The organism is Klebsiella ornithinolytica NBRC 105727 = ATCC 31898 (assembly GCF_001598295.1).
GTDB classification, from domain to species: domain Bacteria; phylum Pseudomonadota; class Gammaproteobacteria; order Enterobacterales; family Enterobacteriaceae; genus Klebsiella; species Klebsiella ornithinolytica.
This window is the reverse complement of sequence record NZ_BCYR01000008.1, coordinates 115344-173014: the sequence shown is the minus strand read 5'-3', so window position 1 is coordinate 173014 and position 57671 is coordinate 115344. Positions and strand designations below refer to the sequence as shown.

47 protein-coding genes, 1 tRNA gene, 1 other RNA gene and 1 pseudogene (2 of these 50 cut by a window edge) are annotated in these 57671 nt (G+C 56.2%); 24 read left to right on the top strand and 26 right to left on the bottom strand.

From position 1 onward, the window contains the following. The 15 genes and pseudogenes from ROR01S_RS16805 to ROR01S_RS16735 form a co-directional block, all read right to left on the bottom strand. Positions 1 to 503, bottom strand: partial view of a cellulose biosynthesis protein BcsC gene (locus ROR01S_RS16805; protein WP_015585552.1) — the beginning only. Its footprint begins 3550 nt before the window's first position; the window shows 503 of its 4053 coding nt (coding positions 1–503); it begins with the start codon at positions 501 to 503; its stop codon lies off the left edge, out of view. Further along, positions 500 to 2983 carry a cellulose biosynthesis cyclic di-GMP-binding regulatory protein BcsB gene (bcsB, locus tag ROR01S_RS16800; RefSeq protein ID WP_015585551.1) on the bottom strand — a complete coding sequence of 828 codons (2484 nt, stop codon included), beginning with the start codon at positions 2981 to 2983 and terminating at the stop codon, positions 500 to 502. Before bcsB ends, ROR01S_RS16805 begins: the two co-directional genes overlap by 4 nt. Next, on the bottom strand, positions 2980 to 5091 hold the full coding sequence (gene bcsA / locus ROR01S_RS16795) for a UDP-forming cellulose synthase catalytic subunit (RefSeq protein WP_004868748.1): 2112 nt from the start codon (positions 5089 to 5091) through the stop codon (positions 2980 to 2982). The genes bcsB and bcsA overlap by 4 nt, the downstream gene beginning before the upstream one ends. A gap of 19 nt (positions 5092 to 5110) precedes the next feature. Then, positions 5111 to 5903 (bottom strand): annotated as a pseudogene (locus ROR01S_RS16790) (cellulose synthase operon protein YhjQ/BcsQ). Between the two features lies 1 nt (position 5904). After that, a complete protein-coding gene (bcsO, locus tag ROR01S_RS26365; RefSeq protein WP_073972312.1) occupies positions 5905 to 6573 on the bottom strand; it encodes a cellulose biosynthesis protein BcsO in 669 nt (222 codons plus the stop codon). Positions 6574 to 7069: 496 nt separating this feature from the next. After that, positions 7070 to 8083, bottom strand: coding sequence for a dipeptide ABC transporter ATP-binding subunit DppF (gene dppF, locus ROR01S_RS16780; RefSeq protein WP_004868756.1), 1014 nt, complete (start codon positions 8081 to 8083; stop codon positions 7070 to 7072). Continuing rightward, a complete protein-coding gene (dppD, locus tag ROR01S_RS16775; protein ID WP_015585548.1) occupies positions 8080 to 9063 on the bottom strand; it encodes a dipeptide ABC transporter ATP-binding protein in 984 nt (327 codons plus the stop codon). Before dppD ends, dppF begins: the two co-directional genes overlap by 4 nt. A 10-nt stretch (positions 9064 to 9073) precedes the next feature. Beyond that, on the bottom strand, positions 9074 to 9976 hold the full coding sequence (gene dppC / locus ROR01S_RS16770; RefSeq protein WP_015585547.1) for a dipeptide ABC transporter permease DppC: 903 nt from the start codon (positions 9974 to 9976) through the stop codon (positions 9074 to 9076). A gap of 9 nt (positions 9977 to 9985) precedes the next feature. Beyond that, a complete protein-coding gene (gene dppB / locus ROR01S_RS16765) occupies positions 9986 to 11005 on the bottom strand; it encodes a dipeptide ABC transporter permease DppB (RefSeq protein ID WP_004868763.1) in 1020 nt (339 codons plus the stop codon). A gap of 106 nt (positions 11006 to 11111) precedes the next feature. Beyond that, entirely contained in the window at positions 11112 to 12719 is a 1608-nt protein-coding gene (gene dppA, locus ROR01S_RS16760) for a dipeptide ABC transporter periplasmic-binding protein DppA (protein WP_004868766.1), read from the bottom strand. Positions 12720 to 13557: 838 nt separating this feature from the next. Then, positions 13558 to 13689, bottom strand: a non-coding RNA gene (locus ROR01S_RS16755) — RtT sRNA. 33 nt (positions 13690 to 13722) lie between these two features. Further along, positions 13723 to 13799, bottom strand: a tRNA-Pro gene (locus ROR01S_RS16750). A 90-nt stretch (positions 13800 to 13889) separates the two neighbouring features. Then, positions 13890 to 15581 (bottom strand): kdo(2)-lipid A phosphoethanolamine 7''-transferase, encoded by a 1692-nt coding sequence (gene eptB, locus ROR01S_RS16745; protein ID WP_004868768.1) that lies wholly within the window; start codon positions 15579 to 15581, stop codon positions 13890 to 13892. 363 nt (positions 15582 to 15944) lie between these two features. Next, complete coding sequence (locus ROR01S_RS16740; RefSeq protein WP_015585546.1) at positions 15945 to 17147, bottom strand: L-lactate MFS transporter; 1203 nt, start codon at positions 17145 to 17147, stop codon at positions 15945 to 15947. Positions 17148 to 17386: 239 nt separating this feature from the next. After that, entirely contained in the window at positions 17387 to 17995 is a 609-nt protein-coding gene (locus tag ROR01S_RS16735) for an autotransporter outer membrane beta-barrel domain-containing protein (RefSeq protein WP_162268841.1), read from the bottom strand. Between the two features lie 264 nt (positions 17996 to 18259). On the opposite strand from ROR01S_RS16735, the gene tag reads away from it, so the two are divergent. Together tag and ROR01S_RS16725 are read left to right on the top strand one after the other, a co-directional pair. Beyond that, positions 18260 to 18841 (top strand): DNA-3-methyladenine glycosylase I, encoded by a 582-nt coding sequence (gene tag, locus ROR01S_RS16730; RefSeq protein ID WP_004868774.1) that lies wholly within the window; start codon positions 18260 to 18262, stop codon positions 18839 to 18841. After that, positions 18819 to 19259, top strand: coding sequence for an N-acetyltransferase (locus ROR01S_RS16725; RefSeq protein WP_004868776.1), 441 nt, complete (start codon positions 18819 to 18821; stop codon positions 19257 to 19259). Before tag ends, ROR01S_RS16725 begins: the two co-directional genes overlap by 23 nt. On the opposite strand, the gene ROR01S_RS16720 is transcribed toward ROR01S_RS16725, so the two are convergent. Then, the gene (locus tag ROR01S_RS16720; RefSeq protein WP_064356590.1) at positions 19228 to 21558 is read right to left on the bottom strand and encodes a molybdopterin guanine dinucleotide-containing S/N-oxide reductase; all 2331 of its coding nucleotides are present in this window, start codon (positions 21556 to 21558) and stop codon (positions 19228 to 19230) included. The two genes, ROR01S_RS16725 and ROR01S_RS16720, sit on opposite strands and share 32 nt — an antisense overlap. A 167-nt stretch (positions 21559 to 21725) precedes the next feature. Here ROR01S_RS16720 and ROR01S_RS16715 point away from each other — a divergent pair, with 167 nt between their 5' ends. From ROR01S_RS16715 to ghrB, 6 genes are all read left to right on the top strand, one after another. Next, positions 21726 to 22388, top strand: coding sequence for an OmpA family lipoprotein (locus tag ROR01S_RS16715; protein ID WP_004868780.1), 663 nt, complete (start codon positions 21726 to 21728; stop codon positions 22386 to 22388). Positions 22389 to 22511: 123 nt separating this feature from the next. Next, complete coding sequence (locus ROR01S_RS16710) at positions 22512 to 23528, top strand: LacI family DNA-binding transcriptional regulator (protein ID WP_004868782.1); 1017 nt, start codon at positions 22512 to 22514, stop codon at positions 23526 to 23528. 110 nt (positions 23529 to 23638) lie between these two features. Then, positions 23639 to 24388: a sugar phosphate isomerase/epimerase family protein gene (locus ROR01S_RS16705; RefSeq protein ID WP_004868783.1), complete on the top strand. Its 750-nt coding sequence runs from the start codon at positions 23639 to 23641 to the stop codon at positions 24386 to 24388. A gap of 3 nt (positions 24389 to 24391) precedes the next feature. Beyond that, on the top strand, positions 24392 to 25330 hold the full coding sequence (locus ROR01S_RS16700; protein WP_004868786.1) for a sugar kinase: 939 nt from the start codon (positions 24392 to 24394) through the stop codon (positions 25328 to 25330). 84 nt (positions 25331 to 25414) lie between these two features. After that, entirely contained in the window at positions 25415 to 26695 is a 1281-nt protein-coding gene (locus ROR01S_RS16695) for an MFS transporter (protein ID WP_004868788.1), read from the top strand. 24 nt (positions 26696 to 26719) lie between these two features. Continuing rightward, complete coding sequence (gene ghrB, locus ROR01S_RS16690) at positions 26720 to 27691, top strand: glyoxylate/hydroxypyruvate reductase GhrB (RefSeq protein ID WP_004868790.1); 972 nt, start codon at positions 26720 to 26722, stop codon at positions 27689 to 27691. 57 nt (positions 27692 to 27748) lie between these two features. On the opposite strand, the gene ROR01S_RS16685 is transcribed toward ghrB, so the two are convergent. Beyond that, positions 27749 to 28459, bottom strand: coding sequence for a DUF3053 domain-containing protein (locus tag ROR01S_RS16685; protein WP_004868792.1), 711 nt, complete (start codon positions 28457 to 28459; stop codon positions 27749 to 27751). Positions 28460 to 28899: 440 nt separating this feature from the next. On the opposite strand from ROR01S_RS16685, the gene ROR01S_RS16680 reads away from it, so the two are divergent. The 3 genes from ROR01S_RS16680 (at position 28900) to cspE (ending at position 31265) form a co-directional block, all read left to right on the top strand. Further along, on the top strand, positions 28900 to 30258 hold the full coding sequence (locus ROR01S_RS16680) for an MFS transporter (RefSeq protein WP_004868795.1): 1359 nt from the start codon (positions 28900 to 28902) through the stop codon (positions 30256 to 30258). Positions 30259 to 30500: 242 nt separating this feature from the next. Beyond that, a complete protein-coding gene (locus tag ROR01S_RS16675; RefSeq protein ID WP_004868797.1) occupies positions 30501 to 30791 on the top strand; it encodes an HTH-type transcriptional regulator in 291 nt (96 codons plus the stop codon). Between the two features lie 261 nt (positions 30792 to 31052). After that, positions 31053 to 31265: a transcription antiterminator/RNA stability regulator CspE gene (gene cspE / locus ROR01S_RS16670; protein ID WP_004868803.1), complete on the top strand. Its 213-nt coding sequence runs from the start codon at positions 31053 to 31055 to the stop codon at positions 31263 to 31265. 101 nt (positions 31266 to 31366) lie between these two features. Here cspE and ROR01S_RS16665 read toward each other — a convergent pair whose 3' ends face one another. After that, positions 31367 to 32986: an ABC-F family ATP-binding cassette domain-containing protein gene (locus ROR01S_RS16665; RefSeq protein WP_064356587.1), complete on the bottom strand. Its 1620-nt coding sequence runs from the start codon at positions 32984 to 32986 to the stop codon at positions 31367 to 31369. Between the two features lie 378 nt (positions 32987 to 33364). Here ROR01S_RS16665 and ROR01S_RS16660 point away from each other — a divergent pair, with 378 nt between their 5' ends. Both ROR01S_RS16660 and ROR01S_RS16655 read left to right on the top strand, forming a co-directional pair. Beyond that, entirely contained in the window at positions 33365 to 33574 is a 210-nt protein-coding gene (locus ROR01S_RS16660) for a YdgH/BhsA/McbA-like domain containing protein (RefSeq protein WP_004868808.1), read from the top strand. Positions 33575 to 33649: 75 nt separating this feature from the next. After that, complete coding sequence (locus ROR01S_RS16655; protein WP_004868809.1) at positions 33650 to 33838, top strand: hypothetical protein; 189 nt, start codon at positions 33650 to 33652, stop codon at positions 33836 to 33838. A 98-nt stretch (positions 33839 to 33936) separates the two neighbouring features. Here ROR01S_RS16655 and glyS read toward each other — a convergent pair whose 3' ends face one another. From glyS to ROR01S_RS16640, 3 genes are all read right to left on the bottom strand, one after another. Next, complete coding sequence (gene glyS / locus ROR01S_RS16650; RefSeq protein ID WP_064359699.1) at positions 33937 to 36006, bottom strand: glycine--tRNA ligase subunit beta; 2070 nt, start codon at positions 36004 to 36006, stop codon at positions 33937 to 33939. A 9-nt stretch (positions 36007 to 36015) separates the two neighbouring features. Continuing rightward, positions 36016 to 36927 (bottom strand): glycine--tRNA ligase subunit alpha, encoded by a 912-nt coding sequence (gene glyQ, locus ROR01S_RS16645; protein WP_004126458.1) that lies wholly within the window; start codon positions 36925 to 36927, stop codon positions 36016 to 36018. 137 nt (positions 36928 to 37064) lie between these two features. After that, positions 37065 to 37364: a YsaB family lipoprotein gene (locus ROR01S_RS16640; protein WP_004868812.1), complete on the bottom strand. Its 300-nt coding sequence runs from the start codon at positions 37362 to 37364 to the stop codon at positions 37065 to 37067. A 185-nt stretch (positions 37365 to 37549) separates the two neighbouring features. Between ROR01S_RS16640 and ROR01S_RS16635 the strand changes: the two genes are divergently transcribed. Beyond that, positions 37550 to 38545 carry an acyltransferase gene (locus ROR01S_RS16635; protein WP_064359698.1) on the top strand — a complete coding sequence of 332 codons (996 nt, stop codon included), beginning with the start codon at positions 37550 to 37552 and terminating at the stop codon, positions 38543 to 38545. Between the two features lie 41 nt (positions 38546 to 38586). On the opposite strand, the gene xylB is transcribed toward ROR01S_RS16635, so the two are convergent. Both xylB and xylA read right to left on the bottom strand, forming a co-directional pair. Beyond that, positions 38587 to 40041, bottom strand: coding sequence for a xylulokinase (xylB, locus tag ROR01S_RS16630; RefSeq protein WP_064359697.1), 1455 nt, complete (start codon positions 40039 to 40041; stop codon positions 38587 to 38589). An 87-nt stretch (positions 40042 to 40128) separates the two neighbouring features. Continuing rightward, positions 40129 to 41451, bottom strand: a complete 1323-nt coding sequence (gene xylA / locus ROR01S_RS16625; RefSeq protein ID WP_004868817.1) for a xylose isomerase — start codon at positions 41449 to 41451, stop codon at positions 40129 to 40131. A gap of 375 nt (positions 41452 to 41826) precedes the next feature. On the opposite strand from xylA, the gene xylF reads away from it, so the two are divergent. From xylF to xylR, 4 genes are all read left to right on the top strand, one after another. After that, complete coding sequence (gene xylF, locus ROR01S_RS16620) at positions 41827 to 42819, top strand: D-xylose ABC transporter substrate-binding protein (protein WP_004868818.1); 993 nt, start codon at positions 41827 to 41829, stop codon at positions 42817 to 42819. A 64-nt stretch (positions 42820 to 42883) separates the two neighbouring features. Further along, complete coding sequence (locus ROR01S_RS16615; protein ID WP_004868819.1) at positions 42884 to 44425, top strand: xylose ABC transporter ATP-binding protein; 1542 nt, start codon at positions 42884 to 42886, stop codon at positions 44423 to 44425. Then, positions 44403 to 45584, top strand: coding sequence for a xylose ABC transporter permease XylH (gene xylH, locus ROR01S_RS16610; protein ID WP_004868822.1), 1182 nt, complete (start codon positions 44403 to 44405; stop codon positions 45582 to 45584). Before ROR01S_RS16615 ends, xylH begins: the two co-directional genes overlap by 23 nt. 125 nt (positions 45585 to 45709) lie before the next feature. Then, positions 45710 to 46888 carry a D-xylose utilization transcriptional activator XylR gene (xylR, locus tag ROR01S_RS16605; RefSeq protein ID WP_004868824.1) on the top strand — a complete coding sequence of 393 codons (1179 nt, stop codon included), beginning with the start codon at positions 45710 to 45712 and terminating at the stop codon, positions 46886 to 46888. A 53-nt stretch (positions 46889 to 46941) separates the two neighbouring features. On the opposite strand, the gene ROR01S_RS16600 is transcribed toward xylR, so the two are convergent. Further along, the gene (locus ROR01S_RS16600) at positions 46942 to 47760 is read right to left on the bottom strand and encodes a protein bax (RefSeq protein ID WP_071824661.1); all 819 of its coding nucleotides are present in this window, start codon (positions 47758 to 47760) and stop codon (positions 46942 to 46944) included. A gap of 315 nt (positions 47761 to 48075) precedes the next feature. Between ROR01S_RS16600 and ROR01S_RS16595 the strand changes: the two genes are divergently transcribed. Together ROR01S_RS16595 and avtA are read left to right on the top strand one after the other, a co-directional pair. Further along, positions 48076 to 50109, top strand: a complete 2034-nt coding sequence (locus ROR01S_RS16595; RefSeq protein WP_004868828.1) for an alpha-amylase — start codon at positions 48076 to 48078, stop codon at positions 50107 to 50109. A 174-nt stretch (positions 50110 to 50283) separates the two neighbouring features. Next, positions 50284 to 51543 (top strand): valine--pyruvate transaminase, encoded by a 1260-nt coding sequence (gene avtA / locus ROR01S_RS16590; RefSeq protein WP_004868832.1) that lies wholly within the window; start codon positions 50284 to 50286, stop codon positions 51541 to 51543. 82 nt (positions 51544 to 51625) lie between these two features. On the opposite strand, the gene ROR01S_RS16585 is transcribed toward avtA, so the two are convergent. After that, on the bottom strand, positions 51626 to 52114 hold the full coding sequence (locus tag ROR01S_RS16585) for a 4Fe-4S binding protein (RefSeq protein WP_004868835.1): 489 nt from the start codon (positions 52112 to 52114) through the stop codon (positions 51626 to 51628). Positions 52115 to 52232: 118 nt separating this feature from the next. Beyond that, positions 52233 to 53051, bottom strand: coding sequence for an IclR family transcriptional regulator YiaJ (gene yiaJ, locus ROR01S_RS16580; protein ID WP_004868836.1), 819 nt, complete (start codon positions 53049 to 53051; stop codon positions 52233 to 52235). A gap of 223 nt (positions 53052 to 53274) precedes the next feature. Here yiaJ and ROR01S_RS16575 point away from each other — a divergent pair, with 223 nt between their 5' ends. The 4 genes from ROR01S_RS16575 to ROR01S_RS16560 form a co-directional block, all read left to right on the top strand. Next, the gene (locus tag ROR01S_RS16575; protein ID WP_064359696.1) at positions 53275 to 54795 is read left to right on the top strand and encodes a sugar ABC transporter ATP-binding protein; all 1521 of its coding nucleotides are present in this window, start codon (positions 53275 to 53277) and stop codon (positions 54793 to 54795) included. 13 nt (positions 54796 to 54808) lie between these two features. Continuing rightward, complete coding sequence (locus ROR01S_RS16570) at positions 54809 to 55879, top strand: ABC transporter permease (RefSeq protein WP_044023579.1); 1071 nt, start codon at positions 54809 to 54811, stop codon at positions 55877 to 55879. Positions 55880 to 55942: 63 nt separating this feature from the next. Then, complete coding sequence (locus ROR01S_RS16565) at positions 55943 to 57010, top strand: ABC transporter substrate-binding protein (RefSeq protein WP_048756834.1); 1068 nt, start codon at positions 55943 to 55945, stop codon at positions 57008 to 57010. Between the two features lies 1 nt (position 57011). Next, a protein-coding gene (locus ROR01S_RS16560; protein ID WP_004868844.1) for an SMP-30/gluconolactonase/LRE family protein crosses the window boundary here: on the top strand, positions 57012 to 57671 show its 5' portion. It continues 204 nt past the right edge of the window; the window shows 660 of its 864 coding nt (coding positions 1–660); the start codon lies at positions 57012 to 57014; its stop codon lies beyond the right edge, outside the window.

Below are 57671 nucleotides of genomic sequence, written 5' to 3'. Positions count from 1 at the left end.
ATGGTCATGTAGTACTCACCGGCCAGCCCCGGTGGCGGGGTGTTGCCGTTGAACATGCTGCGCCAGGTCGTCAGCGCAGCCGGAATATTGCCGCTGCGCGCCTGCTGTCTGGCCAGACTCAGCTGCCCCTGCGGCACCTGCGCCATTTTTTTGGCATTATCCAGCTCCTGCAGGTTTGGGCTCTCTGGCGACACTTTCGCCAACCGCGCCCGCCACTGGGCCGCCGCCTGAAGGTCGCCGCCCTGCTGTGCCCACAGCGCCATCAGATACATGGCCTGCGTGTTATTGGCATCAACCAACAGAACTTTCTGCAGCGATTCCATCGCCAGCTCATCGTGCGATTTTTCGTGCCAGTAGTTCGCCTGGGCAAACAGCGCCTGCAATGCGGCATCATTCCCCGCAGCCATGGCATCACCGAGGGTGCCGAGGGTCAACGCGCCGGACAGGCAAAACGTGGATAATCTGCGGGTCGCCCTGCTGTTCATTTTAATGGCTCGTTTCATTGGCTATCCCCCGAACTCAGACGCTTGCGTGCATGGCGTTTAAACATGGCGGTAAGCGCCAGGCCGATGATCGTTGTCGCAAGCAGTCCCAGCAGCGCAAGCAGACCGGAGTGCTGGTTGGCATACCAAACGGCCATCATGTACCACGGCATCTGCCCGCTCGGGAATGGCGTGCTCACCTGGAAGCTGCGAACCCCATTATCGCTGGTGATAACCGCCGTATCGCCGCGGATACCGGCGTTGATTCGCGGTGAATCAAGGTCGCTTTTCAGCTTCGTCAGCTGATCATCGTTGCTGGCCATCGCCACCACCACCGTGCGCTGTGGATTCCACGGTGAACGGTAGCTGATAAAGCCGCGCCAGGCGCTGCTGGAAGAGAGATAGCGATCGGCATCCAGGCTGGCGGATGTCCAGTCGCCGGCCAGCCACCGCTGTACTTTTGAACTCAGTCCCGACTCGCGTACGCCCAGCTGATTATCCGCCTGATAATAAGGAGAATCTTCTAACAAGCGCTGGTTAAACGTTTTCTGATCGAGGGCGCTGACCGCCAGCACATCGCGATTGTGCAGGTACTGAAGGCCGGCGCCACCGCTGGGGATGCCTAAAACAACGCGGTTGTTCGCCAGCGCCGTGCCGGTGGCATTACCCGATCGGGCGGCGAGGTTTAACAGCGTAGCGACCTGCGTTTCCGACGGTTTTTCCGCCAGCAGCAGCGTGGTTTGTGAATAGTCCGCCAGCCGCGAGAACGGGAACGAAGCGCCGACGAAATAGGAGAGATTCGGCAGCAGCGAGAAGTGTCGCGTATTGCTCAAATCAATCCACGAATCATCGGTAATCCGGCTCTTGATATTGTTATTAAGCACCACCGAACAGGGGGCGTTTTGTTTCGGCACCACGTTGAAATAGAGCGACAGCTGGTTATCCCCGTAAATCAGATACGGCGCCAGCGGAATGGTAAACCGCTCCTGACGCACGTCGCCGCCCAGATGACGCCATAATTTCTCCAGCGGCCCCTGCTTGTTCAGCGGCAGGTTGTGCAGGAAAGTGTTATTGAGCGTTACGCTTAATAACGACTGCTCCTCATTAATCCAGTTTTCCGACGGGAAACGGTAGCCAATCTGCAAGGGAATGGTTTCCCCGTCCCACAGATAGAGGTCCGGCGCCGCGCGGAAAGCCACGCGCAGCGGTTCATGCCAGACGCCGTTTACGGTCATACTCTGATCTTTACGCAGCAGCTCGCTGATTTTTACCGGCCGATCGGTTGGGATCCAGCGCGGGGCATCATACGGCTTGCCGATCGGGATCGCCTGCGGATCCACGCTCAGGCTCGCGGTCTGCGCGGCAATATTACCGCGGGTCAGCCGCCAGGCTGCCGCACGCAGCGCCGCATCATTCTGCCCGACGATCAGCAGCAGTTTGTAGGTGGGGTTACCCGGGTTATCGACAATCTGCAGCAGCGGTTTATCGGTTTGCGGCAGCGTCAGCCCGCCGACCTGGTCACCCGGATGGCCGATAATAATACCGTGACGCTCCGGTAAACGGTCGCGCAGCGCGCTAAAAGCAATTCCGCGATAATCCGCCTGAATACCCAGCCACGACGAGAGCAGCGCTGCGGCGCTGAAGATATCCGCTCCCGATTTCTCCGGGTAGGCCACCGCGATGTCCGCCGGGGTCATCTGCATGCTGTCGAAGAATGGACGCGGGAAGTGACTCAAATCGTTGCTGAGATTCAGCGGCTGGCTTTCCCAGTTAAAACGCGAAGCCGGTAAAATCGTGACGCCCGACGTATCATGCATGTTGAGCTGGCACTGCATGTTGTCGCCATCATTCACCTTAAAGCTCAGGTTGTTGCTGGAGACCATTAGCGCCGCCGGAATATCCAGCTGATAGTGAGAAACGTCCGCCCCGTCGGTGCCCAGCGGCACCGTGCCTAAAGGCTGGCCGTTGAGCATCAATTGCAGCGTCGCGTTGCGGGTGGCCATATCCGGCGAGACCTGAACATCCAGCATCAGCTCGGCATGGGTCACCACCTGGTCTGAAGGCAGCGTAAACCCCGCGCCGCCCTGCTGTTGGCCGCCGCTGAGGATAATGCCATCCGGCATCCCCATTTGAGTCAGATTAAGACTGCCCCCGACCACCGGCGTTAACGGCGCCACATCCGGCATTGCCGTATGAGTCGGCGGTGGCATGACGGGGAGCGAGGCGGCCGGATCCGCCGCCGCGGGTTCTGCTGTCGTGGGTGTCGATGCGGTCGACGACTCGGACGCGACAGCGGGTTCTGAGTTCACCGGAACCTCCGCTGCGGCCGACGACTCCGCTGCGGCGGTCGACGCCGACTCATCGGCGGGAAGGCCGCCCGTGGTCGCGCCCGGTAACGGGAAATTCAGCGGCGCAGAACGATCGGCCGGCGCCTCTTCACCGTGCAGCGCCGGTATGGAAAACATGCCGGCCAGCAGCGCAAGCGTGGTTAATCGCTTCATAATTGGCCATCCTCCTGCGCGGTACTGGCGACAGGTTTCTGCTGGCGACGGCCGCGTCGTGTTTTCCAGCTCAGCCAGAACAGTTCAAACACGCAGCGTAAGATGGTGAAAAATGACCGGAACGGGTTGTCCTGCGGACGCGGCGGGTTAATCCATGCATCGGCGCGCGCCAGCACCACTCGCACCAGTTCACGGCGCAGCGAGAGGGGAATATTTTCATCAAACTTGAGACGAATAAAGTTTTCATCCGCGGTCACCTGTTCGGCGGGAATACAAATCGCACCAGATTGCAGGATCAGCTCAATCTCTTCGATATCATCCTGCAGATGGCGATCGTCCGGGACCGCGATGCGGCATCCGCCCATCGACAGGTCTGCGGTGTGGCTACGCGACACGATGCCGCTGGCGTAGTGAATCAACACCGGAATATTGACGTCGATACGGATCGTTTTCCGCACCTGGCGGGTTTCCCGCGCGACGGCAATCGCCGCCAGCAGGAAGATCAGGCTGTACAGTCCCCAGCCAACGTTCAGCGCGATAACGTTAGGATCCGAGCCGAAATAGTCATGGCCAATGGCCCTGACAATACCGACAATCACGCCAACCGCGAGCAAACACGCCACCACCAGATGCGGCCTGACGACGGTAAAGTCGAAGTAGCCCACATCCAGCAGCCCCCCTTTGTCGGTCACGTTGAATTTACCGCGTTTGGGGAAAATCATCGTCACCAGCGTCGGCAGCACCAGATGGAATGCCAGCACGATGTCATAGATTTCCCCCCAGAAGCTGTAGCGATAGCGGCCGTTCATCCGCGAGCCGACATAAATCGCAAGGAACAGATGCGGGAGCGCATACGAGACAATCAGGCTCGCTGAGGAGTAGATAATATTCAGGTTAAACAACAGATAAGCTAACGGTGCGGTGACAAACACGACCCGTGGCAGGGCGAACTGATAGTAGAGCATGGCGCTGAGGTAACACAGGCGCTGCTGGAAGGTCAGCCCGCGGCCCAGGAGCGGGTTATCGAGGCGGAAGATTTGCGTCATCCCACGCGCCCAGCGGGTCCGCTGAATGACGTGCACGACTAAACGTTCGGTGGCTAAACCCGCTGCCAGCGGAATATCGAGAAACGACGATTTCCAGCCCAGGCGCTGAAATTTAAGCGCGGTGTGCGCATCTTCGGTCACGGTTTCCACCGCAAAACCCCCGATATCATCCAGCGCTTTACGGCGAATCACGGCGCAGGAGCCGCAGAAGAAGGTCGCATTCCAGTTATCGTTGCCCTGCTGAATCGGGCCATAGAACAGCATCCCTTCATTGGGGATGTTGCGGCCGACGGAGAGGTTGCGTTCAAACGGGTCCGGCGAATAGAAATAGTGCGGGGTCTGCACCAGCGCCAGCATCGGGTCTTTGAGGAAGCCGCCAACCGTCGCCTGCAGGAACACGCGGGTCGCCACGTGGTCACAGTCGAAGACGCAAATCAGCTCTCCCTGAGTCAGGGTCATCGCGTGGTTCAGGTTACCCGCTTTGGCGTGTTTATTATCATTACGGGTGATATAGCCGACGCCGACATCGGCGGCGAACACCGCAAATTCGCTACGTTTCCCGTCGTCCAGCAGATAGATTTTCATTTTATCCGCCGGGTAATCGATACACTGCGCAGCCAACACGGTATCGCGCACGACTTCCAGCGGTTCGTTATAGCTGGGAATATAAATATCGACCGTCGGCCACGTGCTCATATCATCGGGCAGCGGGACGATTTCTCGCTTCAGCGGCCAGACCGTTTGCAGGTAGTTCAGCAGCAGCATTACCCAGATATAGACTTCCGCCAGAAACAGCCCCATCCCCAGCACCGTCTCAATGGTGGAGTTAAAATGCAGGGTCTGCGTCAGGCGAAAATACATATAGCGGGTAGACATCAGCAGCGAAGTCACGACCATAATGACCGAAATACTGCGCTTTTTGCTAAATCCCATTAAGAACAGAATACCGATACTTAACAGACCAAAAAGATACTGCTTTTGGCTGTCCATCGGCGTAATAATGACCAGAACGGCAATCGGCGACAGCACCAGTGCCAGCAACCAGAAAAGAGACTTTTTCATTCAGCAGCCCTGCAATAAGTTAAAGCCCTGACATACGAGGCTGGCTGTGCACCGTGCCGTCGCCAATTTTAATACCCAACAGCGCAGAGATTTTTTTTGCCATAATTTCAATATCAAAGGCGGCTGCAGAGGAAGAGCTAAAGTCGAGAATCGACTTCTGGGAAGCATTCGCTTCAACGACGCTCTCATCACGATGGATAATACCCAACAGACGATCGCCCAGTTTATCCTCCATCAGAGCGGTGACGTCACGGCTGACCTGACGGCGGTTATCACTCTGATTCAGCACGAAAAAGTGCCCAAGTTTGTGGTTTAGCTTACCGCCGGTTAAACGCTGCTTTTCGACGTGCGACAGGGTCGACATCGAGGCGGTGTCCGCCAGCAGCGGCACCAGGTGCAGATCGGCCAGCGGCGTTAAGGCCGTCAGCGCCGGTGAAGGGCCGGGTGGCAGGTCGGCGATGATAATTAATCCGGGATAATTCAATAATGCCGCCAGCCCGCGGGTGAGGAAATGGGCGTCCGTGGCAAGGTGTTCATCAAAAGCCTGATGCTGCGCCTCGCTGACGTCGCCATACGGCAGGACAAAAATATTGCTGCCCGCGCTCAGTACGCACTGGCTCCAGTCATGAAGCTCCAGCGCTTTCGCAACATAGCCGCGCTCATCGCTAAGAGGGACGCCAAAATGCAGACGCAGCGCATTTTGCACGTCAAAATCGATCGCCAGGACTTTGCTGCCTGCGCGAGCTAATGAATAGGCCAGATTTGCCGCGAGGGTCGTTTTTCCTACGCCGCCTTTGGGAGAACACACGCAGATCAACGGCATGTCGCAATCCTTTCTAAAAGTGATTTCAGCGGCTGATCTTTATTTTTCGCCACCGGTTCAACGGCTTTTGCCGCAAATAAATGAGCATAGCCTTCCGCCGCCTGTGCAGACGGCACGACCGGGCGAACCGCTACCGGTGGTGCAGGCGCAACGGCTGGTGCGGGCGCAACGGCTGGAGCAGGCGCAACGGCTGGAGCAGGCGCAACGGCTGGAGCAGGCGCAACGGCTGGAGCGGGCGCAACGGCTGGTGCAGGCGCAGCGGCTGGAGCGGGAGCAGGCGTATGGGGTACGGCCATTGCCGGCACAGATTCTGCTGCCCACGTATGTTCTGCAACCGAAAGGGGGTCATGTGGCGCTGAAACGGAGACAGGGGGTGGCATGACCGGAGCCGGGGCTGCAGGTGACGTTGGTTGCGGCGTGTGCGCGGATTCTGCCTCGACCCAATGAAACATATCCGTCGGCACCGGCTGCGGTATCGGTAACGATACCGATCCTCCCATGGCCAGCGAGGATTCTTTTTCTTCCCCAGGAGAGAGCTGATTGAGAATAACCCAATCTCCCTGTTCTCTGGCGGCTGCGTGTGATGAAAGGTCCTTGAAATCCAGACTTTGCGTACGAGTCTTTTCCTTGAAGCGCTGCAAATCATCATAATGGTTCATGGATAACCTCATGATTCTAATAAATAATATTTTAGCTGTTTTTATTTTGATACTACGCCTTTAGAGCATAGTTTATTTTATTGTTTTTCATCAACTTAAGTTGGTCAGAATGACCAACAATACAATGACGTTGTAGAGGAGTATCGTTCAAGGTGGCGTAAATCACTGATAATTTTGCGGTTACCCTATCATTTCTTATAAGAAATGATAGCTCCATTTTTTAGGAGGTCCTGTGATCCCACCAAACCTGAGCTCAGCGCCCCCTTAAAATAACCAGGTTTTTCTCTAATTGATCTTTAGATAATGCGCAGAACAAAATAACTATGATGCGTGATGGAATATATTTTAGACTTTTTATATCGTTGTATAAATAGGTCAAATTAATTATTTAAGTCGAAAAACAGCAGTCAGGTACTTTCTCAAGCCTGACTCTTCTCCGGGCATAATAAGCGGCTGCTGCCGAAAGTTTTGACGCCTTCGACAGCAGCAGGGAACATCAGGCGAGCTGTTTTTGCTGATTTTCATCCTGGTCAACGGCAAAACAGGCGACCAGCTGACCCCGGTAATCTTTCAACTGCGGCTGTAGCTGGGTACACGGGCCGAAACGACGGCGGCAGCGGGCGTTAAACGCGCAGCCCGGCGGCGGATTCAACGGGCTCGGCAGTTCGCCGGTCAGCTTAATACGTTCGCGGCGATCGTCCGGATTCAGGCGTGGCGTGGCCGACAGCAGGGCCTGAGTATACGGATGCTGCGGGTTGTTGAAGATCTGATCCTTGGACCCTTTCTCCACGCAGCGGCCGAGATACATCACCATCACTTCATCCGCAATGTGCTCCACGACCGACAGGTCATGGGAGATGAACACATACGACAGCCCCATATCCTGCTGCAGATCCATCATCAGGTTCAGCACCTGCGCGCGGACCGACACGTCCAGCGCGGAGACAGGTTCATCGGCAATCACCACATCCGGGTCCAGCATCAGACCACGGGCAATCGCGATGCGCTGCCGCTGACCGCCGGAGAACATGTGCGGATAGCGATCGTAATGCTCCGTTTTCAGCCCGACCTTCGCCATCATCGCCAGCGCTTTTTCACGGCGCTGTTCTTTGCTCAGCGACGTGTTGATCTGCAACGGTTCTTCCAGAATCTGCCCCACTTTCTTACGCGGATTCAGCGAGCCGTAGGGGTTCTGGAACACAATCTGGATTTTCTGCCGACGCAGCTTTTGCGCCGTGGCGTCTGGCTTTAATAAGTCCTGACCCTGATAGTAAAGCTCGCCGCCGGTCGGGATCTCAATCATCGTCAGCAGACGGCCCAGCGTCGATTTTCCACAGCCGGACTCGCCAACCACCGCCAGCGTTTTCCCGCGTTCGAGGGTAAACGAGACCCCGTCCAGCGCCTTAACCAGCCTTTCCGGCGCAAACAGCCCCTTCTTCACCGGGTAATATTTTTTCAGATCAATGGCCTGCAACAAGAACTGTTGCGTGGTGGCCTCATGGGTACTCATAGCGTAGGCCTCCCGGCATCATCCAGTGGGTAGTGGCATTTCGACTGACGGGCGCCGTCGACGCGGTTCAGCTCAGGCTCCTCGCTGCGGCACTTATCCGTGGCATAGGGGCAGCGCGGGTTTAACAGACAGCCGTTGGGGCGGTCATATTTCCCTGGCACGACGCCCGGCAGCGACGCCAGCCGCGCTTTATCCTGGGCAAACTCCGGCAGCGCGCGCAGCAGCGCCTGAGTATAAGGATGGCGCGGTGCGCGGAAGATATCCTTCGCATCGCCCGTCTCCACAACCTGACCGGCGTACATCACAATAATTTTGTGTGCCGCCTCAGCCACCAGCGCCAGATCGTGGGTGATCAGGACCAGCGCCATGTTCTCTTTTTGCTGCAGCTCCAGCAGCAGCTCAATGATCTGCGCCTGGATGGTCACATCCAGCGCGGTGGTCGGTTCATCCGCAATCAGCAGCTTGGGCCGGCAGGCAATCGCCATGGCGATCATCACGCGCTGGCTCATCCCGCCGGAAAGCTGGTGCGGATAGACATCAAGACGCGATGCCGGGTCAGGGATGCCAACCAGCGTCAGCAGATCGATCGCCCGCTGGATACGGGTTTTCTTATTTCCGCCCTGATGTACTTTAATGGCTTCCATAATCTGATAGCCGACGGTGTAACACGGATTCAGGCTGGTCATCGGGTCCTGGAAGATCATCGCCACTTCCGCCCCCACCAGCTGGCGGCGCTCTTTTTCTGAGATACGCTTCAGATCGCGGCCATTAAATTCCAGCTTATCCGCCATCACGCGGCCGGGATAATCAATCAGCCCCATGATCGCCAGTGAGCTGACCGATTTACCTGAGCCGGACTCGCCGACAATGCCAACCACTTCACCCTGGTTCACGCTGTAACTCACGCGGTCTACCGCGCGAAACGGTGTCCCTTCGTCGCCGAAGTGCACCGATAATTTATCCACATTCAATAACGCCATCTCGAACCTCTTACTGCTTCAGTTTGGGATCGAGCGCGTCACGCAGACCGTCACCCATCAGGTTAAATGCCAACACCGTCAGCAGAATCGCGACACCCGGGAAGGTGACGACCCACCAGGCACTCTGCGCGAACTGCAACACGTCGGAGAGCATCGTGCCCCACTCCGGTGTCGGCGGCTGCGCACCCATGCCAAGGAAGCCAAGAGCGGCCATATCGAGAATGGCGTTAGAGAAGCCCAGCGACGCCTGAACAATCAGCGGAGCAAGGCAGTTAGGAAGAATGTTGATGAACATCTGACGGATTGCCCCCGCGCCTGCCACCCGTGAAGCGGTGACGTAGTCGCGGTTCACTTCCACCAGCACCGCCGCACGAGTCAATCGCACGTAGTGCGGCAGGGCGACAAAGGTGAGCGCCAGCGAAGCGTTCACGATCGAGGGGCCGAAGATAGCCACCAGCACCAGCGCCAGCAGCAGGCTCGGCAATGCCAGCATGATATCGACAACACGCATGATGATGGAGTCGATCACCCCGCCGAAGTAGCCGGCAATCAGGCCCAGCACCACGCCGAGAATCAGCGACAGCACCACGACCAGACAGCCAACCAGCAGCGACAAGCGCGCACCGTACATCAGTCGCGACAGAATATCGCGGCCCACGTCATCGGTCCCCAGAAGATGCGCAAAGCTTCCCCCCTCCTGCCAGGCCGGCGGCGCCAGCAGCACGTCGCGGAACTGATCCGCCGGGTTATAAGGGGCGAGGAAGTTAGCGAACACGGCGATAATAATCATAATCGCGACGTAGACCAGGCCGACAACCGCCCCTTTGTTGCGTTTGAAATAGTGCCAGAACTCCTGCAAAGGGGTCATTGGCACCGGTGCGGCGACAACTTTATTTTCAGTAATTTGTGACATGATGGCCCCTTACTTCTTATGCCGAATACGCGGGTTCACCACGCCGTACAGCAGATCGACCAGCAGGTTGACGAGGATAATCATCGTCGCGACCAGCAGTACCCCACCCTGAACCACCGGGTAATCACGGCGTTGCAGCGCATCGATCAGCCAGCGCCCTAGACCAGGCCAGGAGAAGATGGTTTCGGTCAGAATGGCGCCCGCCAGCAGCGTCCCTACCTGTAGCCCAATCACCGTGACCACCGGCAGCATAGCGTTACGCAGCGCGTGGACCACGATGACGCGCATCCGGGTCAATCCCTTGGCGCGCGCGGTGCGAATATAATCTTCGCCCAGCACTTCCAGCATCGAGGAGCGGGTCATACGCACGATAACTGCCAGCGGAATAGTGCCCAGCACCACGGCTGGCAGAATCATGTGCATTAAGGCATCAATAAAATCGCCCGGCTCGCCCCAGATAGCGGTATCGATGAGCATAAAACCGGTCAGCGGCAGGGTGTCGTCAAGGAACACGGTATCGCTGATACGTCCGGAGACTGGCGTCAGGTTGAGCTGGACTGAAACCAGCATGATCAGCATCATTCCCCACCAGAAGATCGGCATGGAATAACCGGTCAGCGCGAGGCCGACGGAGGTGTGATCGAAGATAGAGCCGCGTTTGACCGCCGCCAGTACGCCCACCGGAATACCGACGATAACGGCGAAAATCATCGCGCACACGCCCAGTTCCATCGTGGCTTTAAAGCGCGGCACGAACTCCTGCCACACGGGAATACGGCTTTTCAGCGAGATGCCTAAATCCCCATGCAAGACACCCCAGATATAGTGGGCATACTGCTGCCACATCGGCTTATCAAGGCCCATTTCAGCCAGCAGCTGAGCGTGACGTTCAGGGGAAATACCACGTTCGCCCGCCATAATCATCACCGGGTCACCGGGAATCATATGCACAAAGGCAAAGGTGAGAAGGGTAATACCGATAAATGTCGGGATGACAAGTCCCAAACGTCGGAGGATGAACTGCAACATAACCCGGATTCTCTATAGTGACGCCCCGCCTGGTGACAGGACGTCTGTATTGCTCACAAATGAAATCCCCCCTCCCCGTTAAGGGAGAGGGGAAACATACTGTTTATTATTCGACAGAGACGTTTTCGAAGTGGTGCTTGCCTAACGGGTCAACCACGTAGCCTTTGACTTCTTTACGCACCGGCTCATAAACGGTGGAGTGAGCGACGATCAGCGCCGGAGCCTGGTCATGCATCACAACCTGAGCCTGCTTATAAAGCTCGATACGTTTGTTGTGGTCATCGGTGGCACGTGCCGGCTGAATCAGATCTTCAAACGGCTTGTAGCACCAGCGAGAGTAGTTCGAGCCGTCTTTTGCTGCTGCGCAGCTGAACAGGGTAGCGAAGAAGTTATCCGGATCCCCGTTGTCGCCGGTCCAGCCCATCATCACGGTCTGGTGCTCGCCTGCTTTCGCACGCTTCAGATACTCGCCCCATTCGTAGGTGACGATCTTGGCCTGGACGCCAATTTTGGCCCAGTCAGCCTGGATCATCTCAGCCATACGGCGCGCGTTCGGGTTGTACGGACGCTGTACCGGCATTGCCCACAGATCGATGGAGAAGCCTTTTTCCATGCCGGCTTCTTTCAGCAGCGCTTTCGCTTTTTCCGGATCGTAAGTGTAGTCTTTAACGTCGTCGTTATAGCCCCACATGGTCGGTGGAATCAGGTTTTTCGCGGACTGGCCAGCGCCCTGGTAAACGGCTTTGATAATCGCTTCTTTATTTACCGCATAGGTCAGCGCCTGGCGGACTTTCACGTTATCCAGCGGTTTCTTCTCGGTGTTGAAGGAGAGATAGCCGACGTTCAGGCCCGGCTGTTCCAGCAGGTTAATGTTCTTATCTTCTTTCATGCGCGCGATGTCGGCCGGGTTCGGGTACGGCATCACCTGGCACTCATTCTTCTGCAGTTTGGCATAGCGCACGGAAGCATCAGGGGTAATGGAGAAGACCAGGCGATCGATCTTCGGCTTGGTGCCCCAGTAGCCCGGGAAGGCTTTATAGAGAATACGAGAGTCTTTCTGGTATTGCAGCAGCTGGAACGGCCCGGTACCGATTGGGTTCAGGTCCACTTTTTCCGGCGAACCGGCTTTCAGCATATTGTCGGCATACTCTTTGGACAGAATAGAGGCGAAGTCCATAGCCAGGTCAGCGAGGAACGGCGCTTCCGGGCGGGTCAGCACAAACTGGACGGTTTTATCGTCGACTTTCTTCACTTCGCTAATCAGGTCAGGGAGGCCCATCCCTTCGAAGTATTCATAGCTGCCGCCGGACACTTTATGGTACGGGTTTTGCGCGTTTTTCTGGCGATCGAACGAGAATACAACGTCGTCGGCATTCAGGTCGCGAGTGGGTTTAAAGTCTTTATTATCCTGCCACTTCACGCCCTGACGCAGGTGGAATGTATAGGTTTTGCCGTCCTCGCTCACTTCCCATTTTTCCGCCAGCCCCGGAATAACTTCCGTAGTACCGGTTTTGAATTCAACCAGGCGGTTATAGATGGGCACCGAGCTGGCGTCATAGGTTGTACCAGAAGTGAATAGCTGTGGGTTAAAGCCTTCCGGCGAACCTTCAGAACAATAAACCAGGGTCTTAGCCTGAACGCTTGCTGCAACGGTCAGGGCGACCAGGCTCAGACCAAGCTTCAGCATCCCTGACTTTTTCAAGGAAATACTCATTATTCTGCTCCAAATGTGATGTTGTTTGCATATATCCGCCAGGCCTTTATTTATTTTTTACCCGGTCTGGTCGGTGGTGCCCGAAGGCCTGGATGAGAGATGGGGATTCCTTTCACAAAAACGCCTGAGTTGCAGTGCGGATTCTCCATGAAATGCCCCTCATGCCCTACAATCTGTCAACAGAATGCGTAAACGTCAATACAGCCAACCGGGTTTTACATCCGGGGTGAGAATCAGCAGGCAAAGATTAAAAAAACTTCAAGACGCTATTTTCAGCAGAGAAATTTATGCTAGCGGCGAGCAGGCAGCATAAATGTCTTAATACTTCTTAACAGCTAGTGATAAGCAATTCTGGTAAATGGTGAAAATTTATTACGATGTGGCCAATATGTGAGCGATTAATAGCGCGAACGTTAAAACGCACAGCGGAAAATGCTGCAGTTATCCATAAGCTTCGCGAAAAAAGAACCTTAGATATATAAAAAAATACAATGGAAGATGTCACAAAATAGTTAACAGACAACATGAAACAAGGATTCGTGCTTTTTTTGTGACTTTGGTTAACTATCACACTCCGACATCGTGGCGCCCGGCGCGCTGCTCAACGCCATTGATGCAAGGGATCTCATTTTTACGGTGGTTTGGGCAGAGGCCTGTTTTTCCTGCCGGCAGAGGGAGACCGGCAAATAGACCTGAGGGGCGTTAAGCCAGCTAAAAATTGCTGAGGTACACATGACCGGTCAGGGCCGCAGGCATTGTCGAGCCTCTGTCCCCGGAGATTCTCATCCTCACCGGCTTCAGATGCAAAAAGCCTGCTCGTTGAGCAGGCTTTTAAATTTGGTCGGTGATAGAGGATGACTCACCACTACGTGGCTCGCCCTGCGGGCCGTTGCTTAAGCAACGTTCCCTCGCTACGCTCGGGTCGAACCTCTGCCCCCGGAGCTTCTCATCCTCACCGGCTTCAGATGCAAAAAAGCCTGCTCATTGAGCAGGCTTTTAAATTTGGTCGGTGATAGAGGATTCGAACCTCCGACCCCTTCGTCCCGAACGAAGTGCGCTACCAGGCTGCGCCAATCACCGAATGCGGGCGCATCTTACTGCTGAGACTCACACCCGTCAATGCCTTATTTGGAAAAAATAGCTCAAGCGGCGAGAAACTCGCCACTCCCGCTATTTCGCCACGGTTTTCCCCGCATCGGCAACGCGGCACCAGTTGTTATGCTCATTAATTCCACCGTCCGGCGAGGTGTAGCCCAGACAACCCATGATGGTGTCATACAGCTCAACATGACGACGCGGGACTTTCATCGCCGCCTGCTCTTTGAGGCGGGCAAACGAAGCAGCATGATCCGGCGCGGCCAGATATTTATCCGACATCCACACCATCATCGGCACACGGAACTGTTCCGGCGGCGCCATCTTACGTGGCGTACCGTGCAGGTGTTCGTGCTCGTTGATTGACTCCCCGTGATCGGCGGCATAGAACACAATCGCCTTCTTATCACGCAGCTGGTCCAGCACGCTCACGATAAAGTGATCGACATAGGTCACGCTATTATCGTAAGAGTTGATCAGCTCCGCTTTCGAGCATTTGCTGTCCACGCCCACACACTCCGGCTGCCACTGCGCAAAGCTGCGCGGGTAACGCTGGGTATAGTTAAAGTGTGAACCTTTGGTATGGAGAATAATCAGGTGTTTACCATGGTCATTCTTCATCAAAGAGCGCTTAACCTCATCCACCAGCAGCATGTCGTCCACGCTTTTGCCGCGGTTACGCGGTTCAGCGCCAATCTGCTCACGATAGGCAATGCTGTTCGCCATGGTATTGCTGTAGAACCACATCTCGCTCTGCATCGCATACAGGTCGCCGGTAAAGCCGAGCTGGTGCAAGACAGCAAAGACGTTTTGCTCTTTCAGCGTTCGCTGCGGGTTGTCTTCCGCCCCACCCTCACGCACAAACATGCAGCGCAGAGAGAGTTTGGTCGCGGTATCGCAGGAGTAGCCGCGGAAGGCCACCAGGTTTTTCTCCTGAGCCAGCTTCGGCGTGGTATTGCGGTTATAACCCAGGATCCCCATATGGTCCCAGCGGGTGGTTTCACCGATAATGAACACCACGTAGGTATCATCCAGGCCCTGCGGCTCGACATAGGTGAATTTTTTGGCAGGGTTTATCAACGACTTGTTATCTGAGGACTCATCCACCTGCGCCCAGGCGTACAGCCCCAGCGCGGAAAGCCAGTTCGATGGCAGATACGAGTTGGCAATCACCCCGCCGTAGCTCGGCATATCGACTTCAGAGCTACGCTCAACATCCTTCTGCCGCAGTTCGAGCAGGCGAATCGGTCCCCAGACCATTAACCCGGCGAGAGCAACGATGGCGATATTTTTTACCCGCTGGCCCGGCGTCCGAATTTGCCGCAGCAGAGTATGCTGGCAGCGGTTACTCCAGATAAGCAGCAGCGGCGGAGCGCTGACCAGCGCCAGCCACAGAATCAAATACCAACCCACCACCTCCTGAGAGAGGTCGATATCCGTGGTCATCACCGACGCAATGATGCCGTAGCCAATCACCACGTTCAGGAAGGTCATGTAATAGCTGGCGGCAGCGGAGAAAATCACCACCAACGTGGCGAGTATTCGCCAGACGCGCCGCCCCAGCAGCGACAGAACACGTAGCAGGAAAAACGTCACCAGCACGGTGGCAACCAGTTCCACAATCCCGGAAAGCCCTTTCCAGAGGGTAAATTCCTGCGCATAACCATCAAGGCGACGGAAAAGCACAGCAACGTTCATAAACCAGCCGATGTACAGCGCCAGCCAAAGGCTGACTTTCTGCTGTGTCATCGTTCTAATATAATTCATGCATGAAACCTGGAAAAAGAAGAGATAAAACCACCTGACTTACGCGATATAAGCGGGCAGGTTAATAGGGTGCGTTCAGGTTGATTAACTACTCAAACCCATTCGAGATGCCTTGAGGCGACGGGCTCGTGAATCCTCTGGAGCTTACTCAAGTAAGTGACTGAGGCGAACGAGCGCAGTCAACAATAAGGCAGTTTGAAGGACGGAGAGTATAAGAAACCTCTACAAAGCGCGCTAAGTAGACCACAGAGAAAGGAAAAAGTACCAGGTGGGAGTGTGATCCAACCAAACATTTACAAAACATTTGGTTGGACAGGCACAAATAGCTCAGGAATATCGGTATGACGCCGCAAAGAGGGCGTATCAGGCGTGGGCTTCGCTGTAAACTTCACCTTTCGGCTGGCGAATCGTCGTCGAGAGCGCCAGGGAGAGAATCAGCAGGGCAAAGATAACGCAGAAGGTCACGTAGAACCCACCGAACAGCGAGGCAATCAGCGATCCGCAGATGCTGCCGATACCAAAGCCCAGATAGATGACGCCGTAGTTTTTTGCCAGATTATTCAGACCGAAAAATTCACTGACCAGCGACGGGAACACGGTAATCGTTCCACCGAAGTTAAAGGCGACGCAGGCAATCGCGGCAAAGAAGGTTGTGGCGTTCAGCGGCGCGAACAGCAGCGCAGCCATGCCGACCAGGGAAACCACCTGACCGATAGTAATGACGCGGATACGGGAAATTTTATCCGACAGAATCCCCAGAACCAGACGTCCGCTCAGGTTGGCGATAGAGATAACGGTGACCGCATTCGCCGCCGTCGCGACATCCAGATGCACCATCCCTTGCGCGATATCTTTCGCGACGCCAATAACATACAGACCGCTCATGCAGGCCGTCAGGAACATCACGGCGAGCATCCAGTACTGCGGTTTACGCATCGACTCGGCCAGCGTGAAGTCATTCTCCACCACGCCATTATGCGAGGCGGCGGTATGATTCGGCGCATCTTTCATTAAGGTGGCGCCGAAGACAATCATCACCAGGACAATGGCGCCCCAGATAATAAAGGTTTTCTCCAGCCCGACGGTGGCCAGCAGGTGGCTATCAATAAATTTGAACCCGAGGCTACCGAGGCCATAGGAACCGATGGAAAAGGCGGAAATCAGCCCTTTACGCTCCGGGAACCACTTCACGCAGTTGGAGAGCGTCAGTAGATAGCCCGCGCCGTCCGCCAGGCCCACCAACAGGCCTGCGCTGAGCCAGAGCATCATCAGGCTGTTGGCGTGAGCGGTCAGGAAAAAGCCGAGCCCCAGCAGAACACCGGACGCCATCGTGACGCGTCTGACGCCAAAGCGTTCCTGCAGTTTACCGGCGACAGAAGAGGATAGCGCCAGACCGAGGCTTAACAGACCGAAGGAGAAAGCCACCTGGCTTACCGGTTCGTCCAGTTTTGCGGAAAGGGAACTGTTGAACAAACTCCATGTATAAACCGATCCCAGCGCGAATTGTGTGACGATCGTGCCGGCCAGCGTAAGCCAGCGGGTATATTGACTGTTTGCAGCGTTCATAGCAGATATCCTGAATAATTAACTGCCGCCACAATAGCGAAGTCACCTGAACGCCAGGGTAAAAAAGGCATGAAATGCCATCAGCAAGGAATGAAATGCATGTGAGCCGGAATGAATGACATTGAAAAAGGCAGGCGCATGACCGCAGCAGAAATAAGTTAGTGACTACTATCTTACAACAATGCGCCATTACTGTGTTTTTTAGGTAACAAGAACGTTTCACGCATGCTAAATAAAGGCTAAAAGTTAGCGCTCACCCCCATCACATAGAGATAGTTGGCGCCCGTTGTCGTATTCTCCGCCTGCGATAATGCCGCCCAGGCCGCAAGGTGTGAATTGAGGGCCATATCCGCCCCGAAGGTGACATCGCGCCAGGCGCCATCCTGACCGCGATTAGGGCCCATCAGATCCGAAGAGAGCGGCTGGTTGTAGCTCACCTGCGCCCACGGATGGACGCCCCATAGCGCCTGATAATCCATACGCCAGCCAAGCGTATTCACGTAGGGGTTGTCTGGCGCGCGGCGCGCGGGTGCGGTCGATATCACCTCGCTACGCAAACTCGCCACCGGGCCGGAAGTGACGCCGTTGGCCAGAGTAAAATTCCATCCCACGCTCATCCCGCGGCCGCTATCCGGCGGCGCCACCGCCTGATTCAGCGCAATACCGGGAAGATCGCCGGACGCATTCATCCGCTCCGCCAGAATATCTTCATAGCGGGGTTGGTGATCGCTATCCCACGTATAGCGTTCAGGGGTATTACTTTTGGTATCGATAGCGATATATTCCTGTTGCCAGGCATTCGCGCCACTGATAAACGAGACCCAGACAACTGCGCACGCCGGGAGCATAATCCCCCGAAGGCCATTGCATTTCTTTATTATCATTAATGCGACTCCAGAAAAGAGCCAAACCGGCATTATTGCTGTGTTTTTATGGGACGGGCTTCCCTGAATACCCTGAATTATGTGATTGGGCGAACGAATGCAGCCAATGCACATGCAACCTGAATAATGGCGGGTATATTTGAGAGTGGTATCCCTGTATTAACTATTATCTTTATCTTTCAGCCGTCAAGGCGAACGCGTAAGTTTTATTGCTAAAGGGAGAGAGACATGCAGCGCTGCGGTTGGGTAAGCCAGGACCCGCTTTACATCCAGTACCATGATAACGAGTGGGGCGTTGCGCAAAGAGATGCCCGCAAACTGTTCGAAATGATCTGCCTTGAGGGCCAGCAGGCCGGTCTGTCGTGGATTACGGTGTTGAAAAAACGTGAAAATTATCGCCAGGCCTTTCATCAGTTCGATCCGGTTCGCGTCGCCGCCATGAATGAGGCAGATATCGAGCGCCTGCTCCAGGACGCGGGAATTATTCGCCATCGCGGGAAAATTCAGGCCATTATTGGCAACGCCCGCGCCTTCCTGACCATGGAAGAGAGCGGCGAATCGTTTAGCGACTTTGTCTGGTCTTTCGTCGAGAATCAGCCACAGATCTCCCATGCCGCCACCCTGGCGGAGATACCCACCACCACACCGGCCTCCGACGCCCTCTCAAAGGCGCTGAAAAAGCGCGGTTTTAAGTTTGTTGGTTCCACCATCTGCTACTCCTTTATGCAGGCCTGCGGGCTGGTCAACGATCACCTGACGAGCTGCTTCTGTCACCCGGGAGGCGATGATGATCCGCAAGTGGGACGCTAAAGAGACCCGGCCGCTGCTCACGCTGTGGCTGGAAAGCACGATTCATGCCCATCCCTTTATCAACGAAACGTACTGGCACGAGAGTGTCGCCGTTGTACGCGATGTCTACCTGCCTGCAGCCAGCACCTGGGTGTGGGAAGAGAACGCGACGATAAAAGGTTTTGTCAGCGTGATGGAGTCCCGCTTTATCGGTGCGCTGTTTGTCGCGCCGGACGCAATTCGCCGCGGCATCGGCAGCGCGCTGCTGGACGAGGTCAAACAGCATTACCGCTGGCTCAGTCTCGAGGTTTACCAGAAAAACGTTCAGGCGGTGAATTTCTACCATGCGCAAGGCTTCCGGATAGAAGACTGCGCATGGCAGGACGATACGCTACAGCCGACCTGGATTATGCATTGGCCGGCGGATCAAACGCCGTAAGCGTCAGCGCAGGGCCGTCATATTTTTCCAGCCACGCCAGCGCCGTATTCCCGGCGCAGCCGTTGCCCAGCCGCGAAGTCGGAATATCTTTGGTCAGAACATTCACCGCGCCGTTTTTGCAGATACCGGCCTGCGGGTCGATATCAGGCCAGGCCCCTTCGTGTAAACAGATAACCCCTGGACGAATACCTTCCGTCACCACGGCACCGGCCAGCACCTGGCCGCGGGCATTCCACACCCGCACGACATCGCCGTCAGCAATATTGCGCGCCTGTGCGTCCAGCGGATGAAGGGTTAATGGCTCACGACCGGCAACTGCGTACTTTTCTCGCAGCGACGTATGGTTCAGCTGGCTGTGCAGACGATGCGCCGGATGAGCGGACAGCACCTGCAGCTGGCCGGGCTGAGCATTGCCGTGCCACTCGTCCGGTTCCAGCCACATTGGATGCGGTGGACAGTCCGGGTAGGCAAAGCCGGCAATCGTTGGAGAGTGAATTTCAATTTTGCCGCTCGCGGTTTTCAGCGGACTGGCCTGCGGATCGGCACGAAATGCCGCGAAACGGGCAAAACGGGCATTTTCCGGATTTTCCGGCATTTCTATCAGCTGGTTAGCCTGCCAGAACTGGTCAAATGGCGGTAGCGTCACCTGCTGGCTCGCCCCGCGTTGCGCGGCAATCTGATAGAAGGTCTCCAGCCACTGTAGATCGGTTTTCCCTTCGGTAAAACGCGCGCGCCCTCCCTCTTCCCAGCGCTCGCTGAGATCGGCAAAAACGTCAAAATCATCCCGGGCTTCATCGCGCGGCGCGACCACGCGCTTCATCGGCACCAGGTGCTGGTTACTGTAATCGCCGGTCATGGTCATATCGTGACGTTCAAACGAGGTTGTCGCCGGCAGGACAATATCGGCATGGCGGGCGGCGGCGGTCCAGAAGCACTCCGAAATGACGATAAGCTCCGGCTTCTGCCAGGCCCGAATCAAGCGGTTAGTATCCTGATGGTGGGTAAAGTTCGCGCCGCCGCACCACCAGACGAAGCGAATATCCGGAAAATGCCGGTCCATTCCGTTGTGTTGATACGGCGCGCCGGGGTTTTCCAGCGCTTCCACAATACGCGCCACCGGTATTTTTTCGACCGCCTCGGTACCGCCCGCCACGCAGCCTTGCATCGAAGCCAGCACCGCCGCCCGGCGGGTCGGGTTGCCGCCGTTGGCGAAGTGGTAGGAAAGGCCAAAACCGCCGCCGGGGGTACCAATCTGCCCCAGCATCGCGGCAAGCGTCACCAGCATCCAGTGCTTCTGCTCGCCAAACTGCTGGCGCTGCATCCCCCAACCAGACATCAGCATGGTGGTATTGTCATGGAATAGCGCTGCCAGCTCGCGGAGCTTATCCGCGCTGACGCCGCAAATCTCCGCCGCCCACTCTGCGGTTTTCGGCGTGCCATCGCTTTCACCGGTCAGATAGCGGGCAAAAACGTCATAGCCGCTGGTACAGCGGGCGAGAAACGCCTCATCCTGCCAGCCGTTTTCCACCAGCGTATGGGCAATGCCGAGCATCATCGCGACATCCGTACCCATATGCGGAGCGATCCATTCGCCCGCCTCGCCAAAGAATTCCGCCGTTTCCGATCGCATCGGATCGATGCAGATCACCCGCTTCCCGCTTTTGCGCAACCGATCGAACCATGGGATCCCCTGCTCATCGGAAGCGTTCCAGGCAATTTTTAGCGTATTCAGCGGGTTGGCGCTCCAGAGTACCACCACATCGCTATGTTCCAGTACCATCGGCCAGCTGGTCTGCTGCTGATAAACCTCATTGCCGCCAACCACATAGGGCATGATCGCCTGTGCCGCGCCGGTGGAATAATCCCCCAGATGTCCGGTATATCCGCCAGCCAGGCTCATGTAGCGCTGCAGCAACGTCGCCGCCTTGTGGAGTACGCCGTTAGAACGCCAGCCGTAGGAGCCGGCAAAAATCGATGCCGGGCCGTAGCTTTCCCGAATCCGCCGATGCTGTGCGTGGATAAGATCCAATGCCTCCTGCCAGCTCACCCGCACAAACTCGTCCTGGCCACGCACGCCCTGCGGACTATCCGGCGAAGCAAGGAAACCTTTACGTACCATCGGATAGCGGACGCGGGTTTTGCTGTGTACCTGCTCGCGCACCGCGGTTTGCAAGGAGTTGGCGAAAGAGGTCTCCAGCGCACCGCGGGAAGAGAGGACATTTTCACCATCCGTTTCAACCAGCATAGGCCCCCAGTGAGCCGCGGTTAAGATGGTTTTGGTTGCAGATGAGGTTGGCAAAGCGAGCTCCTGGTCAGCGAATGCAGGTGTTGTGACGGTCAGTGACACGACCGTTCAATGTTATTTACAAAAAGAGAGCCGGTCCGGGGAATTTTCTACGTAATTGGGCGTCATAATCAACCGTCACGCGCGCTGTGACAAAGAATAAAAAGGATTAAGGAAATAACATGAAAAAACGCGTACTCATGATTGCGGCTGTGGTTAGCGGCACCCTGGCGATTTCTGGCTGTACCACCAATCCGTATACCGGCGAACGCGAAGCGGGGAAATCCGGCATCGGCGCCGGGATCGGCTCGCTGGTCGGCGCGGGCGTCGGCGCACTCTCCTCGTCGAAAAAAGATCGCGGCAAAGGCGCGCTGATTGGCGCAGCGGCCGGGGCGGCGCTGGGCGGCGGCATCGGTTATTACATGGATGTGCAGGAAGCAAAACTGCGCGAGAAAATGCAGGGAACGGGCGTCAGCGTGACGCGAAATGGCGATAACATCGTGCTGAACATGCCAAATAACGTCACCTTTGACAGCAGCAGCGCCAACCTGAAACCGGCCGGGGCGAACACCCTGACCGGCGTGGCCATGGTGCTGAAAGAGTATGAGAAAACCGCGGTTAACGTCGTGGGTTACACCGACAGCACCGGCGGTCAGGATCTGAATATGCGCCTGTCGCAGCAGCGCGCCGACAGCGTTGCCAGCGCCCTCATCACCCAGGGCGTGGCGGCAAACCGTATTCGCACCAGCGGCATGGGCCCGGCGAACCCCATCGCCAGCAACACCACGGCGGAAGGGAAAGCGCAAAACCGTCGCGTAGAGATCACCCTGAGCCCGCTCCAGTAAGTCCGGCGGTCGACCCCGACCACCGCATCCTTCGCCCGGTAAGCGCCGCTTGCCGGGCAAAATGCTTGATATAGCAGATTTTCGCGCTAAGGTGTTCTCCAGATTTCAGCAAAGGAAGCCATCATGGCGAAAGCGGCGCGAGCAACCATTAGCGATGTGGCGAAAGCCGCAAAGACCGGAAAAACCAGCATTTCACGCTACCTCAATGGCGAAAAGCACCTGCTTTCCGACGACCTGCTGGCGCGCATTGAAAAAGCGATTGCCGAACTTAACTACCGCCCCAGCCTGATGGCCCGTGGCCTGAAACATGGCCGTACCCGGCTGATTGGCCTGATCATCGCCGATATCACCAACCCCTACTCGGTCAATGTCCTCAGCGGCATCGAAGCGGCCTGTCGCGAAAAGGGCTTTACTCTGCTGGTGTGTAATACCAATAACGAGCTCGACCAGGAGCTGCACTATCTCGACCTGCTGCGCAGCTACCAGGTTGAGGGGATCGTGGTCAACGCCGTCGGGATGCGCGAAGAGGGGCTGAATCGCCTGCAGCAGTCGGCGCTGCCGATGGTGCTCATTGACCGCAAGATTCCGGACTTCGCCTGCGATGTTGTCGGTCTGGACAACACCCAGGCCGCGACGACCGCCACAGAACATCTGGTGGAGAAAGGGTTTGAAGCCCTGCTGTTCCTCAGCGAGCCGCTCGGTTCGGTGAACACCCGTCGCGAACGTCTGAGCGCGTTTCGCGCCACCCTCCAGCGCTACGCCGGCATCGTCGCGGAAAACGCGGAAGTTCCGCTTAACGACGGCGCTATGCTCGATACGGTGCTGCGCCAGTTTCACTCCCGCCACCGCGGCATGCGCAAGGCGCTGATTTCCGCCAACGGCGCCCTGACGCTACAGGTTGCGCGCGCGCTCAAGCGAATCGACCTGGTTTGGGGCAGCGACATCGGCCTGCTCGGCTTCGACGAACTGGAGTGGGCGGAGCTGGCGGGCGTGGGGATTACTACGCTCAAACAGCCCACGTGGCAGATTGGCTATGCCGCGGTTGAGCAGGTGGTGCGCCGAATTGAAGGCACTAACGACCCCATCTGCGAGCGGGTCTTCTCCGGTGAACTGATCGTGCGCGGATCGACCTCCCGATAACTCTCCTTCGTGATGGTGATCATAAATCAGACATCCTCTCCTTTTCTTTGGAACCGGTACCATCTAGCGTAATAGAGTGATTTGCTACAGCGCTACCGGGAGTTTGTCAGATGGCCAGAAAAATTATTGTCGTGACCGCCGCCTATGGTCATGATTGCATTAAAGAACTTGGCGGGCAGTCCGCCGTACTGCCGTTTATCGCCGGCTCCGGCGCCGACGGCGTGGAAATCCGCCGTGAGTTATTCAGCGCTGACGAGCTCAACCAGCTGCCGGCGCTGGCCGCCACCATCGAGCGCCACAACCTGCTGGCCTGCTACTCTGCGCCGGAAGCCCTGTTTGAAGCGGATGGCGCCCTTAACCCGCGCCTGCCGGCGCTGTTGCGCGAAGCGCAGACCCTCAACGCCCTGTGGTTAAAACTGTCGCTCGGCCATTTTATCCATAACAACGAACTCGAATCGCTGCGCCGCATCCTGCAGGAGAGCGGCATGGCGCTGGTGGTGGAAAACGACCAGACCGACTGCGGCCAGCTGGCGCCGATGCAGCGCTTTAAAGCCTCCTGTCGGGTGAATCAGCTGCCGGTTACCTTAACTTTCGATATGGGTAACTGGCTGTGGGTCGGCGATTCGCCGGAAGAGGCCGCACGGCATCTGGCTCCCGCCGTCAGCTATATCCATGTCAAAGCCGCAGAGCCGCATCATGCGCACTTTCGCGCCGTCCCGCCCGATGAAGCTCCGGCACGCTGGCTGGCGCTGCTCGACAACCTGCCCGCCGATGCCCCGCGCGGTATCGAATTTCCGCTGGTGGGTCACGATCTGACGGCCGTAACCCGTCGCTATGTGAATTTGTTACGCGAGGAGTAAGCCATGGAAAACGCATTAGATGTCATCACCATCGGAGAAGCGATGGCGATGTTTGTCGCGACGGAAACCGGCGATCTGGCCGCAGTAGAACACTTTATGAAACGCGTAGCCGGCGCAGAGCTGAATGTCGCCACCGGCCTGGCTCGTCTGGGGCTGAAAGTCGGCTGGGTTAGCCGCGTGGGTAAAGACAGCTTCGGCCGTTTTGTGCTTCATTCGCTGGCCAAAGAAGGGATTGATGCGCGCGGCGTCAGCGAAGACAGCCGCTATGCAACCGGCTTCCAGATGAAATCTAAAGTTGAAAATGGAACCGATCCCATTGTGGAATACTTCCGCAAAGGTTCTGCCGCCAGCCATCTGTCGCCCGAAGACTTTCGCGCCGAATACTTCGCCAGCGCTCGCCACCTGCACCTTAGCGGCGTGGCCGCTGCGCTGTCGGAGAGTTCATACGCCCTGCTGGAGCAGGCGGCCACCACGATGAAGGCCCAGGGGAAGACCATCTCGTTCGATCCGAATCTGCGCCCGGTGCTGTGGAAAAGCGAAGCCGAGATGGTGGAAAAACTTAATCAGCTGGCGTTTCAGGCCGACTGGGTTCTGCCGGGTATCAAAGAGGGCATGATCCTCACCGGCCAACGGACTCCGGAGGGGATTGCCGATTTCTATCTCACGCGCGGCGTTCAGGCCGTGATCATTAAAACCGGCTGCGACGGCGCCTGGTACAAAACCGCCGCGGGCGAACAGGGCGCAGTCGCAGCCATCAAAGTCGATAACGTCGTGGATACCGTGGGCGCCGGCGATGGTTTTGCCGTCGGCGTGATTAGCGCTCTGCTCGAGGGCAGAACGCTGCAGCAGGCGATACGGCGCGGCAATAAAATTGGTTCGCTGGCCATTCAGGTCCAGGGCGACAGCGAAGGATTACCCACACGCGAGGCGCTGGGCGAATAGCCTGGACCCGCGTCATAATAACGGCCTCCTCTGTACCCTACATACGGCGGCGGCGTCATGAACCTCAACTTTAGAGGCAAGCCTATGAACAGCTCTACCAATGCAACGAAACGCTGGTGGTACATCATGCCTATCGTGTTTATCACGTATAGCCTGGCGTATCTCGACCGCGCAAACTTCAGCTTTGCTTCGGCAGCGGGCATTACGGAAGATTTAGGCATTACCAAAGGCATCTCGTCGCTCCTTGGCGCCCTTTTCTTCCTCGGCTATTTCTTCTTCCAGATCCCGGGGGCGATTTATGCTGAACGCCGTAGTGTACGTAAGCTGATTTTCATCTGCCTGATCCTGTGGGGCGCCTGCGCCTCGCTGACCGGGATGGTGCACAATATCCCCGCGCTGGCGGCGATCCGTTTTATTCTCGGCGTCGTTGAAGCGGCCGTTATGCCGGCAATGCTGATTTACATCAGTAACTGGTTTACCAAATCAGAACGTTCACGCGCCAACACCTTCTTAATCCTCGGTAACCCGGTCACGGTACTGTGGATGTCGGTGGTCTCCGGCTACCTGATTCAGTCCTTCGGCTGGCGTGAAATGTTTATTATTGAAGGCGTGCCGGCCGTCCTCTGGGCTTTCTGCTGGTGGGTGCTGGTCAAAGATAAACCGTCGCAGGTGAACTGGCTGTCGGAAAACGAAAAAGCCGCGCTGCAGGCGCAGCTGGAGAGCGAGCAGCAGGGTATTAAAGCCGTGCGTAACTACGGCGAAGCCTTCCGCTCACGCAACGTCATTCTGCTGTGCATGCAATATTTTGCCTGGAGCATCGGCGTGTACGGTTTTGTTCTGTGGCTGCCGTCCATTATCCGCAGCGGCGGCGTCAATATGGGGATGGTGGAAGTCGGCTGGCTCTCTTCGGTGCCTTATCTGGCCGCGACTATTGCGATGATCGTCGTCTCCTGGGCTTCCGATAAAATGCAGAACCGTAAACTGTTCGTCTGGCCGCTGCTGCTGATTGGCGGACTGGCTTTTATTGGCTCCTGGGCCGTCGGCGCTAACCATTTCTGGGCCTCTTATACCCTGCTGGTGATTGCCGGTGCGGCAATGTATGCCCCTTACGGCCCGTTCTTCGCCATTATTCCGGAAATGCTGCCGCGTAACGTCGCCGGCGGCGCAATGGCGCTCATCAACAGCATGGGGGCATTAGGGTCATTCTTTGGTTCGTGGTTCGTGGGCTACCTGAACGGCACCACCGGCAGCCCGTCAGCCTCATACATTTTCATGGGAGTGGCGCTTTTCGCCTCGGTATGGCTTACTTTAATTGTTAAGCCTGCTAACAATCAAAAGCTCCCCATCGGCGCTCGTCACGCCTGACTTTTACAACTTACGGAGATCCGCATGAAGCCGTCCGTTATTCTCTATAAAACGCTTCCCGACGACCTGCAGCAACGTCTGGAAAAACACTTTACCGTCACTCAGGTGAAAAACCTGAGCCCTGACACCGTCCAGCAGCACGCGGAAGCCTTTGCCCAGGCGGAAGGTCTGCTGGGGTCGAGCGAAAAAGTTGATGCCGCGTTACTGGAGAAAATGCCCAGGCTTCGTGCGACCTCCACGATTTCCGTCGGCTATGACAACTTCGATGTAGAGGCGCTGAATGCACGCAAAGTGCTGCTGATGCATACGCCGACCGTGCTGACTGAAACCGTAGCCGATACGGTGATGGCGCTGGTGCTCAGCACATCCCGTCGGGTGGTGGAGGTCGCCAACCGGGTGAAGGCCGGGGAGTGGACGAAAAGCATCGGCCCGGACTGGTTCGGCAGCGATGTGCACCATAAAACGCTGGGGATCGTGGGCATGGGCCGTATCGGGATGGCCCTGGCGCAGCGCGCGCACGCCGGTTTTGGCATGCCGATTCTGTATAACGCCCGCAGCCGTCACCCGCAGGCGGAAGAACGCTTTAACGCGCGTTACTGCGATCTGGATACGCTGCTGCAGGAAGCCGACTTTGTCTGTCTGATCCTGCCGCTGACCGCCGAGACTCATCACCTGTTCAACGCGGAAAAATTCGCGAAAATGAAGCCCTCCGCCATCTTTATTAATGCGGGCCGCGGCCCGGTTGTCGACGAAAAGGCGCTGATCTCGGCCTTGCAAAAGGGCCAAATCCACGCGGCCGGTCTGGACGTTTTCGAGCAGGAGCCACTGGCGAAAGAGTCGCCGCTGCTCACGCTACCTAACGTCGTCGCGCTGCCGCATATCGGTTCGGCCACTCATGAGACCCGCTACAATATGGCGGCGTGTGCGGTCGATAATTTGATTGATGCGCTGAATGGTCAGGTCGAGAAGAACTGCGTCAATCCGCAGGTGAAGTGAAGGTAAGCTGAAGTCACCCGGGTCGAGGTCAATACCTGACCCGGGTTGACGAACCGGTTAACGCGTTGCGTTAACTGCCGCCGTCCACGCCTGGTTGAAAGCCTGATGCTGGGCAGCCAGCGGGCCAATCAGAGCGTTATACTGGCTGGCCTGCTGCGAGGTCGGGAACTGAATCCCGTTTGCCACGAAGCTCACCTGAGTATTTTGCTGAGCGATAAAATCACCCACCTGCACCAGCTGCTGAGTAAAGACCTGCGCGGCAGGAATCAGCGGCTGCAGCGCGTTTGCCGGTGCGGTCACGACTTTGTTGTAAACCTGGTCAAAGACCGGTTTCAGATCGTCACTCTGCTTCAGCGCGCTATGTGCGCCATCGGCCTGCATTTTCGCATTTTCCAGCTGCTGGCTCAGCACGCCCAGCGCGCCGTTTGCCTGGCGCAGCGGTTCACGCTGAGTCACATAATCCTGCGGAACGCGAATCGCATTCACGCTGTCTACGACCGGACGCAGACCCGCATCCATCGCCTGACTTACCTGCTGTGAGTAGCCGTAAATCACCGCGTAATCGGAAACAAAAGGACCGAACTGTTTTTTCTGATCGGCTGTCAGCGTCGGCAGACGTTCGCCGCTACGCATTGCCGTATTTTGCAGGAAGTCGATAAACGCTTTGCGCTGATCGCCTTCTTTATCAAAACACCCACTCAGGCTAACCACCATTAATAAGGCCGCAATAGCCGCAAACCAGCGAGAGCAGGACTTTCCTGTCGCCATTTTTTTACTCCTTTCAGCCAAAAAAAGCGCACACAGACACACACGTGCCAGACGCTGACAAGGATAGTCCAGGTCGGCCTTGCAGGATACTCTTTCCTGACAATCTTACGCAGGAAAAGTACCGTTCGCGGCGTTTGACGGGTGAACGCGGGCGTCTGTTAAGCCCATCACAATTAACGCCATAACTCGCCCGAGAAAAATGACCAGCAACAAATTGATTTCATTATAAATAAAATCATTATTGCGGACCTAACCCGTGAAAGCGAACGATAATCGCACGCTTCCTGGGCCGACTGCGTTGCCTGAAGCCAGGTTCAGTGATTTGATAAATGAGCGATTAACGGCGATACGTTCGATTATCGCACACATCACATTAACGACAGCGAGGGAGGCGATAATCGCCCGGCTCCGTCCCCCGCTCTGGCTGCCAGGAATGCTGTATGCATAAAACAACCATCGATATTCAGGCTTTTATCAACGAACATCCGTTTACGAAGTACCAGTGGATGATTCTGGCCCTGTGTTTTATCACCGTCGCGATGGACGGGTTTGATACCGCCATCATCGGTTTTATTGCCTCTGACCTCGTGCAGGAATGGGGCGTGGAAAAATCCGCGTTAGGCCCGGTGATGAGCGCTGCGCTCGTCGGTCTGGCGGTGGGCGCGCTGACCGCAGGCCCCTTGGCCGACCGCATTGGCCGAAAAAAAGTGCTGCTTATGTCGATTGTGGTTTTCGGTAGCTTTAGTCTGTTAACTGCCTTCGCCACCAGCCTGAATCAACTGACGCTGTTGCGCTTTCTGACCGGCCTCGGGCTGGGTGCCGCCATGCCAAACGCGGCAACGCTGATGAGCGAGTATGCGCCGGAACGCCGTCGCGCGTTGCTGGTCAATCTGATGTTCGTCGGGTTCCCGATGGGATCTTCGCTGGGTGGATTCCTCTCGGCCTGGATGATTCCGCATTACGGCTGGCAAAGCGTGCTGATACTGGGCGGCGTGATGCCTCTGCTGCTTGCCGTCGCGCTGGTGTTCTTACTGCCGGAATCGGCGCGCTATCTGGTGGTCAAGCGCCAGCCATCGCAGCGCATTGCCGCCATTCTGCGCCGTATTGCCCCGCTGCCTGACCAGGTTGAATTCGAGCTGCGCGAAGCCGGCCAGGTGAAAGACAAATCGGCCCTTGCGGTTATTTTCTCCCCCCGTTATCTCGTCGGTACCCTGATGCTGTGCATGACCTACTTTTTGGGGCTGCTGATTTTCTATTTATTGACCAGCTGGCTTCCGCTGCTGATTCGCGAAACCGGCGCGTCAATGAGCCAGGCTTCGATTATCACCGCGCTGTTCCCGCTGGGCGGCGGCATCGGGGTGCTGATCCTCGGCGCCCTGATGGACAAGATTAACCCCAATAAAGTGGTCGCCGTAGGCTGGCTGCTGACCGGCGTTTTCGTCTTTCTGGTCGGCTTCTCAACCAACAGTCTGGTGCTAATGGGCGTGATGGTCTTTATTGCCGGCAGCATTATGAACGGCGCGCAATCATCAATGCCGGCCCTGGCCGCCGGATTTTATCCCACCCAGGGCCGGGCGACCGGCGTCGCCTGGATGCTGGGCATCGGCCGGTTTGGCGGGATCCTTGGTGCCTTCAGCGGCGCCTTCCTGATGCAGGCGCAGCTCTCCTTCGTGACCATCTTTACCTTGCTGTCGATTCCGGCGTTTTTATCCGCCATCGCGCTGCTGGTGAAATATAAGACCAGCAAGAGCCAGCCGATATCTGCGCAGGCGAAAGCCGACAATATGCAAAAAGCCTGACCCTCAGGCCAGCGGGCAACCGCTGGCCTTGCAGATTTCGTCTCTGTTTACAAAAATTTTCTCTTGCGACACGTCTGATGATTAATCATCACCTTATCTGCCGTTTTCATCCCCGAATACCCGTTCAGACGATAGGCTGCCTGCACATAATCACCCCCGTGACTATTTTTTGCGTTTTTTCTGACTATTCTTAATAGGCTTCACTAAATATCTCTTTTGCTGTGTGACAGAAGGAGTTCTCAATGGAATATAAAGATCCCGTGTTTGAACTGCTTAGCAGCCTGGAACAAATTGTTTTTAAAGATATTTCGCAAACGATCGCCCAGCCTCGTAAGCAGACCGCATGTAGCGAGTTTGAACAGCTTCGCAAAGGCACTGGCCTGAAAATTGATGATTTTGCCAATGCCATGGGCGTCAGCGTGGCGATGGTACAAGAGTGGGAGTCAAGACGGGTGAAGCCCTCACCCACGGAACTCAAATTAATGCGCCTGATTCAGGCAAACCCGCAGCTTTCAAGGCAGCTTATTGACTAAAGTTCTATAATAAGAATCAGGTCTGGTTACGGTCCTTATATCGGGACCGTTTTTATTTCTGTGAAAAAAGGTTTGCTATCGCACCGCAAAAATGAGTTAATGCTCGCAGGTTTGATGTACAGACCACAGAGCATTAGTATAGAGTAGTCCTTGAGCGGTTATCATAGATACCCCGGTAGTGAACTTTCCCTTTATAGCTTCAAATCTGTAGTCCAGACCGTATCGCCGAAAGGTTCATTTATTATTTAAAGGTATTTCGCTATGTCCGGTAAAATGACTGGTATCGTAAAATGGTTCAACGCTGACAAAGGCTTCGGCTTCATCACTCCTGATGACGGTTCTAAAGATGTATTCGTACACTTCTCCGCTATCATGAACGATGGCTACAAATCTCTGGATGAAGGTCAGAAAGTTTCCTTCACCATCGAAAGCGGCGCTAAAGGCCCGGCAGCTGGTAACGTAACCAGCCTGTAAGCTTAAATTAAGCTCAGAATTTAAGATCCCTGCCTCGCGGCGGGGATTTTTTTTATCTGCTAATAAAAAACCGCCGCTCATCAGAGGGCGGTTTTTTGTCTTTAAAGCGCTGAGAAATGCCAGCCATCCTCCTGCCACGCCAGAGAGTGGGTCAGCCGCAGGCCGCGCAAAAAATCCTCATCATGAGAGACGACAATCATCGCGCCAGGAAAGGTGGTTAAAGCCGACTCAATAGCCCGAACGGAAGCCAAATCAAGATGGTTTGTCGGCTCATCCAGCAGCAGAAGCTGCGCCGCTTCACGCCGCCACAGCACGCAGGCCAGCGCGGCTTTGAGCCGTTCGCCGCCGCTTAAAGCCGACAGCGGCAGATTAATTTTATCCGCGCCCAGCTGCAGCCGGGCAAGGCGGCTGCGTAATACACCCGCCTCCAGCGGTGTATCATCAAGATTAAGGTGCGCCATTACCGACAGCGACAGGTCCAGCTGCGTGAGATGCTGATCCAGCCAGGCCGCCTGCACCGACACCCGGCACTCGCCGGATAGCGGTGATTCCAGACCGACCAACGTTTTCAGCAGCGTGGTTTTCCCGCAGCCATTGGGGCCACGTAACGCCACGCGCAGCGGCCCGTCAAGACGCCAGTCGAGTGGTGGCATGGCAGAGAATGCCAGCTGCAAAGCTTCCAGGACCAACACCTGTTTGCCAGCGGCAACCTGGCTTCCCGGCAGAGTGAACATCACCGCGGCGTCCTCCTCCACCCGCTCACGGGCCTGGACAACCGCGGCATTCAGCGCGCTATTTTGCTCCCGGTGCTGGCGATGCAGTGTGCCAGGCCGCTCCTTCGCCGCCCCTTTATATTTTACCCGTTCAAAAGAGGCGATATTCAGTGTATCCACCACGCGCAGCGTCTGAGCAGAACGCCTCTGGCTGGCATCGTGTTCTTTTTGCATCCGCGCGCGCGTGCGACGACGCTCGGTGGCGGCATGGTCTAGCGCCGCGCGCGCCGCCTGCTGCTCCGCATCGCGCTGCAGTTGATAATCGGCATAGTTACCGCCGTAGCTTCGCAACGCACCGGGCGTCAGTTCGAGTATGCGCGACATACGGGCCAACAGCGCACGATCGTGACTGGCTATCAACGCCCCGCCAGGCCAGCATTCAAGCTGGTGATACAGCCAGTCGCGCCCCTGCCTGTCCAGGTGATTGGTTGGCTCATCCAGCAGCAGGTAATCGGCCGCGGAGAGAAAGGCGCCGCACAGCAGAGCTTTCACCCGCTCCCCGCCGCTCAATGATGATGCGGGTTGGTCAGGATCGAAATCCGCTAAACCGGCCTGGCGGAAACCTGCACTCAGGCGATCCGGGAGATCCCAGAAACCTTCGAGGCAATCGACATCGTCAGCCAGGGCCTCACCACGCCCGAGGCGCTGCAAGGCAGCAAAGTGTGGTCCGTAGCCCAGCAGTGCGGCTAACGTGGTCTGCGGGGTTATCGTGTGCTGCTGAGCAACACAGGCCAGAGAAACGGGCCGTTCAATATGTCCGCCAGAAGGCGTATCGATACCGGCCAGCAGGCGCAGAAGGCGGGTTTTCCCGACGCCATTACGCCCGACCAGGCCACAGAGGGAATTTTCCAGCGAGACATTCAACGGGCCAAAAAGCGTTTCTCCCGTCGCAAACTGACAGGTGACCTGATGCAAAATAAAAGAGGGGGATTGGGCACAATGGGCCATAAGCACTCCTGAATGAAATTCATACTTCCCCTACAGACGCAGTGCGCCAGCAAGGACCGAATTCAGCAGGTGTGTTTATCCATTTTCAGTGTGCTCTCTGTGAGACGAGGGGTTCGTCGGGGCACAGGATAGCCATACTCGCCCCTTCATTTCAAGATGAATTTTTCAGCAAACGCGTTCGGGCTGAGCGGTTCTCCCGCAGCAGGAACGTCAAACGACCTCGAAATCACCCCGTTTTACACGCTTACTTTTCATTCTATTTTTTTGAATGAGATGCGCAAATTGTTCCAATTTTAATCGATCGATAATCGTTCTATTATTTATCACATCAGAGCAACAACGCTCTATATCAAACAAAATCACTTAAGGAATACGACCATGAAATCCATCAAAACTTTCGTTGCAGTTTCTGCTCTTTCTCTGATGTCTTTCGGTGCTTTCGCACAGAGCGTCAGCTCCACCGCCTCCACGCTGGATCGCGCTGAAGCAAAAATTGCCGCCCAGGCCGCAGAACAAGGTGCCTCTTATAAAATTACCAGCGCCCAGTTCAATAACCGCGTGCACATGACCGCAGAACTGACCAAATAACGCAATCTGCTCTGCCGGGCCGCCGAAGGTTAACCAGACAGGCGACAACGACAGCACGATGAAAAGGAAGATAAAATGAAAAATCTCAGCGCGATCGCTGCCCTGTTTCTGGCCGCTTCATTGTCATCCGGTGCCATCGCCGCAGAGCATCGCCCCGCGCAGCCGGAAGCCGGGTCCAACATGGATACCTCAGTGCATCAGAACCGTATTAACGTCAGCCACGCTTTTGATAAAGAGAGTCTGACCGCGGGGAATTTGCAGTAAATCTGGCCGCCGAAAGGCGTCCGGGTGGGCGAGAGAGTCGCTTACCGGCATAAAAAAACCTGCCCCAGGGCAGGTTTTTTGTTATGCAAAACAGGCGATTATTGCAGCAGGGAAATATCCGCCACCTGCAGGAACAGGTCACGCAGTTTCGACAGCAGCGTCAGACGGTTGATACGGACCTCTTTATCTTCCGCATTGACCATCACGTTTTCGAAGAACTCATCTACCGGTTCACGCAGGGAAGCCAGTTCGATCAGCGCTTCCTGATAACGGCCTTCGGCGAAGAACGGCTGCAGTTTGTCGCGCAGTACCACCAGATGGGTCGCCAGCTTGATCTCTGCGGCTTCTTTCAGCACGGAAGCGTGGACGGCGTCGTTCAGCGTCTCTTCGGATTTCGCAAGGATGTTGGACACGCGCTTGTTGGCTGCTGCCAGCGCGGCCGCTTCTTCCAGCGTACGGAAGTGAGACACCGCTTTCATGCGCGCGTCGAAATCAGCCGGACGAGTCGGACGACGTGCCAGTACCGCCTGGATGGTGTCGACCGTGTAGCCTTCATCCTGGTACCAGGCGCGGAAACGGCCCAGCATGAAGTCAATGACGTCATCGACTACGTTGGCGTTCGTCAGCTTATCACCGTACAGACGCGCCGCTTCTTCGGTCAGCGTTTGTAGGTCCAGGTTCAGGTTCTTCTCAACGATGATACGCAGCACGCCGAGCGCGGCACGACGCAGCGCAAACGGGTCTTTATCGCCCTTCGGATGCTGGCCGATGCCGAAGATGCCCGCGAGGGTATCCATTTTATCGGCGATCGCCACGGCGCAGGCGACAGGGTTAGACGGCAGGTCATCACCGGCAAAGCGCGGCTGATACTGCTCGTTCAGCGCCACCGCCACATCTTCGGCTTCACCATCGTGACGCGCGTAGTGCATGCCCATGATGCCCTGGGTGTCGGTAAACTCGAACACCATGTTGGTCATCAGGTCACACTTGGAGAGCAGGCCCGCACGCGTGGCATGGTTCACGTCTGCGCCAATTTGGCCCGCAATCCAGCCCGCCAGGGCCTGAATGCGGTCAGTCTTGTCGCGCAGCGTACCCAGCTGCTGTTGGAACAGCACGGTTTGCAGACGCGGCAGATGATCTTCCAGACGCTTTTTACGGTCGGTGTTGAAGAAGAACTCGGCATCCGCCAGACGCGGACGAACCACTTTTTCGTTCCCGGAGATAATCTGCAGCGGATCTTTCGACTCGATGTTGGTGACGAAAATAAAGTTCGGCAGCAGTTTGCCGTCATTGCCATAAACCGGGAAGTACTTCTGGTCGCCTTTCATGGTGTAAACCAGCGCTTCTGCCGGTACCGCGAGGAATTTCTCTTCGAATTTCGCGGTCAGCACCACCGGCCATTCCACCAGAGAGGCCACTTCTTCCAGCAGGCTTTCGCTCAGATCGGCATTGCCGCCAATTTTGCGCGCCGCGTCTTCGGCATCGGCCTTAATTTTGGCTTTACGCTGCTCGTAGTCAGCAATGACTTTGCCGCGCTCAACCAGAATTTGCGGGTATTGATCGGCATTGTCGATGGTGAATTCCGGTTCGCCCATAAAGCGATGGCCGCGAATCACGCGATCGGAGGCAATGCCCAGAATGGTTGCCGGAACGACTTTGTCGCCCAGCAGCAGGGTCACGGTGTGAACCGGACGCACGAACTGCACGTCGGACGCGCCCCAGCGCATCAGTTTCGGGATCGGCAGTTTTGCCAGCGACGTCGCCACCATGTTCGGCAGCAGCGCTTCCGCGCTTTCGCCCTTCACATGCGCACGATACAGCAGCCATTCACCTTTGTCGGTGACCATGCGCTCGGCCTGGTCAATGGTGATACCGCAGCCACGCGCCCAGCCTTCGGCCGCTTTGCTCGGTTTGCCTTCCGCGTCGAACGCAGCAGAAACCGCCGGGCCGCGTTTTTCGACTTCGCGATCGGGCTGAGCCGCCGCCAGGCCAGCGACTTTCAGCGCCAGACGGCGAGGAGCAGCGAACCACTCGACGTTGCCGTGAGCGAGGCCAGCGTTATCCAGCTCCGCGGTAAAGTTCGCAGCAAAAGATTCCGCCAGGCTGCGCAGGGCTTTTGGTGGCAGCTCTTCGGTGCCGATTTCCACCAGGAAAGTTTTTTCAGACATGGCCGCCTCTTATTTATTCTTGTTGCACATCGGGAAGCCCAGGGCTTCACGGGAAGCGTAATACGCTTCTGCCACGGCTTTGGTCAGGGTGCGAATGCGCAGAATATAGCGCTGACGCTCGGTGACGGAGATGGCTTTACGCGCGTCCAGCAGGTTGAAGCTGTGGGCGGCTTTCAGAATGCGCTCGTAGGCAGGCAGCGGCAGCGGGTTTTCCAGCGCCAGCAGCTGCTGCGCTTCTTTCTCATACTGCTCGAAGCAGGAGAACAGGAAGTCGACGTCTGCGTATTCAAAGTTGTAGGTGGACTGCTCCACTTCGTTCTGATGGAACACGTCGCCGTAGGTGGTTTTACCCAGCGGACCGTCGCTCCAGACCAGGTCGTAAACGCTGTCAACGCCCTGAATGTACATCGCCAGACGTTCCAGACCGTAGGTGATCTCGCCGGTCACCGGCTTACACTCCAGGCCACCGACCTGCTGGAAGTAGGTGAACTGCGTCACTTCCATCCCGTTCAGCCACACTTCCCAGCCGAGACCCCAGGCACCCAGCGTCGGGTTTTCCCAGTTGTCTTCCACGAAGCGGATGTCGTGAATGGTCGGATCCATACCCAGCTCTTTCAAAGACCCGAGGTACAGCTCCTGAATGTTGTCCGGCGAGGGCTTAATGACCACCTGGAACTGATAGTAGTGCTGTAAGCGGTTCGGGTTTTCGCCGTAGCGGCCGTCGGTCGGGCGACGGGAAGGCTGCACATAGGCAGTCGCCATCGGCTCTGGCCCCAGCGCACGCAGACAGGTCATTGGATGAGAGGTGCCGGCGCCAACTTCCATGTCCAGTGGTTGAACAATGGTGCAGCCCTGACGAGCCCAGTAATCCTGTAAGGTCAGGATCAGGCCCTGGAAGGTCCTGGTATCAAACTTTTGCATATTATTTCGTGCTGGATACGTGTGGATTTAAAGGAAGGGATCAGTATACCCGCTGGCTGCGAGATATACAGTACGAAACGGCGCTGTTTAAATAAAATTGCGGAAATTAACGCCATCACGCGGCATCAGGGGCCGATTTAGCGCATAGAAAGATGTAAAAACTGCCCGTCTGGATCGAAAGAACAGATAAAGTGCTCATTCTGCGATGTCAGCCCCGATAGCTCGTAGCTCCCCTGGAACTGCTCGAAGCGGCTAACGTCGACCATACGGGGCCCCGTGCTGTAGCGTTTTGCCGCCTGATCCTTGCAAAGTTGCTCCATGTTCAGGGTAATTTGCGGCGTAATCCGCGCACGTTGCGCTTTCTGCACCGGCTGAGGCGGCTGTTGGCTGCAGCCCGCCAGCAGGAGCAATAACAGTCCAGAAAAGAAATATTTCATCACTATTTTCCTCAACCGCCTTGTTAGCAAATTGTTATCGTGCAGGTTACGTGAAATTACCGGGGCATTGTGCGAATCTCTCCGCATCTCTACAAGAGCGTCGCGGCAAACTCGGAATTTTCCATTGCGACGTGGCCGGCCTGGAGGAGTCAGACCCTCTTTAAGAAGGAGCAACTGAGGTACCGATGCAGGAAAAAATAAACTGGATAACGAGTTTGCGCGGCATCGCATGCATGATGGTAGTGATGATCCACAGCACCACCTGGTACATCACCCATCCCCATTCCATCAGCCTGGTGGAATGGGATATGGCCAACCTGCTCAACTCCGCCTCTCGCGTCAGCGTCCCGCTCTTCTTCATGATGTCTGGGTACCTGTTTTTTGGCGAACGCAGCGCCCAGCCGCGGCACTTTCTGCGTATCGTGCTGTGCGTGCTGTTTTACAGCACCGTGTCGCTGCTCTACATCTCCCTGTTTACCCATATCAACGTTGAGCTCTCGCTAAGAAACCTGCTGCAAAAGCCGGTGTTCTATCACCTGTGGTTTTTCTTCGCGATTATCGTCATCTACCTGCTCTCGCCGCTTATTCAGGTTAAGCAGGTCAGCGGCAAGATGCTGCTGGCGCTGATGCTGGTCATCGGCATTCTCGCCAACCCCAATATGGTCAGCGTAAAAGCGGGCGGTATCGAATGGCTGCCGCTCAATCTCTATATCAGCGGCGATGCCTTTTACTACGTGCTGTACGGCGTGCTTGGCCGGGCGATTGGCATGATGGAGACGGATAAAAAATGGCTGACTCTGCTGTGTGCCGCGCTGTTTGCCTGCGCCGTGTGGGTGATATCGCGCGGAACGCTGCACGAGCTTAAGTGGCGCGGCGACTTCGGCGATACCTGGTATTTATACTGCGGTCCGGCGGTGTTTGTGTGCGCGGTATCCCTGCTGACGCTGGCGAAAAACACCCTCAACTCGCGTCAGATCCCCGTTCTGGCGCTCATCGCCCGCCACTCGCTGGGGATCTACGGCTTTCATGCGCTGATTATCCACGCGCTGCGGGCCAGCGGCCTGGAGCTCACCCGCTGGCCGCTGCTGGATATTCTGTGGATCTTTAGCGCCGCCCTGCTGGGCAGCCTGCTGCTGTCGGCGCTGGTGCAGCGCTTCGACACGCGCCGGCTGGTGAGCTAGCTCCACGGTCAAACCCGCTCCCGCACGGGAGCGGATCGCCGCTACGACATCAGCGGGAGAAGCTGCTGATAAATCTGACGGAAGGTTTCGCGACGCGGAGCATAGAGCGCGACGCGTTCGCTATTCGGACGATGAGCCTGCTCAAGCGGCAGCTGGGGCAGCAGGTCCGCCCAGGACTCCCCTTGATGCAGCGCCAGCTGCGCGAGTCTCGCGGCGCCCAGCGCCGGCCCAACGTCGCCGCCGGTGCGGTAATCCAGCTGCTGGCCGCTGATATCAGCCAGCATCTGCCGCCACCAGGCGCTGCGGGCGCCGCCGCCAATCAGAGTGATGCTCTGCGGGGTCACGCCGCAGGCATGCACCACATCCATCCCATCGGCTAATGCGTAACCCACCCCTTCCAGTACCGCACGCGCCAGTTCTGCCGGGCCGTGCTGATGCGTCAGGCCAAAAAACACGCCTTTAGCATGAGGGTTGTTATGCGGCGTGCGCTCGCCGGAAAGATAGGGCAAAAACCAGATGGGATCGGCATTTTCACTCGCCGATTCCGCCGCCGCCAGCAGCGCAGGCACCGTACCGAGACCGGTCAGTTTTGCCGCCCAGTCGAGGCAGGAAGCGGCGCTCAACATCACCGACATCAAATGCCAGCGTCCCGGCAGGGCGTGGCAAAAGCTGTGTACGGCGCTTTCAGGTTTGCTGAGAAAACCATTGCTGACGGCAAAATAGACCCCGGAGGTTCCCAGGGACAACATCGCCTGTCCGGCATCCGCCATGCCGACGCCTACCGCACCGGCAGCATTATCGCCGCCGCCAGCGACCACCAGCGCCTGTGGCATATTCCACGCCTGGGCGATAGCGGGGCGCAGTGTTCCCGTCACTTCACAGCCTTCAAATAACGCCGGCATATTATCGCGGCTCAGGCCGCAGGCGGCGAGCAGCTCATCGCTCCAGTCGCGTTTGGCCACATCCAGCCACATCGTCCCGGCGGCGTCCGACATATCGCTGGCAAACTCACCGGTCATGCGCAGGCGGAGATAATCTTTCGGCAACAGCACCTTATCCACCTGGCGGAAGATATCGGGTTCATGGTGCTGCACCCAAAGTAATTTTGGCGCCGTAAACCCCGGCATCATCAGGTTACCGGCAATTTGCCGCGAGCGGCTTACCGCTTTTTCCAGCTGGACACACTCGTCGCCGCTGCGGCCGTCATTCCACAAAATAGCCGGGCGCAGCACCCGCTGATGTTTATCCAGCAGCGTTGCACCGTGCATCTGCCCGGCGATCCCTACCGCTTTTACATCGCGCAGAGCGTGCTGTTCACCCAACGCTTTCATTGCGCGGTCCGTCGCCTGCCACCAGTGCTCCGGGTCTTGCTCGGACCATAGCGGGTGTGGGCGCGATACGGTGAGGGGCGCAGTGTGCGAAGCCAGCACCTCACCTTGCTCATTGAGCAAAATGGCCTTGACGCCCGAGGTGCCCAAATCAATCCCGATGTACATACGGTCTCTCCTTAACAGTGCGCCACGGCTAACCGTGGCGCAAGAAAGCGTGCTCTCACTCATACCCGGAAACGCCGGGTATCCTTATTACTTATCAAAGAGATAATGGTTAACCAGGTTTTCCAGCTGCTCCTGATGGCCGCTCTGATGCTGGGGAGCCAGATTATGCTGCGCCGCGTACTGCGCAATCTCCGTCAGCGTCATCTGCCCTTTCAGGATTTGCTGACCCAGGTCGCCATTCCAGCCGGCATAGCGTTTCGCGACCCGCTTATCCAGCTCGCCCTCTTCGATCATACGGGCCGCCACTTTCAGCGACAGCGCCATCGTATCCATCGCCCCAATATGACCATAGAACAGATCGTATTTATCGGTGCTCTGACGACGAACTTTGGCATCAAAATTCAGGCCGCCGGTGGTAAAGCCACCGGCTTTAAGAATTTCATACATCACCAGGGCATTCTCTTCCACGCTGTTCGGGAACTGATCGGTATCCCAGCCCAGCTGCGGATCGCCGCGGTTGGCATCCACGGAGCCGAACAGACCCAGCGCAATAGCGGTCGCAATCTCATGGTGGAAGGAGTGTCCGGCCAGGGTCGCATGGTTCGCTTCGATATTCAGTTTGATCTCTTTTTCGAGGCCAAACTGCTTGAGGAAACCGTAGACGGTAGAGGCATCATAATCGTACTGATGTTTGGTCGGTTCCTGCGGTTTTGGCTCAATCAGCAGCGTGCCCTGGAAGCCGATTTTATGTTTGTGTTCCACCACCAGCTGCATAAAGCGACCAATTTGCTCGCGCTCCTGGCGCAGATCGGTATTAAGCAGGGTTTCGTAGCCTTCGCGGCCGCCCCACAGAACATAGTTTTCCCCGCCCAGTTTGTGTGTGGCATTCATGGCGGTCACCACCTGAGTCGCCGCCCAGCTGAAAACCTCTGGATCCGGGTTGGTTGCCGCTCCAGCGCCGTAACGCGGGTTGGTAAAGCAGTTTGCCGTCCCCCACAGCAGCTTCACGCCGCTCTGTTCTTGCTTCGCCGCCAGGACATCGACCATCCGGGCAAAATTGTCCAGATACTCCTTCAACGACGCCCCTTCCGGAGAGACATCCACATCATGGAAGCAGTAGTACGGCACATTAAGCTTATGGAAAAACTCAAAGGCGACGTCGGCTTTACGTTTCGCCATTTCCAGCGCCTCGCCCGGCTGCTGCCACGGACGATTGAAGGAGCCCACGCCAAACATATCTGCCCCGTTCCAGCAGAAGGTATGCCAGTAGCAGGCGGCAAACCGCAGATGCTCTTCCATGCGCTTGCCCAGCACCATCTCGTCCGGGTTATAGTGACGGAACGCGAGCGGGTTGGTGGTTTTTGGGCCTTCATAACGAACGCGATCGAGTTGATCGAAATAGGTTTGCATAATGAACTCCATATTCAGGGAATGCGGCGGGTAACAAGTCATAAGCCAATATAGAATTCATGTTTTACTTTCCTCAATTACGTTATTTCACACCGCGATTGAGAGAATCCACAAACGTGCGCCAGATCGCACAACTGAATATTATCAACGCCCTCTCCACCATCCTTTCAATGACATATCAACGATATAGCTGTTTTATTTATTTTTAAAAACCAGATCGCGGTCATAAATCAGAAAACAAACTAAATTTCGTAATCCCAAAATAAGCACAGATAATTGCCAGTCCTCCGTTCACTGTTAAGAATCTACTACGTATCAGGCCGTTTCTTTACCCCGTTCGTCTTATCCTGCACTTTACAAAAAAGGCTGATTATTATGAAGATAAAGAACCTTTGCCTCACGCTCTGTGCTTCGCTCCTGCTGACCAGTATGGCGGGGATTGCGAAAGAAGTTAAGATTGGTATGGCCATTGACGATCTCCGCCTTGAGCGCTGGCAGAAAGACCGCGATATATTTGTCAACAAAGCCGAATCATTAGGCGCGAAAGTATTTGTTCAGTCCGCCAATGGTAATGAAGAAACACAAATGTCGCAAATTGAAAATATGATAAACCGCGGCGTTGACGTTCTGGTTATTATTCCCTACAACGGTCAGGTCTTAAGCAATGTGATTAAAGAAGCGAAACAGGAAGGCATTAAAGTTCTGGCCTACGACCGTATGATAAACAACGCAGATATTGATTTCTATATTTCCTTTGATAATGAAAAAGTGGGCGAAATGCAGGCCCAAAGTCTGGTGGATAAAACCCCTCAGGGAAATTACTTTCTGATGGGTGGTTCTCCGGTGGATAATAACGCCAAGCTGTTCCGTGCCGGACAAATGAAAGTCCTCAAGCCTTATATTGACGAAGGTAAAATTAAGATCGTTGGCGACCAGTGGGTTGACGGCTGGCTGCCGGAAAATGCATTAAAAATTATGGAGAACGCCCTCACCGCTAACAATAACAAAATCGATGCGGTTGTCGCTTCCAACGATGCTACCGCCGGCGGCGCGATTCAGGCATTAAGCGCGCAGGGTCTGGCGGGGAAAGTCGCCATTTCCGGCCAGGATGCCGACCTTGCTGGCGTGAAGCGCATTATTTCCGGCACGCAGACCATGACCGTCTATAAACCGATTACCACCCTTGCCACCACCGCCGCTGAAATTGCCGTCGAGCTCGGCAATGATAAAGCGCCGCATGCTGATACCTCGTTGAATAACGGACTTAAAGATGTCCCGTCCCGCCTGCTCACCCCGATCGAAGTGAATAAAGACAATATTGAACAGACGGTCATCAAAGACGGTTTCCACAAAAAGAGCGAATTATAATTCCTGACGCCCCTCGCCGGGGCGTCATTCTCGTCCAGCCGGATATCGCTTATGCGGAGCATCTATGTCCTGGTTACTAGAAATGAAAAATATCACCAAAACCTTCGGGACCGTGAAGGCGGTAGACAATATCAGCCTGCGGCTTAACGCCGGAGAAGTTGTCTCACTTTGCGGCGAAAACGGTTCTGGTAAATCCACGCTCATGAAAGTCCTGTGCGGAATTTATCCGCACGGCAGCTATGACGGTGAAATTATTTTCGCCGGTGAAACGCTTAAGCCCAATCATATTCGCGACACCGAACGCAAAGGTATCGCCATTATTCACCAGGAGCTCGCGCTGGTTAAGCACCTGAGCGTTCTGGAGAATATTTTTCTTGGCGCGGAAATCTCCCGCTATGGTCTCCTTGATTATGAAACCATGACCCTGCGCTGCCAGAAGCTGCTGGCGCAGGTGAATTTAACGATTTCACCCGATACCCGCGTCGGCGATCTCGGGCTGGGGCAGCAACAGCTGGTTGAAATTGCCAAAGCGCTCAATAAGCAGGTGCGTTTATTAATACTTGATGAACCCACCGCCTCATTAACCGAGCAGGAAACGGCCATTCTGCTGGATATCATTCGCGATCTGCAGGCCCACGGCATCGCCTGTATTTATATTTCCCACAAGTTGAATGAGGTGAAAGCCATCTCAGACACCATCTGCGTCATTCGCGACGGCCAGCATATCGGCACCCGCGACGCCAGCGGCATGAATGAAGATGATGTGATAACCATGATGGTTGGCCGCGAACTCACCGCCCTCTACCCGAACGAGCCGCACGCCTGCGGCGACGAAATTCTACGCGTCGAGCATTTGACCGCCTGGCATCCGGTCAACCGGCACATTAAGCGGGTCAACGATATCTCTTTTTCACTGCGTCGCGGTGAAATCCTCGGCATTGCCGGACTGGTCGGCGCCGGGCGTACCGAGGCCGTACAGTGCCTGTTTGGCGTCTGGCCGGGACGCTGGGAAGGGAAAGTGTTTATTGACGGTCAACCGGTGGCTATCCACCACTGCCAGCAGGCTATCGCCCACGGTATTGCCATGGTCCCTGAGGACCGTAAGAAAGACGGGATCGTGCCGGTGATGGCGGTAGGTAAGAACATCACTCTGGCGGCGTTAAGTCAGTTTACCGGCCCGCTGAGCAGCCTGGATGACGCCGGGGAGCAGCACTGTATCCAGCAATCTATCCAGCGGCTGAAAATCAAAACGTCATCGCCAGAGCTGGCCATTGGCCGCCTGAGCGGCGGCAATCAACAGAAAGCGATTCTGGCCCGCTGCCTGTTGCTGAATCCGCGCATCCTGATTCTCGATGAACCCACTCGCGGCATCGATATCGGTGCGAAATACGAAATCTACAAATTGATTAATCAGCTGGTGCAGCAGGGGATCGCCGTCATCGTCATCTCATCAGAGCTGCCGGAAGTTCTCGGGTTAAGCGATCGGGTGCTGGTCATGCATGAAGGCAAGCTGAAAGCCAATTTAGTCAATCATCATCTGACCCAGGAGCAGGTGATGGAAGCCGCGTTGAGGAGCGAACACCATGTCGAAAAACACGTCGTCTGAGATAAAAATCATCCCGCCCGCCCCTGCCGGTCTGTCTGGATTCAAAGGGCTGAACCTTCAGGTTTTTGTGATGATCGCCGCGATTGTGGTGATTATGCTGTTCTTCACCTGGGCCACCGAAGGCGCCTATTTAAGCGCGCGAAACATTTCTAACCTGCTGCGGCAGACGGCGATCACCGGCATCCTGGCGGTCGGGATGGTGTTCGTCATTATTTCCGCCGAAATCGATCTTTCCGTGGGCTCGATGATGGGGTTGCTCGGCGGCGCGGCGGCAATTTTTGACGTCTGGCTCGGCTGGCCGCTGCCGCTGACCATTGCGGTCACCCTGGTGATGGGGCTGGTACTCGGCGCCTGGAACGGCTGGTGGGTCGCCTACCGTAAAGTCCCGTCGTTTATCGTCACCCTCGCCGGAATGCTGGCGTTCCGCGGTATTCTGATCGGGATAACCAACGGCACCACCGTCTCCCCCACCAGCCCGGCCATGTCGCAAATTGGACAAAGCTATCTGCCTGACGGCCTGGGTTTCGGTATCGGCGTCATTGGTATGGCGGCCTTTATTGTCTGGCAATGGCGCGGTCGCCTGCGTCGTCAATCCCTGGGATTAACCACATCAGCGCCAACCTCGACGGTGGCACGCCAGAGCATTACCGCGGTTATCGTGCTCGGCGCCATCTGGCTATTAAACGATTATCGCGGCGTCCCGACGCCGGTTCTCATCCTGGCAGCTCTGCTGCTGGCGGGGATGTTTATGGCCACCCGAACGGCCTTTGGCCGGCGAATTTATGCCATTGGCGGTAACCTGGAAGCGGCACGCCTGTCGGGGATTAGCGTTGAACGAACCAAGCTGGCCGTTTTCGCCATCAATGGTCTGATGGTGGCCATCGCCGGTCTGATCCTCAGTTCGCGTCTCGGTGCCGGTTCGCCTTCAGCCGGTAACATCGCCGAGCTGGATGCTATCGCCGCCTGCGTTATCGGCGGCACCAGCCTCGCCGGCGGGGTAGGCAGCGTCGCCGGCGCCGTCATGGGGGCATTTATCATGTCGGCGCTGGATAATGGTATGAGCATGATGGACGTCGCCACCTTCTGGCAGTACATCGTCAAAGGTGCCATTTTACTGCTGGCGGTATGGATGGATTCGGCGACAAAGCGCAGAACGTAAGCCCGCTTAATGGAAGAATGCCCGAATTCTATGCGCTACCACCAGATTTACGCATAAGACGCTTGTCATGATTCGGGCATTGGCCGGTATTGTATGGCCAGAAAGAGAGACCAGGAAAAGAGACTATGTTTGCAAAGCGCCACCGTATTACGCTGCTATTCAATGCCAACAAAGCCTACGACCGACAGGTGGTCGAGGGGGTAGGAGAATATTTACAGGCATCGCAACAGGAATGGGATATCTTCATCGAAGAGGATTTTCGGGCGCGTATCGAGAATATCAGGGAGTGGCTGGGCGACGGCGTGATTGCTGATTATGACGACCCGGAAATCGAAAGACTGCTGGCCGACGTCGAGGTCCCGATTGTCGGCGTCGGCGGCTCCTACCATCGCCCCGAATGCTATCCCCCGGTGCACTATATTGCGACGGATAACGCCGCGCTGGTCGAAAGCGCCTTCCTGCATCTGAAAGAAAAGGGCGTCCAGCGCTTCGCCTTTTACGGGCTGCCCACTTCCAGCGGAAAACGCTGGGCTGTCGAGCGCGAACACGCGTTTTGCCAGCTGGTCGCGAAGGAGAAATATCGCGGCGTGGTTTACCAGGGGCTGGAGACCGCGCCGGAAAACTGGCAACACGCGCAGAACCGTCTCGCGGACTGGCTGCAAACGCTCCCCCCGCAAACCGGAATCATCGCCGTGACCGATGCCCGCGCTCGCCACGTGCTTCAGGCCTGCGAGCTGCTGCATATTCCGGTGCCGGAAAAGCTGTGCGTCATCGGTATTGATAATGAAGAGCTGACCCGCTACCTGTCGCGCGTGGCGCTCTCCTCCGTCGCGCAGGGAACCCGGCAGATGGGTTACCAGGCGGCCAAGCTGCTGCATCGACTGCTGGATAAAGAGCCGCTGCCGCTGCAGCGCCGGCTGGTGCCACCGATGCGCGTCGTTGAACGACGCTCTACGGACTATCGTTCGCTCACCGACCCGTCGGTGATTCAGGCGATGCACTACATCCGCAATAACGCCTGCAAAGGCATCAAGGTCGAGCAGGTGCTGGATGCCGTCGGTATCTCCCGCTCTAACCTCGAGAAGCGCTTCAAGGAGGAGGTCGGCGACACCATTCACTCCATCATTCACAGAGAGAAACTCGAAAAGGCCCGCAGCCTGCTGGTCTCCACCACGCTATCGATTAATGAAATTTCGCAAATGTGCGGCTATCCGTCGCTGCAATATTTCTATTCGGTATTTAAGAAAGAGTACGACGTGACGCCGAAGGAGTACCGGGATCGGCACAGTGAAGTGATGATGTAGGGCCGGTGAGATGAAAAGAAAATGCCCGGGGCTTACGCTCCGGGCATTCGCTATTACATATGGGCAGCGATCAGCCGCTGGTTGTCCTGATACATCGCGAAGAGATAGTTGTTGTAGCTCGACCCTTTCGTCGAATAGCCCTTCAGCTTATGAATCATGGTGCTGGCCGTCACTTCCTGATCCGTTTTACGCAGCTGCGCGCGGGATTTACGGAAGGACTTGTATGCCGGATGCGTGTTCAGGTTCGTCACATAAGCCTGTACAGACTCCTCCACGGAATCAAACTGGGAGTAGCCTTTCATCGCACCGCGGCAGTTTCCGCCGCCGCATTTCATACCAAACAGATTGTTGTTCATCCGCGCCAGTTTGGACGTCCCCCAGCCGCTTTCCGCCGCCGCCATGGTCGCCACCATACTGTTCGGAATGATGTCAACGCGTTCCATCAGCGTGTTCCAGGGAATATGGCGCGTATTACCAGACCATTTCACCTTATAGCGTGCCGTAATATCCTTCAGACGCGTACGCTCTGTCGGTGACCAGCGCGAGTCGTATTGCTTGGCAACAAGCCAGTTACGATCGGCGGTAATCACCTGATTCTGTTTAGTAATATAAGGCATTACTGTCCGGAGAAACGCTTTTTTCCTTGGGGTTCCGGAAGGGTATTTTCGCAAATCAGGAAGTGAACTACTCTTTACACTATTGCGAGAATACTCTTGTTTACTGCTTACCTTAACTTGACTACTTTTCTTTACTTGTGAGGCTTTATGACTCGTTGTTGCTGTGTGGGTTGTTGCCAACACACTACCTGAAAATATGCAGGTAAGTAACATGAGTATCGCAGCCCCATATCGTCGCATGGGAATCGATATCATTAGGTCTCCTGGTCGGATTTAATCATTCCAACACCTTGTTTTACGCAAAAAAACGTTAATTGAGTCGCGAATAGTATCAAAAATACCCAGTGAGAGCACTAACAGAAATAGTCCAATTCCTAAAAGCTGTCATCTGAAATCGGTTTCCGCGCCGTCATCAGGGGGCAAAAATGCTAGCGCCGTCTCATTTTTCGCCTGTTTTTTGACCGCAGTCACTCACCCCTTTTTGTCATCCCTGCAAAAGCGCAGATGGGATGAGTTCATTACCCGCTTTGCCGGGCAAACTGAACAAAAAACCGCTCACAGGACTCCAGAATGAAACTCGCTGCGCTAGCGTCGCTCTTGTTGCCAGGAATGGCCTTCGCCGCCTGGACCACCGCCGATTTTCCGGCCTTTACCGAAGAGGGCACCGGCAGGTTTATCAGTCAAAACGAGGTGGCGAAGGGTACACGTCCGCTACAAATTAATTTTGACCAACAGTGCTGGCAGCCCGTCGGCGCCATCAAACTCAACCAGATGCTCTCCATGGAACCCTGCCGCGGCACCCCTGCACAGTGGCGGGTCTTCCGCGAAGGTCGCTACACGCTTGAAGTCGATACTCGCTCCGGTACGCCGACGCTGATGCTTTCTCTGGAGGAAAAAGAGGCGGCGACAGCTTCCGCGCCGCAGCTGCGTCAGTGTCCAAAATGGGATGGTAAGCCGCTGACGCTGGATGTCAGCAAGACCTTTGCCGAGGGCAGCAAAGTCCGTGATTTCTACAGCGGCAATGTCGCCACGGTCAGCGCCGGGAAAATTACGCTGCAGCCGGCCCCCAACAGCAATGGTTTATTGCTGCTTGAAAGTGCGGAAACCACCGCCGACGCGCCTTTCAACTGGCATAACGCCACCGTCTATTTCGTGCTGACCGACCGTTTCGTCAACGGTAACCCGGCCAACGACAACAGCTATGGACGCCACAAAGACGGTATGCAGGAAATCGGCACCTTCCACGGCGGCGACCTGCAAGGGCTGACCAGCAAACTCGACTACCTGAAAGCGTTGGGCGTTAACGCACTGTGGATAAGCTCGCCGCTGGAACAAATTCACGGCTGGGTCGGCGGCGGAACCAAGGGCGATTTCCCGCATTACGCCTACCACGGCTACTACGCCCAGGACTGGACAAAGCTGGATGCCAATATGGGTACTGAGGAGGATTTGCGTCGCCTTGTCGATGAGGCGCACAAGCGCGGTATTCGCATCCTGTTCGATGTGGTGATGAACCACACCGGCTACGCCACCCTCGCCGATATGCAGACGTTCAAATTCGGCTCGCTGTATCTGCAGGGCGACGAACTGAAAAAAACGCTCGGGGAACACTGGACCAACTGGAAACCCGGCCCGGGACAGACCTGGCACAGCTTCAACGACTACATCAACTTCAGCGATAAAGCCGGCTGGGAAAAATGGTGGGGGAAAAAATGGATTCGTACCGATATCGGCGACTACGACAACCCAGGCTTTGACGATCTGACCATGTCCCTGGCTTTTCTGCCGGATCTGAAAACCGAATCAACCGCCCCTTCCGGGCTGCCGAATTTCTATCAACAAAAGCCTGATACGGCGGCAAAAGTGATTCCAGGCTATACGCCGCGCGATTATCTGACCCACTGGTTGAGTCAGTGGGTACGTGATTACGGCATTGACGGCTTCCGCGTCGATACCGCCAAACACGTCGAGCAGGCTGCCTGGCAGCAGTTGAAAACCCAGGCCACTGCGGCGCTGGCGGAATGGAAAAAGGCCAATCCGGATAAAGCGCTGGATAACGCGCCTTTCTGGATGACCGGTGAAGCCTGGGGTCATGGGGTAATGCAGAGCGATTACTACCGCCACGGTTTTGATGCGATGATTAACTTCGACTACCAGGATCAGGCGGCGAAAGCGTCAGGCTGTCTCTCCAGTATTGACCTGACCTGGCAGCAGATGGCGGATAAACTGCAGACGTTTAACGTTCTGAGCTACCTCTCCTCCCACGACACGCGCCTGTTCCGCGAAGGCGGCAGCACTGCGGCAGAACTGCTGCTGCTCGCACCAGGCGCGGTACAGCTCTTCTATGGCGATGAGTCCGCGCGGCCATTCGGGCCTACCGGCTCAGATCCGTTGCAGGGGACACGTTCGGATATGAACTGGCAGGACGTCGAGGGTAAAGCCGCGCTCAGCGTCACCCACTGGCAGAAACTCGGCCAGTTCCGCGCCCGCCACCCGGCAATCGGGATGGGTAAACAAACCACGCTCTCTATGCCGCAAGGTTACGGTTTCGTCCGTGAAAACGCCGATGACAAAGTCATGGTGGTATGGGCAGGCCAACGATAGCCCCGCTTCTGATGGCTCCCCGATCTCTTTGGGGAGCCTTTGCAGAATAAAAAACTAATCCCCATCGATAATCCAGCATAAAAATGAAATCTTCGACTTTCCTGCCGATTTGCACCGCGTCGAGGCTGGCGTTATGGTTATCCACTTTCCAGGAAGACCGATAGATTATCCGCAATGACATTTTCACTTTTCGGCGACAAATTCACCCGTCATTCAGGCATCACCCGCTTGATGGAAGACCTCAATGACGGCCTGCGCACGCCGGGCGCAATCATGCTGGGCGGCGGTAATCCCGCGCAGATCCCGGAAATGAACGAATACTTCCAGAACCTGCTGGCTGACATGCTCGCCAACGGCAAAGCCCTTGATGCGCTTTGTAATTACGACGGTCCGCAGGGAAAAAGCGAGCTGCTGACCGTGCTGGCGCAGATGCTGCGTGAAGAGCTGGGCTGGGAGATCGAACCACAGAATATTGCGCTAACAAATGGCAGTCAGAGTGCGTTTTTCTACTTATTTAACCTCTTTGCCGGGCGCCGTGCGGATGGCACTACCCGCAAAGTCCTGTTCCCGCTGACGCCGGAATATATCGGCTACGCCGACTCGGGCCTCGAAGAGGATCTGTTTGTCGCCACCCGCCCGAATATCGAGCTGCTGCCAGAAGGCCAGTTTAAATACCACGTCGATTTCGAGCATCTGCAGGTCACCGAAGAGACGGGGATGATTTGTGTCTCTCGCCCGACCAACCCGACCGGTAACGTGATTACCGACGAAGAGCTGATCAAACTGGATGCGCTGGCCCACCAACACGGCGTCCCGCTGGTGATTGATAACGCGTATGGCGTGCCTTTCCCGGGAATTATTTTCAGCGACGCCAGGCCGCTCTGGAACCCGAATATTGTGCTGTGTATGAGCCTGTCCAAGCTGGGCCTGCCGGGCAGCCGCTGCGGGATCATCATAGCCAATGAGAAAATCATTACCGCTATCAGCAACATGAATGGGATTATCAGCCTTGCGCCGGGCGGAATGGGGCCGGCGATGATGTGCGAAATGATCAAACGTCATGACCTGCTGCGCCTGTCGGAAACGGTCATCAAGCCGTTCTACTATCAGCGCGTACAGGAAACTATCGCCATTATCCGTCGCTATCTGCCGGAAGATCGCTGCCTGATTCATAAACCTGAAGGGGCGATTTTCCTCTGGCTGTGGTTTAAAGATCTGCCGATCTCCACCGAACTGCTGTACCAGCGGCTGAAAAAACGCGGTGTATTGATGGTTCCGGGCGACTACTTCTTCCCGGGGCTGGATAAACCCTGGCCGCACACGCATCAGTGCATGCGTATGAACTACGTGCCGGATCCGCAAAAAATCGAAGCGGGCGTGCAAATCCTCGCCGAAGAGATTGAGCGGGCCTGGAGTGAACAGGGCGCCGCGTAACCGGCTCATCGCCATCGGCCAACCCGTAGCCCGGACAGGCGCGCCAGCGCCGCTTCCGGGGAACACGCCGCAAGCATCATCGCTACATCGCCAGCGCCATGCGCTGGCGACGCTCGGCGCTAAGTCTTTCCAGCTCGCTCGGTTCCATGCAGCGCAGCGCCTGGGTCGGACAGGCCGCCACACAGGCCGGGCCTTCGTCGGTGTGGCTGCATAAATCGCATTTCAGCGCCTGCACCCCTTCCCCGGTCATCATCACGCTCATCGCCCCGTACGGGCAGGCCACCATACAGCTTTTACAGCCGATACAGCGCCGCTGGTCGACGCGCCAGACCCCACGGTCGCGCTGGATAGCCTCAACCGGACAGACATTGGCGCAGGGTGCGTCTTCACATTGCCGGCACAGGGTGGCCGTAGACAGCGCATCGCTTTTCACCACCCGGATACGGGGCGCAAACTGAGTCGCAGAAACCGTCGAACAACTTTGGTCGTGCTGATGGGAGACCACGCAGGCCACTTCACAGGTACGGCAGCCAATACACTTCTGGGCATCCGCGATGATAAAACGGTTCATCCACTGCTCCATTGGGGATAAAACGGCAGCGTGCCAGAAATATCCTCCTGCGCGCCTTGATCCTGAATGGAGTCAGCGGTTTTTTTTCCGTTACGTCAGCGGAATTTGGTCATCTGCCTTAGCTTTCCCGTACGGCAAAACCCAGCTCACGTGAAATCGCCTCTGCGGTATCGCGCAGCGGTTTCAGCAAGTTTTTTTCGCCCACCTGCTTCAGGCGCGAGGTCGACAGGGAGATAGAAATTGCATAAGGCACCCGACGATGGATATCAAACACCGGGACCGCCAGACAGGAGACGCCTAGTTCGTTCTCTTCCCGGTCCATCGCCATATTGCGCTCGCGGATCTGCGCCAGCTCATCATGCATTGCGGGCAGCCCGGTGATGGTATTCCGGGTCAGTGGCTGAATAATATCCTGGTGAGTTTCCCAGTAGTTCTCGACATAGTCAGGGTGCCCAAAGGCCATGTAGATCTTGCCCATCGCCGAGCAGTACAGCGGCATATGCTGGCCGATATAGGCCCGCGTGCGCAGCATCCCGGTGGTGGGTTCCAGCTTGTAAATCAGAATGGCGTGGTCATCTTCCCGACTGGAGAAGTTCACCGTTTCGCCGGTAACCAGGTTCAACGTCTCGAGATGCGGCGCGGCAACGTGGATGATATTCAGCGAGGAGAGCGCTTTTTGCCCCACCGCAATGAACTTGGTGGTCAGCCGATAGCTACCGGCTGCGGGTGCGGGCGTCACATAGCCGCAGGATTGTAGCCCCTGCAACAGGCGATGGACGGTGCTTTTGTTCAGGCCCGCCAGCTCCGAAAGGTGCGCCAGCGGGCAACCGTTCGGATAGTTACTGAGGATTTCAATCAGCATCAACCCGCGGAACAGGCTCTGGCTTCCCGCAGGCCTTTCTTTGTCTTGCGTCATTTCTCTCTCTTTTGTGTCCATCGCGTCAGCTCCCCTTTTCGACCCGCACTGATGGTAGCGCAAAGTGTGTTTCACTTCACGATCTGAACAGAAATTTTGTAATTGACTGATTTTATTGAATTTCAAAAACAACCTCTTCGATTGCTTTGTGAAATCATGATCGATATATTTGAAATCAGATTTCGCATAGTGAAATTTATAGCGTGCAAAACGTTCTTTCCCACACGGCGGGAGGTCACCTTAAATGGCAGAAGCAGCAGTGTTGTCTCCGTTGTTATCCATGCGCCACATTATCAAGCGCTTTGGTGGAAATGTGGCGGTCAATAACGTCAGTCTGGATATTTATCCGGGCCAGGTTGTGGCACTGCTGGGAGAAAACGGTGCCGGTAAATCGACGCTGATTAAGGTGCTGGCGGGCGTCTATTCCCGCGATGGTGGCGAGATCCTGTTTCGCGGTCAGCCGGTGGATTCCGCCGCCGCGTTACGTCAGGGTAACGAACAGCCTATCGCCTTTATTCATCAGGACTTAGGCCTGGTAGAGTGGATGACCGTCGCCGAAAACATGGCGCTGGTGATGGGTTTCCCCCGTCGCTTCGGCCTGATTGACTGGGCGGCCACCAAACGCCAGGCGCAAAAAGCGCTGGAAGATATCGGCATTCAGCTCGACCCGGATGACCGCGTGTTTGATCTTTCCCGCACCGAAAAATCCCTGCTGGCGATTGCCCGCGCGGTGGCAGTTGACGCCTCGGTGCTGGTGCTCGATGAACCGACAGCCTCACTGCCTGCCGACGATGTCCGCCACCTGTTCCGCGTGATGAACATCCTGCGCGAGAAGCAGGTTGGCATGATTTACATCACCCACCGCCTGGATGAGGTGATGGAGATGGCGGATACCGTTTGTGCGATGCGCGACGGCTGCTACGCCGGGGGCGGCGATATCGCTCGCTATAGCTTGCGTGGTCTGGTCGAGCTGATTGTGGGCGAAAGCCTCGGCGGCGATCGGCGTCAGGCCTTACCCGATGCCAGCGCGCCGGTGCTGTTGAAAATGGACAACGTCAAAGTGGGCGATACCGGGCCGGTCTCCTTTGAGCTGCGTGCCGGTGAGATGGTGGCACTCGCCGGTCTGCGGGGTGCCGGTCAGGAAGAGATTGGACGTTTACTGTTTGCCTGCAGGCCGCAGGAGAGTGGACAAATCACGTTAAGTGGCGTGCCGTTTACGGCGACAACACCAGGGGAAGCGATGTCCGCAGGCATCTCTTTTGTCGCCGGCGACCGTCTTCATGAAAGCCTGATTCCGGGCATGATGGTGCGTGAAAACCTGTTTATGAACCCTTGTAAACACGGCCATGCGCTGTTTTCCCGCTATAACGAAAAAAGCGAAGCGCCGCTGAGCTGGGAGAAAATCCGCCAGTTCGACGTGCGCCCTGCGCAGATAAATATTGAAATCAGTGCGCTGTCGGGCGGCAACCAGCAAAAAGTAGTCATGGCACGCTGGCTCTCGCTCAATGCCCCGCTGCTCATCCTGGAAGATCCTTCTGCTGGCGTTGATGTAGGCGCACGCGCAGAAATTTACGATTTACTCAATCAGGCGCTGCAAAACGGCGTTGCCATTCTGGTCATCTCCAACGACCTGGAAGAGGTAGCGCACATCTGTAACCGGGCATTGGTGTTTAACCGCGGGCAGATCGTCGGCGAACTTCTCAACCAGGATGTCACCTTTGCCAGATTGCTTGAGCTGGCATCAGGCAGCGGCACCATACATTAAGTCGGAGTGCGTTATGGCTAAAACATCAATGAAATCGACGGCCCTGGAATCACGCGTATCACTTCATGAACACGGTGCGGCTACCTGGCTTGGACAATTGACCACGCGTTACGGTTTACCCGCGATCTGCGTGGTGCTGGTTATCGTTTTTTCACTGACAACGCCTTCGTTTGCTTCCCTGTTGACGCTGCAGGCCATTCTCGATAGCAAATCGAAAATTGCCCTGCTGGCGCTAGCAGCAACCATCCCGATGATTGTTGGCAAAATCGACCTGAACGTCGGCTTCGGCATCGTGCTCTGGCACATCCTCGCCATTACTTTGCAGGTTGAATATGGTTTCTCCTGGCCCGTCGCTGTGGCGATCGTGCTGGTGCTCTCTGCGCTCTACGGTTTGCTGAACGGTATTCTGGTGGCGCTGGCGGATATCGACAGCTTTGTTGCGACCCTGGGTTCCGGTACGGTGCTGTACGCCATCGCGCTCTGGCACTCTGGCGGTCGGCAGATCGTCGGGGACTTACCGGACGCCTTTATCGCCCTGCATCACTCCGACCTGTTCGGCATTCCGGTGGTGGCCTTCTACGTCCTTTTTGCCGCCGTGGTGTTGTGGATCATCACCGAACATACCCCGATTGGTCGCTGCATGTATGCGGTGGGCGGCAACCCCGTCGCCGCAGCGCTCAACGGCATTTCCGTTAATCGTTACATCATCGGGGCATTTATGACTTCCAGCACCTTAACCGGCTTTACCGGGGTGATCATCGCCGCCGAGCAGGGTGTGGGCCAGGCCAGCGTCGGGATGGATTATCTGCTCCCGGCTCTGGTGGGCGCCTTCCTTGGCAGCACTACCATTCGTCCTGGCCGGGTGAACGTCTGGGGCACGGTGGTCGGTATTGCGGTGCTGGCGATAGGTATTGCGGGTATCCAGCAGTTCGGCGGCGCGTTTTGGGTCGAACCACTGTTTAACGGCGCGACGCTGCTGCTGTCGATTACCCTGGCAGGCTACGCCCAACGCCGTCGGGCATTAAATAAAAAACTGGTGCAGCGGGCACAATCGCCAGCATCAGGCTCCTCCGTTACCCAATGACTCTCGCGTAAGGAACTGAAAATGAATAAAAAAATAGTTCAATGCTGTCTGGCTGCCGGGTTGATGATGGCAAGTGGTTTCAGCCTCGCCGACGATGCCTTTGTTCAGCAAGCGAAAACGGCGATTGCCAAAGCGACCGCACCAGTCACCACATGGGACGGCCCAACCCAGGGCCCGGCGCTGCAGCCGAATAAGAAGATCATTTTCATCGCCTCGGACATGAAAAACGGCGGCGTGCTGGGCGTTAAAGAGGGACTGGAGGAAGCGGTGAAAGCCGCAGGCTGGCAGCTGGATGTACTGGATGGTGCAGGTTCGGTGAAAGATCAACTGGCGGCGCTAAACCAGGCAATCGCCCGTAAACCGGACGGTATCGTCATTGGCGGCTGGAACCCGAACGTCGCCAAAATTCCGCTGAAAAAAGCCGTGAAAGAGGGCATCGTGCTGACCGCATGGCACGCGGTTCCCGCGCCTGGCCCGGTTCCGGCTTACAACATTTTCTACAACGTGACCTCCGACTCGAACGAAGTCTCGCGCATGGCGGCGCTGTATGCGGTGGCGAAATCCAACGGCACCGCCAAAGTGCTGATTTTCACCGACTCGCTGTACCAAATCGCGCTGGATAAAGCCAACGCGATGAAGAAGGTGATTGAGCAATGCAGCGGTTGCCAGGTGGTGGAGTTTATCGATACCCCGCTGGCCGATACCTCCAACCGCATGCCGGGCATGACCTACAGCCTGATCCAAAAATATGGCGATAAATTCGAATACTCGCTGGCGATTAACGACCTGTACTTCGACTTTATGGCCCCTGCCCTGCAAACCGCGGGCAAAGGCAGCGGAGATAAACCACCGTACAACATCTCCGCTGGCGACGGTTCCGTCACCGCCTACCAGCGCGTACGTGAAGGCAAAGCGCAGATCGCAACCGTACCAGAACCGTTGAAACTGCACGGCTGGCAGCTGCTGGATGAATTTAACCGCGCCTTCGCGGGCAAAGCGCCGTCTGGTTATGTCACCCCGGCGCATCTGGTAACCAAAGAGAACATCGCCGCCGACGGCGGCCAGAACAACGAATTCGACCCGGACAACCATTATCGCGATCGCTACAAAGCCATCTGGGGCGTGAAGTGAAATGTTAGCCGTCACGGGAAGTATTGAACGCCTGTGCTCACCGGCGATCTGGGCGGAAGGCCCGGTGTGGCTGGCAGACCAGCAGTGCCTGATTTTCAGCGATGTGAAAGGCAACAGAATGTTCCGTTGGGATGCGCAAAATGGCGTCAGCGTGTTTCGTGCCGAATCCCACTTTGCCAACGGCAACGCGCGGGACTTACAAGGGCGCTTGTTAACCTGCGAGCACGGTCGGCGCGGGATCAGCCGTACCGACGCCGCAGGCAATCACACCCTACTGGTGGATAAAGTCGATGGGCTGCGTTTTAACTCCCCCAACGATATCGCGGTGCGCCAGGACGGGTCGATTTGGTTTACCGATCCGCCCTACGGCATCGTCGGTGACGAAGAGGGCTATCGCGCCGCAAGTCAGGTCATTGGCTGCTACGTCTATCGCTTTGATGAAGCGCGTCACCAGGTCGCTATTGCCATCAGCGATACCCAGCGCCCCAACGGGCTGGCCTTTTCGCCAGATGATAAATGGCTATACGTGGCAGATATGTCGGTTATTGATTTTCCGAGCCAGGGTCGCCGGGAAATTCGTGCTTACCGTCTTGAAGGCGATAACGCGCTATTTTCCCACGTTGTAACCCAGGTCAAACCGGGTATTCCGGACGGATTTTGC

Coding starts and splice junctions, on each gene's coding strand:
- ROR01S_RS16680 (WP_004868795.1), top strand. CDS start 28,900: ATGCATAAAACAACCATCGATATTCAGGCTTTTATCAACGAACATCCG.
- ROR01S_RS16715 (WP_004868780.1), top strand. CDS start 21,726: ATGAAAAAACGCGTACTCATGATTGCGGCTGTGGTTAGCGGCACCCTG.
- ROR01S_RS16600 (WP_071824661.1), bottom strand. CDS start 47,760: ATGATATCGATTCCCATGCGACGATATGGGGCTGCGATACTCATGTTA.
- bcsO (WP_073972312.1), bottom strand. CDS start 6,573: ATGAACCATTATGATGATTTGCAGCGCTTCAAGGAAAAGACTCGTACG.
- glyS (WP_064359699.1), bottom strand. CDS start 36,006: ATGTCTGAAAAAACTTTCCTGGTGGAAATCGGCACCGAAGAGCTGCCA.
- ROR01S_RS16695 (WP_004868788.1), top strand. CDS start 25,415: ATGAACAGCTCTACCAATGCAACGAAACGCTGGTGGTACATCATGCCT.
- ROR01S_RS16675 (WP_004868797.1), top strand. CDS start 30,501: ATGGAATATAAAGATCCCGTGTTTGAACTGCTTAGCAGCCTGGAACAA.
- bcsB (WP_015585551.1), bottom strand. CDS start 2,983: ATGAAGCGATTAACCACGCTTGCGCTGCTGGCCGGCATGTTTTCCATA.
- bcsA (WP_004868748.1), bottom strand. CDS start 5,091: ATGAAAAAGTCTCTTTTCTGGTTGCTGGCACTGGTGCTGTCGCCGATT.
- ROR01S_RS16655 (WP_004868809.1), top strand. CDS start 33,650: ATGAAAAATCTCAGCGCGATCGCTGCCCTGTTTCTGGCCGCTTCATTG.
- dppB (WP_004868763.1), bottom strand. CDS start 11,005: ATGTTGCAGTTCATCCTCCGACGTTTGGGACTTGTCATCCCGACATTT.
- xylB (WP_064359697.1), bottom strand. CDS start 40,041: ATGTACATCGGGATTGATTTGGGCACCTCGGGCGTCAAGGCCATTTTG.
- xylA (WP_004868817.1), bottom strand. CDS start 41,451: ATGCAAACCTATTTCGATCAACTCGATCGCGTTCGTTATGAAGGCCCA.
- ROR01S_RS16735 (WP_162268841.1), bottom strand. CDS start 17,995: ATGCTCCCGGCGTGCGCAGTTGTCTGGGTCTCGTTTATCAGTGGCGCG.
- ROR01S_RS16640 (WP_004868812.1), bottom strand. CDS start 37,364: ATGAAATATTTCTTTTCTGGACTGTTATTGCTCCTGCTGGCGGGCTGC.
- tag (WP_004868774.1), top strand. CDS start 18,260: ATGCAGCGCTGCGGTTGGGTAAGCCAGGACCCGCTTTACATCCAGTAC.
- ROR01S_RS16575 (WP_064359696.1), top strand. CDS start 53,275: ATGGCAGAAGCAGCAGTGTTGTCTCCGTTGTTATCCATGCGCCACATT.
- ROR01S_RS16565 (WP_048756834.1), top strand. CDS start 55,943: ATGATGGCAAGTGGTTTCAGCCTCGCCGACGATGCCTTTGTTCAGCAA.
- dppF (WP_004868756.1), bottom strand. CDS start 8,083: ATGAGTACCCATGAGGCCACCACGCAACAGTTCTTGTTGCAGGCCATT.
- ROR01S_RS16595 (WP_004868828.1), top strand. CDS start 48,076: ATGAAACTCGCTGCGCTAGCGTCGCTCTTGTTGCCAGGAATGGCCTTC.
- xylR (WP_004868824.1), top strand. CDS start 45,710: ATGTTTGCAAAGCGCCACCGTATTACGCTGCTATTCAATGCCAACAAA.
- ROR01S_RS16700 (WP_004868786.1), top strand. CDS start 24,392: ATGGAAAACGCATTAGATGTCATCACCATCGGAGAAGCGATGGCGATG.
- yiaJ (WP_004868836.1), bottom strand. CDS start 53,051: ATGGACACAAAAGAGAGAGAAATGACGCAAGACAAAGAAAGGCCTGCG.
- ROR01S_RS16615 (WP_004868819.1), top strand. CDS start 42,884: ATGTCCTGGTTACTAGAAATGAAAAATATCACCAAAACCTTCGGGACC.
- ROR01S_RS16570 (WP_044023579.1), top strand. CDS start 54,809: ATGGCTAAAACATCAATGAAATCGACGGCCCTGGAATCACGCGTATCA.
- ROR01S_RS16665 (WP_064356587.1), bottom strand. CDS start 32,986: ATGGCCCATTGTGCCCAATCCCCCTCTTTTATTTTGCATCAGGTCACC.
- cspE (WP_004868803.1), top strand. CDS start 31,053: ATGTCCGGTAAAATGACTGGTATCGTAAAATGGTTCAACGCTGACAAA.
- eptB (WP_004868768.1), bottom strand. CDS start 15,581: ATGAATTATATTAGAACGATGACACAGCAGAAAGTCAGCCTTTGGCTG.
- dppD (WP_015585548.1), bottom strand. CDS start 9,063: ATGGCGTTATTGAATGTGGATAAATTATCGGTGCACTTCGGCGACGAA.
- ROR01S_RS16710 (WP_004868782.1), top strand. CDS start 22,512: ATGGCGAAAGCGGCGCGAGCAACCATTAGCGATGTGGCGAAAGCCGCA.
- glyQ (WP_004126458.1), bottom strand. CDS start 36,927: ATGCAAAAGTTTGATACCAGGACCTTCCAGGGCCTGATCCTGACCTTA.
- ROR01S_RS16740 (WP_015585546.1), bottom strand. CDS start 17,147: ATGAACGCTGCAAACAGTCAATATACCCGCTGGCTTACGCTGGCCGGC.
- xylH (WP_004868822.1), top strand. CDS start 44,403: ATGTCGAAAAACACGTCGTCTGAGATAAAAATCATCCCGCCCGCCCCT.
- ROR01S_RS16725 (WP_004868776.1), top strand. CDS start 18,819: ATGATCCGCAAGTGGGACGCTAAAGAGACCCGGCCGCTGCTCACGCTG.
- ROR01S_RS16705 (WP_004868783.1), top strand. CDS start 23,639: ATGGCCAGAAAAATTATTGTCGTGACCGCCGCCTATGGTCATGATTGC.
- ROR01S_RS16635 (WP_064359698.1), top strand. CDS start 37,550: ATGCAGGAAAAAATAAACTGGATAACGAGTTTGCGCGGCATCGCATGC.
- ghrB (WP_004868790.1), top strand. CDS start 26,720: ATGAAGCCGTCCGTTATTCTCTATAAAACGCTTCCCGACGACCTGCAG.
- avtA (WP_004868832.1), top strand. CDS start 50,284: ATGACATTTTCACTTTTCGGCGACAAATTCACCCGTCATTCAGGCATC.
- dppA (WP_004868766.1), bottom strand. CDS start 12,719: ATGAGTATTTCCTTGAAAAAGTCAGGGATGCTGAAGCTTGGTCTGAGC.
- ROR01S_RS16585 (WP_004868835.1), bottom strand. CDS start 52,114: ATGAACCGTTTTATCATCGCGGATGCCCAGAAGTGTATTGGCTGCCGT.
- ROR01S_RS16660 (WP_004868808.1), top strand. CDS start 33,365: ATGAAATCCATCAAAACTTTCGTTGCAGTTTCTGCTCTTTCTCTGATG.
- xylF (WP_004868818.1), top strand. CDS start 41,827: ATGAAGATAAAGAACCTTTGCCTCACGCTCTGTGCTTCGCTCCTGCTG.
- ROR01S_RS16685 (WP_004868792.1), bottom strand. CDS start 28,459: ATGGCGACAGGAAAGTCCTGCTCTCGCTGGTTTGCGGCTATTGCGGCC.
- dppC (WP_015585547.1), bottom strand. CDS start 9,976: ATGTCACAAATTACTGAAAATAAAGTTGTCGCCGCACCGGTGCCAATG.